The sequence below is a fragment of the Pseudomonas sp. BE134 genome (assembly GCF_031456105.1).
GTDB lineage: Bacteria > Pseudomonadota > Gammaproteobacteria > Pseudomonadales > Pseudomonadaceae > Aquipseudomonas.
Genome location: NZ_JAVDUA010000039.1, coordinates 1 through 53,626, shown reverse-complemented (window position 1 = coordinate 53,626; position 53,626 = coordinate 1). Strand labels below are relative to the sequence as shown.

Here is a 53,626-nt window from a genome sequence, read left to right as displayed (position 1 = left end):
AAAGAGCGGTTGGTTAAGATCTTTCGTCTCAACCGAGCGGCGCATTCTACAGCAGCCTCTGTTGCTGTCAAGCGGTTATTTTCAGAAGTTTTCAAGGTTTCGCTTGGAAATCTTTAACAACTTCAACCACTTGCGCTTTCGATCTCTCGTTAGCGGGAGGCGAATTCTACAGCGATCCAATATTTCGTCAAGCATCTTTTTGAACTTTCTTGGCATTTCCAAATATCTGTACCGCGAAGGCCTTTCCGCGCCTTAAGAGCGGGGGGCATTACCTGAAACCGAAGATCTCCACATCGTTAAGGATTGGGTAAACCAGCGCCGTTCCTACTCGGTCGTCCAGTCAAGATCGTCGTCCCACTCTTCATCTTCTTCAAAGTCGTCGTCCTCATCAACCTCCTCAGCCTCCGGTTGATTAAGGAGGAACTCCTTGCGACTCTCAGTAATTGCCCGCCTTAGCTCCTCCCCTTTCACGGGGCAGTTGAGCATTTGGGCGATGCGATCGATTTTTTTCGCCACGGCTTCCTCCAACGCATCGGCTATGGCCCGATAGTGCGCGCTTTCAGGCGCAGATGCCAAATGACTGAATGTCAGCGGTGATAACGGCGCACCACACTGCTGTTCTTCAATACATGGCCTTTGATGTTTTCCAGCAATTGCGCGCGCGTCAGGCCGGCAGGCAAGGCGTCCGGAGCGAGGTCCAGCGCGTAAAGCTGAATAATGTAGTGATGCGCACTGTCGCCGACTGGCGGGCAAGGCCCCACATAACCGGTGGTGCCTTTGCTGTTGGTGCCAACGATACCTTCAAGGGCTGATTTTGCCCCTACACCGGCCGGGATCTGGTGAGTGGTGGCTTTGATGCCGTAATGCACCCAATGATCGGCACCCTGTCCCTTCTGCCCGTCAGGGTCATGCATGACGACGGCATAACTCAACGTACCCGTCGGCCCAACGTTCCAGTTCAGCGCGGGTGACGCGTTGTGCCCGCCACAACCCGGAGCATCGCTGGCGGCAGCCAAGGTAAACAGCCGGTCATCCGTAACACCCGGGATGTTCAGGGTGAAACGTTCCTGTGCCTGTGCCGGAAATTGCACGCACAGGGCGACTGCAACAGCTGCAAGCCAAGGGCTAAAAGAGGTCAATCGGATCATTGCGGAGCACCTTGTGCGTGTAGGGCCGTCGTAGGCTTGCGAACTATAACGATACCGTTGGGAGGTGGCATCGGGAATTGGCTGAACCTCGCGTAACGGGCCAAACTCTTAAGTGAAACGTCTGCCTGGAGAACCACCATGGCACTGCACCGTGTAGCCCATTTCTCCGATGTGCCCGAAAACAAAGGCCTTGAAGCCCGGATAGCGGACACCCACATTGTTTTGCTGCGGGTGGGCGATCAACTACGCGCCTATCAGGGCGAATGCCCGCATGCCGGGGCACCGCTGGCGGAAGGTGCGTTGTGCAACGGACGCTTGATTTGCCCGTGGCACAAAGCCGAGTTTCGGATCGAAGACGGTGCACTATGCGAGCCGCCGGCCCTGGACAGTCTCAAGCGCTATCCGCTAGAGGTTCGCGACGGCGATATCTGGGTCGACGACCAGCCGATTGCCGATGCCCACACCCCGCCGGCTGACGATGGACGGACGTTTGTCATCGTCGGTGCCGGTGCGGCCGGTACAGCGTGTGCGGCAGCGTTACGCGAAAAGGGCTTCGGCGGCCAGATTCAGTTGATCGATCGCGAAGCCGACGCTGGCTACGACCGCACCGTTCTGAGCAAATTTGTCATTGCCGGAGAGATGCCGCCAGAAGAAATCCCGCCGCTGCGTGATAACGGGTTTTATCGTGAGCAGCGCATAGAGCGCATCACCTGTGAAGTCGCCAGCCTGGATTCGGCGAACAAAACCCTGGGGCTGACCAATGGCCGGTCGCTGAACTATGACGCCGCGTTACTTGCCACCGGCGGCAAGCCCAATCCACTCACGCTGTCTGGAGCCGATTTGCCGCAAGTGTTCTTGCTCCGCTCAAAAGAGCAGGCGCTGCGAATTCTGCAGGCAGCAAAGCCTGGCCAGCGAGCGGTAATCATCGGTGACAGCTTTATTGCCATGGAGTCCGCTTCAGCCCTGCGCCAGTTAGGGTTGAAGGTCACCGTCCTCGCTCGTCATGCCATTCCTTTCGCTGCGCAATTTGGTGAAACGGTCGGCAAGGCGATTCGCGCCTTACATGAGGCAAATGGGGTGGTGTTTCGCACCGAGGGCGAAGCCAACTATATAGAAGGAGCAAACAAGGTCGAGGCGGTGCACCTGGACAACGGTCAACGCTTGCCAGCGGATCTGGTGCTGGCGGGCATTGGCGTCAGCCCCGCAACCGATGCGTTTGCCGATTTGCCCAAGGAAAAAGACCGGTCGCTGAAGGTCGATGGGGGAATGCGCGTCACAGACGGGTTGTGGGCGGTCGGTGATATCGCGACCTTCCCACTCAACGGCCAGCCTCAGCGTATCGAGCATTGGCGCCTGGCCCAGCAACAGGCGCGGATCGCCGCTGCGAATATGCTTGGTGCTGACGAGCGTTACCTCGACGTGCCGTATTTCTGGACCTGGCACTTTGGCAAAAACTACGACTACCTCGGCCACGCGCAAGCCTGGGACGAGGTCGAGTTCAAGGGTGATCCTTACCATCCACCCTTTATAGGCCTGTTCGGCAAAAACGGTGTGGTGGCGGCAGCGGTAGCCTGCGATGAAGAACGGGCCATGGCGCTGCTCGCCGAACGCATGAAGCAGCCGTTGTCGGTGGAGGAAGCGTGGCAGCTGATTCGGGACATTGGTTAGCGCACAAACACCCGACAGCAAAACGCCCGGCTCCTGCGTTCAGCAGAAGCCGGGCGTTCCTTTGAATCCTGGGTTTTATTCCTGGATTTCTACACCGCCACCGAGTTTGCTCATCACGAAGCCTACAAACTCTTCAACGGTCATTTTCTGGCCGTTGAATTCCACCTGATTGTTGGCGTAGTGCAGTTTGCTGACGACGTTGTTGCCGTCCAGCTTGGCGAGTTGCGAGCCGACTGCCATGCTGCTGAACATGTCAGCAGTGGCATTAGCCTGATCAGCGATGACCTTGGCGTCAGTCTGGCCGTCAACTTGGCTTTGCACGGTGAGCAAGTCGACGAGCATCGGCTTGGACACTTGTACGTTGAGATCCAGCAGCGCAATCAACTGCAGGGTCAGTTGATCGGATGGCAGGTCCATGGTCTGCGGCTTGGTCAGGTCGAGCACCAGGTTAGCGCGGCTTTCACCGTTAGCGGTTTTGAATGACAGATTTTCCAGAGCCACCTGCGGGCCGGCCGCCAGCAGTTTTTCAAGGCCAGTTTTGACTTGCGCCTCTTCGGCCGGGGTCAAGACCAGTTCTGGAGTTGGCTCACCGGCCGCTACAGCCTCGGCGGCAGCTCTCTCGTACGGCTGCAGCTTGGTCTGGTAAATCTGCATCAGCGACATGGTCGCCGGGATGTCGAGGTTTTTCAGGCTCACGGCCATTTGCGCAGCACCGACAGCCTTGCCGTTCATCGACACTTCACCCACCTTATAATCGGCACGCCCCGAAGCGCTGGTGCCCGACTCCGCCGTCAGGTTCTTCATTTCGAACTTCTTGAGGCCCAGTACCGATTGCTTGGCACCAAAGGTGGTTTTGCTGTCGGTCAGCTCGAGAGTGTTCTCGCCGGTGTAGTAGCCGTAAGGACTTTTTACCAGATTGCTGGCCAGGGTCAGGCCATTGAGCTCGACCTTCAACGGGGTTTGATCTTCGGCCACGGTACTCAGCGTCAGGCTGTTCATGTAGCCGTTGGCCTTGACCTTCTGGGCCTGGGCGCTGGCGGCGACGTCGAGGTTCAAACCAGAGAATTTCAGGGTGGATTTGTCATCCAGCACGACGTCCAGCGGTTGCAATTCGAGGGTGCCGCTGGTGGAGTTGTCGTAACCGATGTTGACCACGCCCGTGAGCGGGGATTTGTCTTTGGCGGCGGCAAACCATTTCTCGGTGAGCGAGGTGCGTTCCAGTTCGTAGTGACTGGTGGCCATAACCGGCAACCACTTGAAGGAAACGAGGCGCGAGAACGGCAGCGGACCGTGTTCGATGTGGTCGGCAAACAGCAATTCAACCGGGGTTTCACCAAACATCTCGCCTTCGCCTTTGAGGCGGTAGTGCGCGGTGCTACTGAACACATGACGCTCAAGCGACACCAGCTCCAGCGATGCCGTGCCATTGGAGCCAATCAACGCGGCGTTCAGCTCTGTGTTGGCGTCGACGATGGCGGTGTTCAATACGCCTTCGATTTTGGTCCCGGTGTACCAGGCACCGCCCGCGCTGACTGCACCGATGGCTACGACGATTCCAAGAAGCACGCCTGCTGATTTGTTCATGAATGACCCAGTCAATGTCCGTTGTTTGAAGGTGTTGTCGTCTTCCCTGAACCCGCGACGGGTTTACGGCTCGACTCCGCTAAAAGTGCGATGGAGATTAGCATTGAGCACCCCGGGCGGCCCAATGATTAAAGGTTAAAGAGTGTCTATGGATTGCGCATCGGGGTTGAGAGTTTCGCCGGACATGAAATCGCCATCGCGAGCAGGCTCGCACATTGGTTATCTGTTGATCACAGTTCCCATGTGGGAGCGAGCCTGCTCGCGATGGCGTCAGTCCAACCCACACAAATTCAGGAGTACTGAACTTCCATCTCATCCAACTGATGATCAAAGCTCTTGAGCCGCGCTGTCCATGTATACACCAGCACTTCAAAGTCCCGATTGATCACCGCCCCGCCCGTCACTTCCGAACGCGGGTCACAGACATCCAGTTGGTAGCGTTCTCGCGCCATGGCAGTGGCGACATCCGAGAGTTCGCGGGCGTTGTTGAGCCAATGCCAGCCCTCCTCGGACACCTGTTTATCGAGGGCCACGCATTGCTTCTTCAAGGTATCGAGGCTTTTTTCCAGCGGTGTGCCCGTGAGCTCGCCCATGACTTCCTGAAACGTACGTCCCGGCTGCCAGTAACTGCCCCAGAAATATTGGTCAAACACCGTTTCGACACGACGCAACGCCACCTTGGTGTCCCAGATCAGCACCAGGGTCTTGCCTTGTTCGAGCTGTCTTTTTTTGATGCGCTGACCCTGGACTGAAGACCAGGCCACCACCACGATTGCCATCACGGCAATCAGCGCACTGGCGCTGTCGAGAAACACCAGAGCCTTGTCGATCTGGTGGGCCAGCATGATGCCGTAGAAATAGGTGGCCGACAGCAAAACCAATGCCGCAATAGCGCACCAAAAGCCAGGAGCATAAGGGTTTTTCATTATTTTAATCCCCATGACCAACGCGAGCCTTGATCGATGAAGTCGATGTGCGACTTCATCAAATCAAAGCATAGCAACGGCCTCAGGGTTTGCTGGTGTTCGTGGCTTGCGTTCGTCCGCTTTCCCAGCCGCCGCCCAGTGCGAGGAACAGATCGATCTGGCTCATGGCAACTTGAGTGTTGGCGGAGGCCAGTTGCGCTCGCACATCGGTGTAGGTGCGGGTCGCTTGCAGATCCGCCAGGAACGACTCGCGACCGGCCTGGAAGAAACGATGCGTCTGGTCTGCCGCCAGTTGTGCCGATTGTTCGGCGTCGGCCAATGCATCCCGGCGTTGCAACAACGCCGTGTACTGGGCCAGGCCTGTCTGGGTTTCGCGAATGGCGTTGAGTACCACACCGTCAAAATGCGCCAGCGTGCCTTGCGTTGTGGCTTCGGCCTCACGGATTCGCGCTCGGGAACCGTTGGACGGTACCGTCCAGGTCAACAGCGGGCCGAAGCCCCAGCGATTGGTCGACGCTTGCCCGAGGTTTTCCAGGATACCGACGGTTCCGACGCTCGCTCCAATACTGATGTCCGGGTACAACTCGCCGGTGGCAATGCCGATTCCGGCAGTCGCCGCCGCCAATCGGCGCTCAGCCTGTCGCACATCCGGCCGACGTTTGAGCAAGGCTGCACCGTCACCGACTGGCAACAATTGGGTGATTTTCGGCAGTTCGGCGCATTCGCGGGTGCCTGCCGGTAATTGGTCGACCGGTTTGGCGAGCAACATCGACAAGCGGAATAAACCCGCCTGACGCGCCGCCTCGTAACGCGGCAAGTCGGCGCGCAAGGATTTGAATTGGGTTTGCGAACGGGTGACCTGGGTTTCATCGCCACGCCCGGCATCACGCAAACGCTGGATCAGCGTTGTGCTCTGGGCCTGCAAATCGAGAGAGTGTTGAGCAATTTCCCGTTCTTCATTCGCTGCGCACACTTGGGTGTACGCCCGCACGACATCGGCTACCAGGGTGATCCGCGCCGTGTCCGAGGCGGCTTGCGTTGCGTCGGCATTGGCCTTGGCCGCTTCGATTCCGCGCTGCAAGGTGCCAAACAGGTCGAACTGGTAAGACGTGGTAATGCCGATATCCCCGACGTTAGCCACCGGTACTTTTTCGGGTAATAAAAAGGCTTCGCCGGATTCCTGCAAACGCTGGCCGCCAACCCTCACGCCGCCGCTCCAGCCGCCCGCCGCCTGGGCTTCATCGACCTGGGCCCGCGCACGGGCAAGACTCGCCGCCGCCACGCGCAAATCGGTGTTGGATGCCATGGCTTGCTGCACCAGTTGGTCGAGGCGTGGATCTTTGTACAGGCGCCACCAATCGCTGGGTACCGGCGCCGAAACGACATTTTTGTCGTTCGCCGCCAAGTCGCCCTGCAAGTCTTCACGGTGGATGGCCGCTTCGTCAGGCAGGTGATAATCCGGGCCAACCACCTGACAGGCCGACAGTAGCAAACCTAATCCGGCAACCGCCAAACCCGACGCCCTGTTCATTTCGCGGGCTCCTGCGGTTGATCATCGATGATCGACACAGTCGCAGTGCGCCCGGCGATCATGCGGAAGTCCGCCGGGACATCATCGAAGGCAATCCGCACCGGAATCCGCTGCGCCAGCCGCACCCAGCTGAATGCCGGATTGACGTTGGGCAGCAGGTTGCTGCCAATGGTGCGGTCGCGGTCTTCGATACCGGCGACGATGCTTTCCACATGTCCGCGCAGCCGCGCACGATCGCCGATCACCCGGATGTCGACGCTCTGGCCGACATGAATGCCGTCCAGTTTGGTTTCTTCGAAATAGCCGTCGATGTGGAATGAGTTGCTGTCGACCACCGACAACACCGGCCGCCCGGCCGTGACGAATTCCTGCACACATGGTGCGCGGTCGTTGATGTAGCCGTCGACCGGGCTGCGGATCGTCGAACGGTCGAGGTTCAATTGAGCACTGTCCACCGCCACTTGAGCTTCCATCAACGCGACTTCGGCGCGAGCCACCCGGGATTGGCTTTCTTCCAGTTGCTCGCCAGGCACCAGATTGCCGAGCCCACGGTTACGCTTGGCTTCGCGTTGTGCCTGAGCCAGGGTTTCCTGACGGTCGGCGATCGCCGCCTTGGCCTGGCGCAGGGCCAGTTTGAAACGGTCCTGATCGATGCTGAACAGCACCTGGCCGCGTTTAACCAATTGGTTGTCACGCACGTCCACTTGCTGAATCAAGCCAGAGACGTCAGGGGCGATTTGCACGATGTCGGCACGGATATGCCCGTCGCGGGTCCACGGTGCAAACATGTAGTACATCACCATGCGCCAGACCACGACGACGGCGAAGGTCACGATCAACAGGGTCAGTACCACGCGCCCCAGGGTCAAAAGAGGTTTTTTCATGTCATCAGGTATCGACTGAGTGAGTCCACGGCGCCGAGCAGCAAAGCGTAGAGAGCCACGTTGAACAATGCCCGGTGCCAGACCAGACGGTAAAAGTGCAGGCGCATCAGCAACCCGTGCACCAGCAGGTACAACACATACGTAATGCCCATCAGCACCAGCAGCGTGGGCAGAAACACACCGCTGAGATCTACATCACCGATCATAAAGGGGCTCCATCGATGCCATGGGGCAGCGGTTCTTCGAGTTCGCCCGAGCCGACGAATTCCACGCCAGGCAATAACGCCAGACGCAGGCCACTTAGGGCATGCAGCAAATTCAGACGTGCACCCTCTTCGCACTCCGTATCCAGTGCACGGCGGGTGCGATCGAGGGTCATCAGCAACGGGGTCGGAGCCGGCAGTCGCTCTCCCGCCTTGAGGCAGTCCTTGAAATACTCACCGACTTCCGCCACTACCTGGTGCAGCAACGCTTGCGGCACCCCGACCACGCGCGGTGTGTAAGCCAGCAGGTCGAGCAGATTCAGCGCCACGCGCACTTCGCGCAACGCGATGCCCGTGTCCTGGCCGGTCATGGCCAGACGCGGCAAGTGCTGCATCAGACGATCGAGCACCTGTATGCCCAATCGCCGGTGTTCGGCCAAGGTGGCCGGTTCGGTGAGGCTGACAATGTCGCGCCAACTGAATCGGGTGAGCCGCTTGGCTGCCAGTTCCGCACCAAACGGCCGGGCGATCAGGGTCCAGACGAAGGCAAACAACAACCCGATGGGACCGGCCAGGTTGGAGTTGGCAAAGCTGAGGAAGTCCGCGTCGTAGGCGCCTTGAATACTGATAAAGGACGAGGTGTTGACGAGGGTCAGTAGCATGCCCAGGTAAAACTGCGGCTTGACCGTCAGGGTGCCGATGCAAATGAACGGTACGGCAAATGCCAGCACCAGCATCGGGAAGTCGTGCAGGTTGGGCAGCACCAGAAACAGATACAGGCTGGCGAACACCACCGACATCGCGGTCCAGAAAAAGAACCGGTAAATCTGCGGCGCCGGGTCATCCATCGAGGCGAAAAAGCTGCACGCTACAGCAGCAAGAATCACCGCGGCCCCGCCATCAGTCCAGCCAAGCAGAATCCACAGCACCGAGGCGACGATAATGGCGCTGACCGTGGAGACCGCCGAGTAGAGCATCAGCCCACGGTCGAGAAATGGCGACAGGCGTCCGAGGCGCCAGTGGCGATAAACCGCGCGCCAGCTGTCCTGGCTTTCGCATTGGATGGCGTATTGCAGGCTGCGGCAGTCTTGCCACAAATCGATCCACTCGCCGAGGCGATACAACGCGTTGGAGAACAGCAGCTGTTTGCGATCACTCAATGCTTCGGCGGACGGCTGCAGCGCTTCGAGCTGGTCTTTCAGCGCTTGCCAGCGAACGAGGTCGGCGTCTTTGTGATTGAGCCATTCGGTGGTGGCCGTCAGCAACGGTGCAAACTTTTCCACCAGCTCGGGCGTGCGCCGTTCAAGGGCATACAGCGCATCGTCGAGGGCGTCGATTACCGGCAACAGGTGAATCATCCGCCCACGCAGTTCCTTGGTGTTGCGCACAGTTTGCCGGTGCGCGCCCTCGTGCGGTAACTGACCGATCATCAATTCCAGAGTGTTGAAGGTCGCCACCATGGCGGACCGCAGCGCGCTGACTTCATCCGGCTGCACCTGACGGCTGAGGAAACGCAGGCTGTAGGTCGAGGCATCGGTAAACCACTTGCTCACCGCGTCGTTGAACACCGGCGCCAGCCGTCGAGGCCAGAACATCGCGCCGACCACGGCCGCCACGGCGATGCCGAGGAAAATTTCTTCAGTCCGCGCCTCTGCGACATCCCACACTCCCAACGGGTTGTTCACCACAGGCAGGGCGATCAGCGGCAAGGTGTAACCGGCCAGCATCAAGGCGTAGTTGTTGGCGGTGCGCAGGTGTAAGGACAGGAACAGCAAAATCCCGGTCCACAGCGCGATGACCACCACCAATACGTAAGGACTTTGAACAAACAAGGGCACGAACAGAACCGCAGCCGCCGCCCCGATAAAGGTGCCGACTGCACGGTAAAGCGCCTTGGAACTGGTTGGGCCGACAAAGGGACTGGAAACGATGTAGACCGTGGCCATCGCCCAGTACGGACGGGGCATTTGCATGAGCAGGGCGATGTACAACGCGATCATCGAGGCGGCAAAGGTGCGCACACCGTAGAACCAGTCTCGCGCCGCGGGCATTCCGGTGAAAAATCCGTTCAAGGGTTGACCACCGACGGCGCATTCGCCGCTTCAAAGGCTCTCAATACCCGTAGCGTAGCTTCCAGATCGCTCTGATCGATGCCTTCAAGCACCTCATGACGCAATCGCACCAACTCGATCTCGACCGCCTGCACCAGATCGCGACCGGTTTCAGTCAGGCTCAGACACTTGGCGCGCCGGTCATGGGCATCTTCGGTGCGGCAGACATAACCCGAATGACACAACTGATCGAGTAAACGCACCAGGGACGGACTCTCCATCCCTGCCGCCTGCGCCACCGTCACCTGCCGCACGCCCTCACCCAGGCGTCCAATCATCAACAACGGGACGGCACAGGCTTCGGAGATTCCATAGTTGACCAGCGTGGTCTGGCAGATCTTCCGCCAATGCCTGGCGGCCACCACCATGGAGCTGCTGATGTTCATCTGGAGAGCATCGAGGTTTTTCGGCACGAGGGGAAACACACATTGTTAGTTTGCTAACTATCAATATCGCATTTAGAGGGAAAGGTGGTCAAGTTTTGAAACAAATTGGCAGAGTTGCCACCCCATCCATTGATGAGGAGATCGACGTGATATGTCGCTATGAGAGCGCAAGCGGCAGAAATCAAATATTGTCCGGTCGCTAGCGTTGTTTGGCTCGGTCGTATACTGCACTACGCTCTCGTTTTCCCACTGCTACAACAGATACGACTACGCGCTCCTCTATAACTTCATACACCAGCCTGTACCCAGCTGATTTCAACTTGATTTTGTAGCAGTCAGGCATTCCGTGCAGCGCATCGGAAGGGATCCGGGGTACCTCAAGTCTCTCCGCCAGTTTCTTTTTGAATTGCTCACGCAACGTATGCCCAAGTTTGTCCCACTCCTTGCGTGCGGACGGCAGGAATTCAAGTTTATAGGTCATCCAGGTTTACCGGGACCGGCGTCTCATGACGGCGAGACCGAACAATTTCCGCCAATTCAAGATCATCGAGGCGCTCCATCATGGCCTCAAAAACATCTGCAGGAACCATGTATCCCATCACCCGATTGTGATTGAGCACGGCAACAGGCCCACCATGGGCTCCGCTCAAAACTGCAGATGGGTTTTTCTTCAATTCGGACACACTAACGGCCATGTCGGCCAGAACATTCTGCATATATAAGACCTCAATTTAGGTCTTTATACTGGTCTATTAACACCTTATGGGCAACCTGAAAATTATCACCCCTGCTCAACCCTACCCCCCACGCCCCTTCCTCAACAACACATCCAACTGATCCACCACCTCCGCCCAATCCGCATCATCCAAAATATCGTCACGCAAAAACTGCGCCTGGCTCTCGCTCCAGAAAAATGCATCCGCAAGGTGCAATTCGGGCTTGAGCGGTGAGTGGGTGGCGATGAATTTATCGATGCTCTCGGCGTCATCCGCCAAGCCGAGTTGCTTGAACAGGTTGGGCAGGGTGTGATTGGGGGATTCCATGTCGGGCTCCTGTTGAAATGAAAAATTTATCGCGAGCAAGCTCACTCCCACATGGACACTCGGTCAATTGTGGGAGAGCCTGCTCGCGATGGCGGTAGCATTAAAAACACAACACTCACTGACTCAATTCCCGCACCTCCGCATGCGGCACCATTTTCAAAAACTGCGGCATGTCCATCCGCAGCAGATTGGTGTGATTGCCGGCTTCAAGGTAGATGTCTTTCTGCCGGGTCAGCAGCGGGTCGATGACCACGTCCAGCCCATAGGCTTCACCCAGTGCCGGCACAGCACCGCGTTCGCAATCATCGAACAGGTGCGGCAGGTTACTTTCCCGGGAGACCTGCCATTCGCCGCTGCTGCGCACTTTGCTCAGGTCCAGGTGACGGCTGGCAGGCAGTACGGCCATCAGGTAATGCCCATGGTGATCGTCGAGGATCACCGATTTGGCTACACGTTCGGCAGGGATGCCCGCGAGGCGTGCCGTTTCCAGGCTGCTGGCGGAATGGGGGTGGGTAACGATGTCATATTCGCAGTGAGCCGTATCCAGGCTTTTCTGCACGGTTCTTGCCATACGCATGATGCACCTCGGTGTCCGCAACAGTGACGGGCGGACGATGGTTAACGCTTTTCTTCGTACTAAAAGTCTAGGCCGGCCGGCACATTCCGGCGGGAAATCCGCCCATCGGACGCCGTCGAAAAGTGAGCAGAAATCAGATACGCCGGGGCTCAACTAAACTGTGTTCAGAGCCACCTGATGACTCTCGCGGAGGGTCAAGTGAATACTCGTTGCTGTGCCGTTGCGCTGTTGTTGGCGTTGAGCGGATCGGTGTTCGCAGCCGATACCGTTATGCTGCTGATGCCTAACCCGATCGGGATCTGGTTGATCACGTTCGGTATCGCCTTTCTGATCGCCGAGGCCGCACTGCCCAATTACGGGGTGATCGGTTTGGGCGGCATTGTGATGTTCGTGATCGGCGCGGTGATTCTGACCAACACCGAGATGCCTGTTCCCTTGATGATTGGCCTGGGGCTGGTGAGTGCCCTGCTGCTGATTTTCCTGCTGATCCGCGCCATGAAAACCCGACCGCGCCGCACGGTCAGCGGCGATGCCGGGCTGCTGGGCAGCGTGACACCGGTCTTGTCGTTACTGCCCGGCAATGCCTGTAACGGCTGGGTGCATCTGCAAGGGGAACGCTGGCAGGTTTCAAGCTCGACACCGCTGCAGCCGGGGCAACACGTCCGGGTGGTGGCGCGAAAAGGGTTACTGTTGCAAGTGGCCGCGGCTGACGCGGCGCCGCTGGGAGAATAGTCATGGGCCTGCAATTAGGTTTCGCCGCGCTGCTGCTGTTACTGATTGCACTGGCGGGGTCGACCTTTCGCATCCTGCGTGAATACGAGCGCGGCGTGGTGTTCCAGCTCGGACGTTTCTGGCAGGTCAAGGGCCCCGGTTTGATACTGCTGATCCCGGTGGTCCAGCAAATGGTTCGCGTTGACCTGCGGACCATCGTCCTCGATGTGCCACCCCAAGACGTCATCACCCGCGACAACGTCTCGGTCAAGGTCAATGCGGTGCTGTATTTCCGTGTGCTCGACCCGCAAAAGGCGATCATCCAGGTTGAAGACTTTCTCTCGGCCACCAGCCAATTGGCCCAGACCACATTGCGAGCAGTGCTCGGCAAACATGAACTCGACGAACTGCTGGCAGAGCGCGAACGGCTGAACATCGACATCCAGCAAGTGCTCGACGCCCAGACCGATGCCTGGGGCATCAAGGTCGCCAACGTCGAGATCAAACATGTGGACCTCAATGAATCAATGGTCCGCGCCATCGCCAAACAGGCCGAAGCCGAACGTGAACGCCGGGCCAAGGTGATCCATGCCGAAGGTGAATTGCAGGCCTCGGAAAAACTCATGCAAGCCGCCGAAATGCTCGGCCGCCAGCCCGGGGCCATGCAACTGAGGTACATGCAGACGCTGAGTTCGATCGCCGGGGACAAGAGTTCGACCATCGTCTTCCCGCTGCCGATTGAATTGCTCAAGGGAATGGCGGATTTGTCGTCGAAACCGTGAACCTTCGCAACAGCATCACGCCAACGCTTTCAATGCAGCACAACCAAGCGTGCACTAACCGCTCCTGCACGCGTTTCGCCAGCGTTCTGCCAGCTCGATGGCAACAGCGCAAACTCGTCCGGCGCCCCAACGGTGCCGATAAGCCACACACGGCGAGTGCCTTTGGGCAAGCTGTCGAGGCGGTCCAGATAAATTTCCTGGGTGACCAGCGTGCCGAAACCATAGGCGTTTGGCCGGCTTGACCCGCCATTGGCCAGCGGCGGGGTGTACAGCAGCGGTTGGGTCGCGGCGCGGTTGTAATAGACATAGGGAAGGTACCAAAGCATGTCGCTGGTAACGATCCGGTCGCCATCAACAAAATGCCGGTTAACATAGTCGATCACCACGTCGATCTGATTGTCAGGATCGACCGAGGCGTTGTTCTTCAAACCGACCAGTTCGATGCTGGCAAACAGCACCAGCACGGCCAGCGCCAGCACCCGCCAGCCTGAATACAGGCGATCAACGGCCAATGCGACAATCATCGGCACCCCCAGCGCATAGGCCGTCAGGTAGCGCTCGATGAACACCGGCGAGATAAATGACACGCCGAACACCAACAGCATCGGTAATGCCGTGTAGATCACCAGTAGCACGCTGCCGCGAATGACACTGCGGTCCAGCGCCAGCGCCACGCCAGTAATGACCAGCAACGCCAGCGGCAGCGCGATAAAAATCAGCGGCGGCAGGTTTTCGCCATCGTCCTGTGTCAGTAACGACCAGATCATCGACGGCAACGAGCTGAAGGTGACCGACGACGCCCACCCCACATCGCCATTGGCTTTGAGTTGATCCATGTGCTGGATCAAATCGATCAGATTCGGCACCCACGGCAGGAAGAGCAGCACGATTGCCACGTTCGCCAGCCACCAGTCGGGGCGCTGAATACTGCGCAAACGATAGCCTGGCAGTACTCGAATCAGCCCCAGATATAGCCAGTGGCACATCACGCACAGGGCGGTGAAGTAATGGGTGTAGAACGCCGCGCTCATCAGCAGCACGTACGCTGCCAAGTAGCGTGTGCGCCGGGGCTGCCTGATCCAGTAAACCAGCGCAATCGTGGCGCCGATAAGCCACAGGCCCAGTAGTGAGTACATCCGCACTTCCTGGCTGTAGCGCACCGCCGTCGGCAGCAACGCCAGCAGAAAACCGGCCAGCAACGCGGCACGCCGGGTGGCGATCATGTCCATCAACCAGACGCCGAGCCACACCGTGGCGATTCCGGGCAGAGCGCTGAGACAGCGGATCGAGAAAATACCGTCGCCGAACAGCTCGATCCAGCCATGCAGCAGCACGAAATACAGCGGAGGGTGCACATCACGGGCGGCATGCACCCATATTTCAGCCACTGAGTAGTGGCTCATCAGTAAGCTTGACCCTTCGTCGCCCCAGATGGCCGACGCCGTCAGATCGTAGAAACGTACCAGGGCCGCCAACGCCAGAATGGGCAACAGCCAGTGTTCCTGCGCCCACCGCAGCCAACGCTGTACCACCGCCCAGCCACCGGGCACGGCGTGCGGGTCCTGGGTGCCGCCAAGCGATGTTTCTCTGCGCGCTTCCATTGCCTCCCCTCGCAACTGGCCCGAGATCACGAAGCTTATGGATCACTGTAAGACGGTGCAGGTTCGTCGTCGATGCTGGCTTTACGACCAGCGACATCGGCGACCGTATCCCCTGCCGGTCGAGTGGGGGCTAAAACGTGTGGGAGTGCATCAAGCGGTGAGCGATTACTGGATGGAAATGGGTTGTTTCAAAAATGCCAAAGGTCTCCGAACGGGTGCATGGTTTTTCTGCACTGCCTCTCGGTAATAAATCCCACACAAAACGGGGAATCTACATTCAATCCTTACCGAGATGAGCTGTGGACAATCGTCACTTTTACAGAGATACAGCACTTAAACATTCATCCTGTAGCAAACACTAATAGATTGAGTCGATAACACCTGACCATCCACCGGACGAATGCTCAAAACTGGCTCGCCGCTGAAAGTCGAGTAGAGCGTTAATCAATCTACGGGTTGACGCCCGTGCCGCACCCGACTTACGATCCCCCCACTGAACCCCGTACGCAGAGATTAAATTCACTGGCAGTTGGGGTGAAGAAACCGGCCTAGGCCGGTTTTTTCGTTTCTGAGGTATGAGTTTTTGCGAACTGCTTTCTTTGTTGATGGCTACAACATGTTCTATGGATTACTCGCGGGCACACCGTATAAATGGCTTAATCTCCAAGGCTTGCTGGCCCATGTTGCGTACATCGAGAATCCGCAGAGTTCGATCATCTCCGTTGATTACTTCACCTCATCCGTCAAACCAGAACTTGCTACTCGCGGCAGAGCCTCCAAAGAAGCTCAAGACACCTATGTGCGCGCGTTAAAGACGACCAATGTTGCCGTTCACTATGGTCGCCATAAACTTGAGCCCGCTAAAGCCCCTCGTTTCATTGACAGAAAAATCGGCGCATCTCGCCAGGACAAAGTGGACATCTGGAAGCTTGAAGAGAAAGAAACAGATGTCCACATTGCAATTAGCATGTATCGCACAGCAGCAAGGCAGACCAAGCTCCATATCCATGACCAAATCGAACAACTGGTGCTGGTATCCAGTGATACAGACATGACTCCAGCCCTGAGAGCAATCCGAGAAGATTTCCCTGATATGAAAGTCGGGGTCATTCTTCCCCATCGGGCTGAGTTAAACCGTCCTTCGCCAGGCTCTTTAAAAGAACTCTCACACTGGATGCGACGAGTCGTCACCGAAGAAGAGCTGCAAAAGCATCAATTTCCAAACCGGGTGCCGACGCACAAGGCGCCCGCCATCAAGCCGGATTATTGGTAACGACGCTTGCCACCGGATACACCGACTCCCATCCCCCGCCCAATGCCTTGTACAACCCGACCATTGCCAGCGATACCCCGGTCGAACTCTCCACAAACTGCTCCTGAGTCACCAGCAATGCGCCCTGCACCGTGAGCACGTTGACGAAATCCACCACGCCTTCGATGTATTGCTGTTGCGCAGTACGCAAGGCGATCTGGTTTTGGCGGACGGCTTCGGCGAGGCTGTCGCGACGCAGTTGACGGGCGTTGTAGGCAGTCAGTTGATCGTCGATCTCATGCCAGGCGCGCAACACGGTTTGCTGGTAGGCGATGGCGGCTTCCTGCTGCTGGGCTTCGCGCAGTTCAAGCACACCGCGCAAACGACCACCGTCAAACAGTGGCAGGCTGAATTGCGGGCCGATGCCGAACGAACGTGAGCCCCACGAACCAAAATCGCTGAGCTGCATGGCTTGTGAGCCCACGACGCCCGACAGCGTTATCCTCGGATAGAAGCCCCCCTTGGCCACCCCGATACTCGCCGTGGCGGCATGCAGATGCGCTTCAGCCTGGCGAATATCCGGGCGGCGTTCGGCCAGTTGCGATGGCAGGCCGATAGCGACCTGTCGCGGGGTTTGCGGCACGGGCGCGTCTGTGGATAACTCGGCGTGCAGCGCTTGCGGTGGCTCGCCCATCAGCAGGCTCAACGCGTTGATCAGTTGCGCCTGCCGCTGCTCCAGCTCGGGCAGGCGCGATTGGATGGCGGCGACTTGAGCGGCGGCTTCAGCGACATCCAGATCGGTGGCAACGCCGTCGTCCAGGCGCAGTTGCGAGAGTTTCAAGCTGTGGCGGGCGACTTCGAGGTTCTGCTCGGTGACGGCCCGAGTACTTTGCACGCCGCGCAGCTGAATGTAGTCTTGAGCGGTTTCTGCGAGCACCGACAGCAACACACCCCGACGATCGTTTTCGGCCACTTCAAGCGTGGCGTCGGCAGCTTCGGTTTCGCGACGCACGCGCCCCCAGAAATCCAGCTCCCATGACGCGGAGAAGCCGGCGTCCCAAAGGTTGAATGCCGAGTTACCATAATGTCCCGATGGGTCGTTCAATCCTTCGCCGCTATTACGTTTGCGTGCATAGCTGCCAGCGGCCACCGTGCCGGGGTAACGGTTGGCGGTGATCACCTGGCGCGCGGCTCGGCTTTGCTGCAAGCGGCTGCTGGCGAGTTTCAGGTCGAGGTTTTCGGTCAGGGCTCTCTGGGTTAGCGAAGACAGTTTTGGATCGTTGAAGACTTCCCACCAGCGTTCGTTCATGTCAGCTGTGAACGTTTCACTGGCGGCGGATCGGGATGGTTTCGACCACTCGGTTATTTGTTGTGCTTGAGGTTTCTGGAAATCAGGGCCCACGGTGCAGGCCGACAAGCTCATGATCAGCAAGGCGCAAAAGGTGAGTAGAGGCCACCGGCCTCTTCGCGAGCAGGCTCGCTCCCACAGGGGATTTCCTTTTGGACAGCGATTGTGTGCATTGAACCGATTCCATGTGGGAGTGAGCCTGCTCGCGATGACGTCTACCCGGGCAGCGAAAACCCTCATCGCTGAGTCACCTCATTCGTCACCGCACTCGCAGTATCAATACTCGCCTCCACCGACATCCCCACTCGCAACCGTGAGGCCAGTGCCTGACCCGGCTCCAGGACAATCTTTACCGGGATGCGCTGCACAACCTTGGTGAAGTTGCCGGTGGCGTTGTCCGGTTTGATCGAGGCGAACGTCACGCCCGTCGCCGGGGCGATGCTCTCGACGCGACCGTTGAGGGCTTCACCGCCGAGGCTGTCGACCCGCACTCGCACGTCCTGCCCAGGATGCACGTTAGTCAGTTGCGTCTCTTGAAAATTGGCCACCACGTAAGCCTGTGCCAGCGGTACCACCGCCAGAATCTTGCTGCCCGGCGTCACATAGGCGCCGACTCGTACCGCGCGCTCGCCGACCATACCGTCCTGTGGCGCAATAATGCGCGTGTAAGACAGCTCATAACTGGCGATTTCCAGGGCGGCTTGCGCACGTTTCAGTCCACCTTCAGCCGCATCGCGCTGGGCCATCAGGATGTCCACTTGCTTGCGTTCCGCCGCCAGCACTGCCATCGCGTTGGCTAACCGCGCGTTAGCCTGGTCGATACGCGTGCGCGCTTGCTGAGCACTCTGCACTGTACCGGCGCCGACGCCAGCCAAGTGGTTGTAGCGGTTCAACTCATGTTCGGCGAAGGCCATCTCAGCCTTGGCCGAGACCACCGAGGCTTGAGCCTGAGCGATCAGTGACGTCTGGCGCTCAAGGGTCGCCCGGGCATTTTGCAACTGCGCCCTGGCCACCAGGGTTTCGGCATCAGCCGCCTGGGCTGCGGCTCGCAGATCTCGATCATCGATCAACGCCAGCAACTGCCCGGCCTTGACCTGCTGGTTGTCTTCCACCAGCACTTCCTTGATAAACCCGGCCACGCGCGGGGCCACCAGGGTGAAGTCCGCCGAGACAAAGGCGTCATTGGTTTTTTGCTGCGTGCGCTGCCCGAAAAGGCCGGGGGCCAGCAGATAAATCAGCACGCCGACTGCCACCACAGCGGCGACACCGACAGCCACTCTTTGCTTTGTTTGAATCGACATAAAAACCTTCTGTTTCAGTGAAGCATTCAAGTCGGCGCGCGCGGTGGATAAACCCGTGTCGGCAGCCAGAAAATCAGCAGGATCAGCACCAGGGCGACGCCCGCCATGCACAGATAAAGATCGGAAGACGTCAGCACCAAGGCTTGCTCGTGCAGCCGATGGGCGAGGCCTTCGCTGTCGCTGTCAGCCAGGGGCGAATTACCGAGACGGTCCACCAGCATCGTCGAGTGAAAATGCAGCCTGGAAGTGGTCAACGTCTCGATCACCCCGGTGGCGATAACCGCAGACAGGCCTTTCACGGTGTTGAACCAGGCTGAGGCGAACGGTCCTTCCATGGGCGAAATGCTGCCAGTCGAGAGCATCAGCAGTGGCAGCACTGCCATTGGCTGACCAAAGATTTGCAGCAGTTGCAGCGCGTAGAAATTGTCACGAATCCACGCCGACGTCAGCTGTGAACCGCCTATGCAGGACAGCGCCAACAGGCTCAAACCAGCGCCCAACACCCAACGGCAATCAACCCATCGCAGGTTGCACAACGCCGCCACCAATGGCAGCGCAATCAATTGCGGCAACGCTGCCAACAGCATGATCGGCGCCGTCTGGATGGGGCGATAACCCTGCACTTGCGCCAGATAAGTGGATGGAATAATGATCACCGCCAGCAACACCACCAGCACCCCGGCCAAAGTGAGCAAGGCGAAGGACAAGTTGCGGATACCGAGCATCTGCATCTTGAAAAACGGTATCGGTTGCGACCATTCGTTGATCAGAAACAACACCAGCAACACCAGGCCACCGCCGAGCAATCCCCCGATCAGGTTCGACTCGAACCAGTCCAGTCGATTGCCCTGCAGAACGCCGATGACCAACATGCAAATAGCCGGAAACCCCAGCAGCAGACCGCGCCAGTTGAATTGCTTGAAACGCTCCAGGCGCAGCGGGTCCTGTGGCAAACCGTATGACACCGCCACCAGGGCGAGCAGGCACGGCACAACGATTTGCCAGAACGTCCATTGCCAGCCGACATATTCTGTCCACAACCCGGCCAATGGCGTGCCGAGACCGGGGCCGAAAGTGGCGGTCAGGGCGTAACCGGCCAAGCCGTAGAGCTTCACATTGGTTGGCAAGAATCGCAGCGCCACAGTCATCAATATCGGCGGCAACGCGCCTCCCGCCAGACCTTGCAGCGTGCGCAGGACCAGCAGGCTTTCGTAATTCGGGGCGAACGGACACAACACGCCTAATAGCGTGAAGACACTGATGGCGCAGAGGGTGAAACGCCGCAACGAGAACGTCACCGAGCACCATGGTGCAAACGCCATGGCCGCCACCGAGGTCGCGGTGTAACTGGCGACCAGCCAGGTGCCTTCGTCGTAACCGATGGCCAATGCGCCGCGAATGTCCGCCAGGGCAACCTTGGTCACCATCTCGTTCAGGCCCGAGACCAGCACCGCCAACAACACGCCCACCAGACCGATAATGATCCGTGGGCCGAAGACCGGTGGCGTGACGACGGCTGGAGGGGGCGCGACGAGGGGTGCCGTGACCGTGAAGGAGGTCATTACTGCTAGCTCCGGGGGTTTGAGTACCGAAGCATTCTATGAAGTGCGAGGGCTGACGAAAATTGACTTATTGGCAGGTTATAAATGCGTTTGATGCAGCAATACAAAAACCCTTGTGGGAGCGAGCTTGCTCGCAATAGCGGTGGGTCAGTCAACACTTGCATTGACTGGTCTACCGCTATTGCGAGCAAGCTCGCTCCCACAGGGATTGGGGATTGCTTCAGGTGGGTTGCGCGGCCAGCCATGTTTCATCGCAGCAGGTCTTCAGGGTTTCACGCAGCCAGCGGTGAGCCGGGTCATTGTCAAACCTCGGGTGCCAGGCCTGGGTCAGCATCAGGGTGGGCAGCGGAATCGGCAGCGTGAACGAGCGCAGTTTCAAGCCCAGGCGTCGCACACTTAGCAACGCTTCCTTGGGCACTGGCAGAATCAGATTGGAATCCGGCAGCGCGAACATCGCCGCATGGAAGCTCGGCGCAATCACCGCCACCCGCCGCTCCAGCCCCAGCGCGTTGAGTGCCGTGTCGATCGGCCCACGCGCAATGCCACGGCGCGACATGCTGATATGAGAAAAACCGGCGTAACGCTCGGCGGTTATCTCTTCGTCGAACAGTGGATGATCCTCGCGCACCAGACCGACGAAGTGCGTTGAGAACAGGTTCTGCACCTTCACTTCCGGCATGACGGGGCGATTGTTGCTCACACTTAAATCGATCCGCCCTTCGCGCAGCGCTTCATCATCGCCATCGCCTTCCGGCACAAAGCGCAATTCACAATGGGGCGCCTGGCGCTCCAGGGTGTCAAACAGCTTGCCACCATAGACGCCGACGAAAAAATCATTGGCACGGATGCTGAACCGACGGCGCAACGAACCGAGGTCTACCACATCGGCCGAGCGAAACAGCAACGCAGCCTGTTCGACCACATCGCGTACCTGCTCACGCAATTCCAGCGCCTTGGGCGTCGGCACCAGGCCTCGACCGGCACGCACCAGAATCGGATCGCCGATGGCCTCGCGTATGCGCGTCAGCGTTCGGCTCATGGCCGCCGGGCTGAGGTTCATCCGGCGTGCAGCGCCCACCACACTGCCTTCGTCGAGCAAAGCGTCGAGGGCGACCAACAGGTTCATGTCCGGGAGTTGCATGCTGAGCACTCGTGGCTGATCTGGATTGACTCAGGCGCAATGCTAGCAAACATCCCCCAACTGGTGTGTTGGCTGGGCTGGCCCCATCGCGAGCAGGCTCGCTCCCACAGTGGATCTTCATTACCCGCCAATTTTGTGAACAACACAAAACCCTGTGGGAGCGGGCTTGCCCGCGAAGGCGTAAGACCAGACACCGCAAATCCTACCGCTGCATCCCCCATCGCTTCACCGTCACCCGCTCCAATGTGTCGAACACCAGGTTCTCCACCAGCAACCCGATCAGGATCACTACCGCCAACCCGGCAAACACCTTGTCGGTATACAGCTCATTGCGGTTCTGGAAAATGTACCAACCCAAACCACCCTTGCCGCTCGTGGCACCGAACACCAGTTCTGCGGCGATCAACGTGCGCCAGGCGAAGGCCCAGCCGATTTTCAACCCGGCAAGAATCGACGGCAAAGCGGCCGGGATCAGGATGAACAGCACGAACCGCATGCCCTTGAGGCCGTAGTTGCGCCCAGCCATGCGCAGGGTTTCCGAGACCCCGAGAAACCCGGCATAGGTGTTCAAGGCCAAGGCCCAAAGCACCGAATGCACCAGCACGAAAATCAGGCTGTTCTGCCCCAGGCCGAACCACAGAAGGGCCAGCGGCAACAACGCGATCGCCGGCAGCGGGTTGAACATCGAGGTCAATGTGCTCAACAAGTCGCGACCAAACTGGGTCGATACCGCCAACGTGGTCAGGGCAAAAGCCAGGACGATGCCGATCAGGTAACCCTTGAGCAACACCACCAACGAAATCCAGACCTTGCCCAGCAGTTCACCACTGAGCAGGCCGTCATACAGCGCGCTGGTGGTTTGCACAAAACTGGGCAGCAGCAGGTCGTTGTTTTGAACACGGGCGACCACTTCCCACAGCACCACGAGCAAAATCAGGATCAGGCTTTTACGAATCCAGCCCTGTTGCCAGAGGCGCTGGCCGAGCGGCAATTCACGCTCCAGCGGTACGCTGGTCAACGGCTGTAAAACGGTTTCGAACTCTTCACGCGCAGATGATAAATGGCTCATCGGGCAATCCTCTCAATGGCTCAATAAGCGATGCGAATATCGGAGAAATCCAGCTCACGCTCGGTTTCCGGCGATTGACCTTCATCGAACAACAACCGATGAATCCGTCGCGCCGATTCCTGGAACGCAACGCCGCCGAGGCTGTGCAAATCGTATTGATGGCTGTGCACTTCCGCCCGCACACGGCCCGGATGCGGCGACAACAGCAAAATGCGATTGCCCACCACTAGCGCTTCCTCGATGGAGTGCGTGACGAACAACAGCGTGAAACGCACCTCTTCCCAGAGCAGCAGTAATTCTTCCTGCATCTTGCGGCGGGTCAGCGCATCGAGGGCGGCGAAGGGTTCGTCCATCAGGAGGATTTTTGGTTGCATCGCCAAGGCACGAGCGATGGCGACTCGCGCTTTCATACCGCCGGACAAGGTATGCGGATAGGCATCGGCAAACGCCGCCAGCCCCACCTTCTCCAGATAGTGCAGCGCTCGTTCTTCTGCCTCTTTACGTTTCAGCGTTTTGGACGCCAGCAGCGGAAACATCACGTTCTGTTTGACGGTTTTCCACGGTGGCAGTTGATCGAACTCCTGGAACACCACAATCCGGTCCGGCCCCGGTGCATGCACGGTTTGCCCCTGAAGACGAATCTCGCCCTCACAAGGCTGAATGAACCCGGCCACCGCCTTGAGCAAGGTCGATTTGCCGCAACCGGACGGACCGAGCAGCACAAAGCGGTCCGCCGGATCAATTTCAAAACTGACTTGATGGGTCGCTCGAACTACACGTTGCGGCGTGCGGTATTCGAGGCTGACATTGTCGACCGACAACAGCGCCTGGGCTGTGGCGTTCGGTTTGCTGACCGTGTGGTCTTGCAAAGGGGCATTCATGACGATTAGCTCCCCTGCAGCGGTTTGGTGTCCTGGAAGAAGTAGTCCTTCCACGAATCCGGTTTGTTTTTTATCGCGCCGACGCGGTAGAGGAACTCGGCCAGCGGATAAGTATTTTTCGGCGTGATGCTGAATTCGAATTGCGGGTTGTCGATGATTTTCAGCAACGCGGCGCGGTCGATTTTCGCCTTGGTGACGCGGATATAAGTGTCAGCGGCGGCGCCCTTGTCGTTCTGCGCAAATTCAGCCGCTTCGGTCAGTGCCGCAATAAACGCCTTATAGGTTTTCGGGTTCTCCTCACGGAATTTCTCGGTGGCGAACAGCACTGTCGGCGAGTTCGGGCCGAGCACGTCATAGGAGTTCAGCACCACATGGACGTTGGGGTTGGCCAGTTCCTGATCCTGGAACGGCGGGTTGGAAAAGTGCCCGGACAGCTCGGTGCCACCGGCCACCAACGCGGCCGTAGCATCAGGGTGCGGCACCGCGATGGTGTACTTGTCGAGGCGATTGAATTCCTTGTCACCCCACTGCTTGGCGGCCGCGTATTGCAGGAAACGCGACTGCACTGAAACCCCAACCGCCGGCACCGCGATGCGGTCCTTTTCGGTGAAATCGGCAATGGTTTTGACCTTGGGGTTATTGCTCACCAGGTAGTAAGGGAAGTTGCCGAGGGAAGCCACGGCTTTGACGTTCTGCTTGCCGTGGGTGCGATCCCAGATCGTCAGCAACGGACCAACGCCAGCGCCAGCAATATCAATCGAACCCGAGAGCAGCGCATCGTTGACCGCCGCGCCGCCGGACAGTTGAGTCCAGTCGACCTTGATGTCGATGCCTTCCTGCTTGCCGTACTTCTCGATCAGGTTCTGATCGCGCACCACATTGAGCAACAGGTAAACAATGCCGAACTGCTCGGCAATGCGGATTTCACCTTCCGCGTGAGCCACAGTCGGCGCTACCAGACTGCCGGCGATCAGGCTGAAACCCAGGCCGATGGCGGCCGCCAGCGGTGCAAAGGGAAGACGTTTGGACATGGGAATTCTCCGACAAATCAGAAAGGCGCGTCGCCCTGGATGGTGGTGCGAAACAGCTTGCGGCGCAGATGGCTGGGGCATCCGGCGGCGAGGTGAATCAGCGAGCGGTTGTCCCAGAACACCAGGTCATGGGGCTGCCATTGATGGCGGTAAATGTTCTGCGGCAGCACGCTATGGGCGTAGAGCTCATCAAGCAGTTGCTTGCTCTCGTCTTCCGGCAAACCGACGATGCGGGTGGTAAAACCTTCGCTGACGAACAACGCCTTGCGCCCGTTTTCCGGGTGCGTGCGCACAATTGGATGAACCACTTCGGCGACTTGAGCAAGCTGCTCAGGCGTCAGTGTCGGGCGCCAGTTGCCTTCGAATTTGGTCTCGCTGTAACGCGCGGTGTAGGAATGCGCGGCGGATCGGCCCTCCACCGCTTTGCGCAGCGCGTCGGGCAGGTTGTCCCAGGCTTTGTGCATGTCGGCGAACAAGGTGTCGCCGCCTTCGGACGGCAGTTCCTGGGCATGCAGCATCGAGCCCAGGCTGGGCAGTTCTTTATAGGAAAGGTCGGAGTGCCAGAATTTGCCGGCGTCACCGAGGCCGATGGATTGGCCATTTTCGATGATGTTGGAAACGATGAGGATTTCCGGGTGGCCGGCCAGCAGGAATTGCTTGAGCACATGGATCTGCAACACGCCGAATCGACGGCTGAAGGCGATCTGTTGCTCAGGGGTGATGCGCTGGTCGCGAAACACCACGACATGATGATCCAGGTGCGCGCGATGAATGCGGGCAAAGTCCTGATCGTTGATGGGTCGGGACAGGTCGAGGCCAATGATTTCGGCGCCGACGGCGCCGCTGAACGGGCGGATGTCGAAGGTTTGAGGCGCAATGCCTTGAGAGGCATTCGCTGAAGACAAAGAGACAGCTGACATAAAAATCACTCCCACGCACGGCACGCTCAAAGGCGCGCGCGTCGATCAAGAAACTCACGGAGGTCCCGTGTTGGTTCGTGTCGTGCGGCGCGCCGATTGGTCGGCAGGTACGCAGTGGAGTGACTTTATAGGTATAAGAATTGAAATTTAAATACCGTTAGTGAATAACGATATGGCTTTTCTCTAACACCCATTGTTCCCACGCTCCTGCGTGGGAAACACATCCCGTGACGCTCTGCGTCACAGTGGACGCGGAGCGTCCATGGCGGCATTCCTACGCAGAGCGTAGGAACGACCAGTCGTGCTTAGCGCTCGTGCAGCGCTTCTGCCCGTGCCCGGATAATCGGCTTGAGTAAATAACTGAGTACCGACTTCTTGCCGGTGATGATATCCACCGACGCCACCATCCCCGGAATGATCAGCAGCGGTTTTTCATCCGTCCCCAGGTGGCTGCGATCCGTGCGTAGCTTGATGATGTAGTAGGTGGTCTTCTTGTCTTCATCGGTGATGGTGTCAGCGCCGATCTGTTCAAGTTTGGCCTTCAACCCACCATAAATGGTGTAGTCGTACGCCGTGAACTTCACTGTCGCCTCTTGCCCGGGATGCAGGAAGGCGATGTCTTGCGGGCGAACTTTCGCCTCGACCAGCAAGGTATCGTCCAGCGGTACGATTTCCACCAGGTCGCTGCCCGGCTGAATCACGCCGCCAATGGTGTTCACCAGCAACTTGTTGACGATGCCGCGTACCGGCGATGTCACCAGCGTCCGGCTGACCCGGTCTTCCAGCGCTTTGCCGGTGGCCTGGGCCTTGTTCAGGTCGGTGCGCGCTTCGTTCAGTTGGGTCAGCGCTTCGCTGCGGAATTTGCCACGCGTTTCGTCGATCTTGCGCTGCACTTCCTTGATCGCCGATTCGGCACGCGGGATCGCCAGCGTCGTGGCGTCCAGTTGCCCGCGGGTTTCGACTTCGGCGCGCCGAAGGCGCAGCACCTCAACCGGCGATACCGCGCCCTGGGCCACCAATGGCTCGGACATGTTGATTTCCTGGCGTTGCATACTCAGTTGCTGGCGATACTGCGACTGCTTGGAGGTGAATTCACGAAGCTCTTGCTGACGCTGGATCAACTGCTCCTTCAAACCACCGATCTCATCGAGCAGTTGCTGACGACGGCTGGTGTACAGCGACTCTTCGCTGGCCGCCTGAACGGGCACGGCTTTGAGCACATCCGCCGGAAAATTCAGCGGACGGTCATCAACCTCCGCACTCAAGCGCTCAACCCGCAGCAGCATCGCCAACCGATCCGCTTCGGTTTCACCGACGTTGGAGGCGAAGCGCGTATCATCCAGGCGAATCAGCGGGGCACCGGCCTCAACAATCTGCCCTTCTTTTACGAACAGTTCAGTAACGATACCGCCTTCAAGGTTCTGGATTTTCTGGATCTTGGATGACGGAATCGCCTTGCCGTCGCCCTTGGTGACCTCGTCGATCACGGCGTAGTTGGCCCAGACCATCAGAAATACGAAGAACCCGATGATGGCCCAGATCGTCAACCGCACCACACGCGGGGCGTCTTCGATGAGGGCTTTGTTGACCTCGGGCAGAGGCTGGCCATGCAGCGAATCGGAGCCCTTGAAGTAACGACCGATCGCACCCTTGAAACCCGACTTAAGCAACACTGATCTGCCCCTTCTTCAACGCTTCCATCACGACGGCTTTCGGGCCATCGGCGAGAATTTGTCCACGGTCGATGACGATCAAGCGATCCACCAGCGACAACAGTGAAGCCCGATGCGTGACGAGCACCACGGTCTTGCTTTCAATCACAGCCGCGAGGCGTTGTTTGAGGCGTTCTTCACCGGTGTTGTCCATGGCGCTGGTCGGTTCGTCGAGCAGCAGAATCGGCGGATCGAGCAGCAATGCCCGGGCCAGCGCAACGTTCTGGCGCTGTCCGCCGGACAGGTTCTGCCCACGCTCACCGACTTGCAGTTCATACCCTTGCGGGTGCAGACGGGCGAATTCATGCACGCCGGCCAGTTCGGCGGCTTGCAGGACCAGTTCGTCTTCAACATAACGTGCGCCCGACACCAGGTTATCGCGAAGCGTGCCCGCCAGCAGCTGGATGTCCTGCGCCACGTAGCCGATGTTGTGGCGCAACTCGCTCACGTCGATCTGACGGATGTCGACGCCATCCACCAACAGTGCGCCGTCGTCCGGCTGGTAGAGCCCCACCACCAGTTTGGCCAGGGAGCTTTTCCCCGAACCGCTGCGCCCGATGATGCCGATCTTCTCGCCCGGTTTGATGTTCAGATTGATGTTCTTCAGCGCCGGGTTCTGCTGACCCGGGTAGGTGAAGTTCAACTGCCGGCACTCGATGCCGCCTTGCAACACCTTGCGGCTCAGCGGGCGCTCCTCGAAGTTGCGCTCTTGCGGCAACTCCATCATCTGATCGACCGAGGTCATGGTCACCCGCGCTTGCTGATAACGCGTCAGCAGGCCGGACAGCGAAGCCAGCGGGCTGAGGGCACGACCGCTGAGCATGTAGCAGGCGATGAGACCACCCATGCTCAGGTTGCCGGCGATGATCTGGTACACGCCGAAGACGATCATGATGACCCCGGCCAGTTGCTGGATCAGCAACGTGATGTTCATCGCCAGGCCCGAGAGCATTTTCACCCGCAGTTCGAGTCGACTGAGGGTGCCGATGGTTTGCTCCCACTGATACTGACGTTCGCTTTCGGCGTTGTTGACCTTCACCGCATCGAGGCCGGCGAGGGTCTCGATCAGGCTCGACTGACGCTCGGCGCCCAGGGCCATGGTTCGTTCCATGGTCGCCACCAGCGGCTTCTGTAGTGCGTAGCCGATGAGCAAGGCTATCGGGAACGCCAGCACCGGAATCCACACCAGGTGCCCGCCGAGAATGGCAATGACCATGAAGATCAGTAGCGTAAACGGCAGGTCGATCAGGCTGGTCAGCGTCAGCGAGGCGAGGAAGTCGCGCAGGCTCTGAAACTCATGGATGTTCTGGGCGAAACTGCCGACCCGGGCCGGTCGGTACTTCATGGCCATGCCAACGATGCGTTCGAACAACGTCGCGGAGATGATCAGGTCGGTTTTCTTGCCGGCCAGGTCCAGGCACAGACTGCGCAGGCTCTTGAGGATCAGGTCGAACAGGTAGGCACCGCTAATACCGATCGCCAATACCCATAGGGTCGATTCGGCCTGGTTCGGCACGACACGGTCGTAGACGTTCATCACGAACAGCGGCGCGGCCATGGCGATGATGTTGATCAGGAAACTGGCGGCGATGGCATCAGCGTAGAGCCAGCGCGAACGCTTGAGGGTGTCGCGGAACCACGAGCGTGCGCGCGGGATCAGCGTGCCGTGGTTGACGTCGAATTTATGCTGGGGTTGAGCAAAAAACACTTTGCCGGTGTAGTCATCGGCGAGCAACTCGCGACTGACGACACTTTCACCGCCATCGCTTTCGCTCAGCAGCACGCGGGCCTGGTCGTCACCGAGCCAGCCGAGGAGGACCGCACTGCGACCATCCTTTAGCAACAGCAGGGCCGGCATCGCAATCGCAGGGATCTGCTCAAGCTTGCGTTGCAGCACCCGACCCTGCAGGCCGGCACGAGCCGCTGCGCGAGGCAGCAACTCAACACTCAGGCGTTGCTTGGGCAACGGCAGGCCTGTGGTCAGCATCGCGGCGCTGGCCGGCTTCTGGTGCAATGTGCAAAGCGCTAACAGGCCATCCAGTAACGGATCGTCATGCAGCGTGCGTGGATCATGGATGAGTTGAACCCGACTGACTTCTGATTCCACGCTCGACACTCTTGGCTAACGGTAAATAGGGAGGACTCAATTCATCCCGGGGAGCTGAACTTGCGACTTCACGTCGATTGGCACAACACAAGCCTGTGGTGCGACCACTCCCTGGCTCTTGAGCAACTCGCTCATGGTCGCCTTGATTCGGTATTGAGTAAATAACTGAATGTTTTTGATCTGAGCCAAACAACGGGAAGCGTTAAACAGTTCGTTTTCGCTATCGAGCAAGATGCGCTCGGTCGAGACTGAACAGTTTTTGATTCGCGGTAAGCACGATGGTGTTGTGATCGGCAGATTGCCAAGCGGGCCTGCACAACCATAACCGCCCAGCAGATCAACCCGTGGCAGGTATCCCCCTTTAGCCGCTTTTAACTGATAATCCGCGGCCAATCGACTATTAACACTTGCCTGGATCTCCGGATGGATATCCAGCGCCTGTTGTATTGCCTGCAGAAGGGCCTGTATCTGCACAAAACCGTTGGCTGAGCACAGGGCAAAGATTTGAACAATGGCTGACGAACGGTTCGAATTGCCCCCGCACTTCTTGTCATGAATCACTACAGATCGTGTTACCCAATTGGATAATGGCCACTTGAAATACCGTACGTCGGAAAGTGAAAAGTCTGAGCTGGATCACGCTCTGCAGGACAGCTCACCACCTAAATATCAATGTGACATTACTGGAACGACTGTTTAGGATGGCACCGCCAGGTCAATTGTTTGGCATATAGTTAATTGCGAAAAAGCATAGACAATTTATTGACGATTAGATGCGTCAAACTTGTGTCTACTCTTGTTTGAAAGTACGCCCTGTCTGGGCAGGCCAGGTGCCACTTGGTCCATGGACGTCAACTGAACGCATTACCCGGAGAGTCTTCAATGAGCAGTGTTGTTGCCATCGTCAAAAGCATTGTCGGTCAAGTTTTCGCGGTGTCCCCAGAGGGTGTCCGTCGTGTACTCGTTGAAGGCGATCGACTGTTTGTCGGCGATCAGGTAGACACTGGTGCGGCGGGTGCCGTAACGCTCGAATTGGCTGACGGCCAGTCCCTGGATCTGGGGCGCGACACTCAGTGGAGCGGCAGCGCTCCGGACTCCAGCAGCAGCCTGGCAGAAGCCACCGCACAAGCGGCTCCATCGGTTGAAGAACTGCAGCAAGCCATCGTTGCCGGCGCCGACCCGACCAAAGACCTCGAAGCCACTGCAGCCGGCCCTACGGCTGCCGGCACGGGCGGCGCGGCAGGTGGCGGTCACAGCTTCGTCATGCTGGATGCAACTGCTGGCCGGGTGGACCCGACCATTGGTTTCCCGACGGCGGGCTTTGGCCCCGCTGCTTTGGCCGCACAGAACACTGTCGATGGGCAAACAGCCGACACCAACCCGATCGTGCAACGTGATTCGACCCTGAGCCTGAGCGCCACGCCGACCATCACCGAGGCCGGCGGCGTACTGGTTTACACCGCGAACCTGACCCAGGCGCCGCTGACCGACCTGACCATCACCTTGTCCAACGGCTCGGTGATCGTGATCCCGGCTGGCCAACTGACCGGCAACGTCAGCGTGCCGGTAGCGCCGAACGATTCCGTTTATAACGACCCGACCCAGATTGATGTGACCGTCACCGGTACCACGGGCGGCAACGGCATCATCGTTACCCCGCCGACAACCCCGGCCGTCACTCAGGTCACCGACACCGTCGATGCCACCACGGTCACGCTGACCGCAGGCGCCAACGTGACCGAGGGCAGCGTGATCACCTACACCGCGACCCTGACCAACCCGGCTCAGACTCCGGTGACTGTGACCTTGAGTAATGGCTCGGTCATTACCATCGATGCGGGCAACACCACCGGCACCGTTAACGTTCCGACCGCCGCTAACGATGTCTATAACAACGGCAGCACTGTCACCACGACCATTACCGGAGCCACGGGCGGCAACTTTGAAAATCTGGTGCCGAATCCGACACCGGTTGTGACGACTATCACTGATTCGATCGATAACACCGGCCTGAGCCTCACCGCCACCGGCAGCATCGTCGAAGGCGGGCCGATTACCTACACCGCGACCCTGAGCAACCCGGCCGGCACGCCGATGACCGTGACCTTGAGCAATGGCTCGGTCATTGCCATTGAAGCGGGCAAGACTACCGGCAGTGTCATCGTCGACACTGCAAACAATGACGTCTACAACAACGGCAGTAATGTCAGCACCACCATCACCGGCACCACCGGCGGCAATTTCGAACAACTAACCCCGAGTGCTGAGCCGGCGCTGACCACCATTACCGACTCGGTCGACAACACCGGCCTGAGCCTTACGGCCACTGGCAGCATCGTCGAAGGCGGCCAGATTACTTACACCGCGACCCTGACCAACCCGGCCGGCACGCCGATGACGGTGACCTTGAGCAATGGCTCGGTCATTAACATTGAAGCGGGCAAGACCACTGGCAGTGTCATCGTCGATACAGCAAACAATGACGTCTACAACAATGGCAGTACCGTCAGCACCACCATTACCGGCACCACTGGTGGCAATTTCGAACAATTTACCCCGAGTGCTGAACCGGCGCTGACCACCATCACCGACTCACGCGATGACACGGGTCTGAGCCTGTCCGCGTCCTCTGAAGTAGCCGAAGGCGGTCAAATTCTGTACACCGCCACCCTGACCAATCCGGCTGGCACGCCTGTCACCGTTACGTTGAGCAATGGTGCGGTGATTACCATCGCTGCCGGCGCCACCACCGGCAGCGTGAGCGTCCCGGCACCGGCCGATGACGTCTACAAAGACGCCGGCAAGATTGAAGTCACCATCCAGGACGCCGCGGGCGGCAATTTCGAGAACCTGATCACCGATTCGGCCGCCGCTGTCACCAGCGTCACCGACACCCTCGATACCAGCACCGTATCGCTAACCGCCACCTCTGATGTTGCGGAGGGTGGCACGGTTGTTTACACCGCTTCCGTCACCGCACCGGTGACGGGTTCGCCAGTAGTTGTCATTCTGTCCAACGGCCAGAGCATCATCATCCCGGTCGGCGAAAGCAGTGCCAGCGTGAACTTCACCGCGCCGAACGATGTTCTGGCCGGCGGCGCCGCCCTGAGCGTCAAGATCGACGACGCCACGGGCGGTAATTACGAGAAGCTGGATGTCGACGGCACGTCGGTGAACACCTCCGTCACCGACACACCGGACACCACCACTCTCAGCCTGAGTGCTACTGAGTCCGTCGCTGAAGGCGGCTCTATCGTTTACACCGCGAACCTGACCAACGCTGCCGGCACCGCGATGACCGTCACGCTGAGCAATGGCGCCGTGATCAACATCGCAGCGGGTGCCACCAGCGGCTCCGTGACTTTCGCGGCACCGACAGATGACGTCTATAAAGACGCCGGCAACGTCGAAGTCACCATCAAGGAAACCACTGGCGGCAACTTCGAAAACCTGGTGGCCGACAATACGCCAGCCGTTACCGAGGTAACCGACACCGTTGACGCCACCACCGTCTCCCTGACAGCCACCGGCAACGTCAACGAAGGCGGTTCGATCATTTACACCGCGACCCTGAGCAACGCTGCCGGCACGCCAGTGACCGTGACCTTGAGCAACGGCGCAACCATCAACATCGATGCTGGTAAAACCACGGGCACTGTCAAAGTCGATGCACCGAAAGACGACGTCTACAAAGACGCTGGCAAAGTTGAAGTCACCATCAAGGACGCGGCTGGCGGCAACTTCGAAAACCTGGTGAAAGACCCGACGCCTGCCGTTACCAACGTGGCCGATACCACCAACACCACACGCCTGACCCTCAGCGCTGACACGGTGGTCCTTGAAGGTTCGCATATCACCTACACCGCGACCCTGACCCACGCCGCGCAAACCCCGGTCACCGTCCGCCTGAGCAACGGTGAGACCATCACCATTGCCGCCGGCAAAACCAGCGGTTCGGTGACCATCGCGGCGCCGAGCGACGACGTCTACAGAGACACCGGCTTGCTCGCCGTGAAGATGACCGACGCCAGCGGCGGCAACTTCGAGAAACTCGACGTCAGCAATGTCCCCGCAATCACCATCGTCTTTGACACCATCAACACGACGTTACTGTCCCTGTCGGCCAGCACCACCGTCAGTGAAGGTGGCCAGATCACTTACACCGCCACCCTGACCAACCCGACAGACACGGCCATGACCGTGAAATTGAGCAACGGCGCGGTTATCAACATTGCCGCCGGCACGGCCAGCGGCTCGGTCAACTTCGCTGCACCGGCTGACACGCCGTACACCGATGGCGGCAAAGTCGCGGCGATCATCATCGGCCACAACGGTGGCAACTTCGAAAACGTCGCAGTCAATTACGCGCCGGCGGTGACTAGCGTCACCGATACGGCAGACACCACCGGCCTGAAACTGAGCGCTACCTCTTCGGTCGGCGAAGGCGGTTCGATCGTCTACACAGCAACACTGACCAATGCCGCTGGCTCCGCGATGAGTGTGACGCTGAGCAACGGCGCGGTGATCCAGATTGCCAAGGGCGCGCTCACTGGTTCGGTGAACTACGCCGCACCGTCGGATGACGTTTACAAAGACGCTGGCAAAGTCGAAGCCAGCATCACCAAGACCACCGGTGGTAACTTCGAAAACCTGGTGGCCGACACTACGCCAGCCGTTACCGAGGTAACCGACACCGTTGACGCCACCACCGTCTCCCTGACCGCCACCGGCAACGTCAACGAAGGTGGTTCGATCATTTACACCGCGACCCTGACCAACGCTGCCGGCACCGCAATGACCGTCACGCTGAGCAATGGTGCAGTGATCAACATCGCAAAGGACGCGACCAGCGGCTCCGTGACCTTCGCAGCACCGAAGGATGACGTCTATACAGACGCCGGCCAAGTCGAAGCCAGCATTATCAAGACTAATGGCGGCAACTTCGAAAACCTGGTCGTGAACCCGGTCCCCGCCGTGACCTACGTGGGCGACACCATCAACACCACACGCCTGACCCTCAGTGCTGACTTTTTGGTCCTCGAAGGCTCGCAAATTACTTACACCGCGACCCTGAACCACGCCGCGCAAACCCCGCTGACCGTCCAGTTGAGCAACGGCGAGAGCATCACCATTGCCGCGGGTAAAACCAGCGGCTCCGTGACCTTCGCAGCACCAAAAGATGACGTCTATAAGGACGCCGGCAAGGTCGAAGTCACCATCAAGGAAACCACTGGCGGCAACTTCGAGAAACTCGACGTCAGCGACGCCCCTGCCACCACCTTCGTCCTTGACACTATCAACACGACCTTACTGTCCCTGTCGGCCAGCAACACCGTCAACGAGGGTGGCCAGATCACATACACCGCCACCCTGACCAACCCGACAGACACGGCCATGACCGTGAAGTTGAGCAACGGCGCGGTCATCAACATTGCCGCCGGCAAGGCCAGCGGTTCGGTCAACTTCGCTGCACCGGCTGACACGCCGTACGTCGATGGCGGCAAAGTCGCGGCGATAATCATCGGCCACAACGGTGGCAACTTCGAAAATGTCGCGGTCAATTACACGCCAGCGGTCACCACCGTCAAAGACACCCAGAGTGACACGGGGTTGAGCCTGTCAGCGTCCCCTGAAGTGGCCGAAGGCGGTTCAATCGTCTACACCGCGACACTGACCAATGCCGCTGGCACCGCAATGAGTGTGACGCTGAGCAACGGCGCGGTGATCCACATTGCCAAGGGCGCCCTCACCGGCTCGGTGAACTACGCCGCCCCCAAAGATGACGTCTACAAAGACGCAGGCCAAGTCCAGGCAAGCATCACCAAGACCACTGGCGGCGACTTCGAGAACCTGGTGGCCGACAAGACGCCAGCCGTTACCGACGTGACCGACACCATCAACAACAGCACCGTGTCCCTGACCGCCACCAGCAGCGTGGCAGAAGGCGGTACCGTGGTTTACACCGCCTCCGTCACCGCGCCAGTGACCGGCTCGCCGGTCGTGGTGGCCTTGTCCAACGGCCAAAGCATCATCATCCCGGTCGGCGAAAGCAGCGCCAGCGTCAACTACACCGCACCGAACGACGCCTTGGCGGGTGGCGCGACGCTGAGCGTCAAGATCGACGGCACCACCGGCGGTAATTACGAAAACCTGGTGGCCAATCAAACGCCGGCGGTCACTTCGGTGACCGATGTCAAAGACACCACCACCGTCAGCCTGAGCGCTACAGACTCGGTCGCTGAAGGCGGCTCTATCGTTTACACCGCGACACTGACCAATGCTGCCGGCACCCCGGTCACTGTGAACCTGTCGAATGGCGCCGCGATTACCATCGCGGCGGGCGCGACTGTTGGCACCGTGACCGTCAAGGCACCTGCCGATGACGTCTACAAAGACGCCGGCAAAGTTGAAGTCACCATCAAGGACACCACCGGTGGCAACTTCGAGAACCTGGTGCCGAGTACTGCTGCAGCAGTGACCAACGTCACCGACACCCTCGACACCTCGACCGTCACCCTGACAGCCACCAGCAGCGTGGCCGAGGGCGGCACCGTGGTTTACACCGCGTCCGTCACCGCGCCAGTCACCGGTTCGCCAGTCGTCGTGACCCTGGCCAACGGCCAGACCATCACCATTCCAGTAGGTGAAAGCAGCGCCACCGCGAATGCCCTGGCCTCGAACGATGTACTCAGTGGCCACGCACCGGTAGTCAACTCGATCACCGGCGTCAGCGGTGGCAACTACGAAGAACTGGTCGCCGATCCAACGCCTGTCAGTACCACCGTGACCGACACCGTCGACACCACCACCGTCTCGCTGACCGCCACCGGCAACGTCAACGAAGGGGGTTCGATCGTTTACACCGCGATCCTGACCAACCCGGCCGGCACGCCAGTAACCGTGACCTTGAGCAACGGCGCGACCATCACCATCGATGCCGGTAAAACCACCGGCACCGTCAAAGTCGATGCGCCGAAAGACGACGTCTACAAAGACGCCGGCAAAGTAGAAGTCACCATTAAAGAAGCCTCTGGCGGCAACTTCGAAAGCCTGGTGCCAAGCACTGTTCCGGCCGTGACCAACGTGGCCGATACCACCAACATCACACGCCTGACCCTCAGCGCTGACTTGTTGGTAGCTGAAGGCTCGCACATCACCTACACCGCGACCCTGACCCACGCCGCGCAAACCGAGGTGACTGTCACCCTGAGCAACGGCGAGTCCATTACCATTGCCGCTGGCAAAACCAGCGGTTCGGTGACCATCGCGGCACCAAGCGACGACGTCTACAGGGACGCCGACTTGCTCAACGTGAAGATGACCGATGCCCAGGGCGGCAACTTCGAGCAACTCAACGTCAGCAAGATCCCCGTCACCACCATCGTCGTTGACACCATCAACACGACAGTACTGTCCCTGTCGGCCAGCAACACCGTGAGCGAAGGTGGCCAGATCACCTACACCGCCACCCTGACCAATCCGACAGACACGGCCATGACCGTAAAGTTGAGCAACGGCGCGGTCATCCAGATCGCCGCCGGCGAGGCCAGCGGTTCGATCAACATCGCTGCACCGGCTGACACGCCGTACCTCGATGGCGGCAAAGTCGCGGCGATCATCGTCAGCCAAAGCGGTGGCAACTTCGAAAACGTCGCGGTCAATTACACGCCAGCGGTGACTACCGTCACCGATACGCCAGACACCACCGACTTGAAACTGAGCGCCACCTCTTCGGTTGCCGAAGGCGGTTCGATCGTCTACACCGCGACGCTGACCCATGCCGCTGGCAGCGCCATGAGTGTGACGCTGAGCAACGGCGCAGTGATCCACATTGCCAAGGGCGCCCTCACCGGTTCGGTGAACTACGCCGCACCGTCGGATGACGTTTACAAAGACGCCGGCAAAGTCGAAACCAGCATCACCAAAACCACTGGCGGCAATTTCGAGAACCTGGTGCCGAGCACTGCTGCGGCAGTGACCAACGTCACCGACACCATCGACACCTCAACCGTCACCCTGACTGCCACCAGCAGCGTGGCCGAAGGCGGCACTGTGGTTTACACCGCTTCGGTCAATGCGCCTGTCACCGGCTCGCCGGTGGTCGTGACCTTGTCCAACCAGCAGACCATCACCATTCCGGTCGGCGAAAGCAGCGCCAGCGTGAACTACACCGCACCGAACGACCCTCTGGCAGGCGGCGCGACGCTGAGCGTCAAGATTGACGGTACCACCGGTGGTAATTACGAAAACCTGGTGGCGAATGACAGTCCGGCGGTCACTTCGGTGACTGACGTCCAGGAAACCACCAACCTGTCGTTAAGCGCCACCAATTCGGTCGCCGAAGGCGGTTCGATTGTCTACACCGCCACCCTGACCCACGCTGCCGGTTCCCCGGTCACCGTGACGCTGAGCAACAACGCGGTCATCACCATCGAAGCCGGTGCAACCACCGGCACCGTGACCGTCCCGGCACCGACCGATGACGTTTACGTAGACGCTGGTTCTGTTCAGGCAACCATCAGCACCGCCACCGGTGGCAGCTTCGAAAATCTGGTGCCGAGCACGGTTCCGGCAGTGACCAGCATCACCGATACCCTCGACACCTCGACCGTCACCCTCACCGCCACCGGTAGCGTGGCTGAAGGCGGCACCATCACTTACACGGCGACCGTAGGCGCGCCAGTGACCGGTACGCCCGTCGTCGTGACCCTGGCCAATAACCAGACCATCACCATCGCCATCGGTCAGACCACCGGCACCGTGAACGCCGTCGCACCGAACGATGCATTGACCGGTCATGCTCCGTTGACCAACGCGATCACCGGCGTCAGCGGTGGCAACTACGAAAAACTGGTCGCCGATCCAACGCCCGTCAGTACCACCGTGACCGACACCGTCGACATCACCAACCTGTCGTTGAGCGCGACCAATTCGGTCGCTGAAGGTGGTTCGATTGTCTATACCGCCACTCTGACCCACGCTGCCGGTTCCCCGGTCACCGTGACGCTGAGCAACAACGCGGTCATCACCATCGAAGCCGGTGCAACCACCGGCACCGTGACCGTCCCGGCACCGACCGATGACGTTTACGTAGACGCTGGTTCTGTTCAGGCAACCATCAGCACCGCCACCGGTGGCAGCTTCGAAAACCTGGTGCCGAGCACTGCTGCGGCAGTGACCAGCATCACCGACACCCTCGACAAAACCGAAGTCAGCATCAGCGGCAGCACCTCGGTCACCGAAGGCCAGACCGCCAATTACATCGTCAGCCTGACCAACCCTGCCCACGGCGAAGTGACGCTGAACATCGTCTACAGCGGCACCGCTGCCGACGGTTCGGACTTCACCGGCGTGTATGTGGTGAAGATCCCGGCAGGCGCCAGCAGCGCCAACTTCAGCGTCGCAACCCTGGATAACAGGATCACCGAAGGCACTGAAAACTTCGTGGTCCGGATCGACTCAGCCACCGGAGGCAACTTCGAGAACCTGGCGGTCAGTACGACGAACGGCAGCGTCAGCACTTCGATCATCGACAACGATGCACCACCAGTGCTGGACCTCGACGCCAACAACTCCAGCGGCGCCACCGGTGCCAACTACAACTTGACGTTCACCGAAGGCACCAGCGGCCCGGGCCTATCAATAACCGACGGCGATTTCACGATTACCGACTCGGACAGCACCACGCTGACCGGCGCGACCATCGTGCTGACTAACCGCCAACCAGGTGACAACCTGAACCTGGGCAACAGCGTTGATGGCATCAGCATCAACAGCAATCACTTGGATGGCTCGATCACGCTGATCCTGACGGGTACGGCGACGCTGGCTCAGTACATTGAGCGCATCAAAAACATTACGTTCACCAATAACAGTGAGGACCCTAGCGCCGTGCCGCGGACTATCACCGTGACGGTGACGGATGGCAGCACCTACTCCAACACCGCGACCACCACGGTCAACGTGGTGGCGGTCAACGACGCACCGGTCGCCGCACCGGTTAACGTCACCGGTACCGAAGACACCCCGCTGATCCTCGGCTGGTCGACCTTCGGCGTCCGCGATGTCGACAGCCCCGACGCCAGCCTCGGTGTAAAAATCACCGGTCTGCCGGCGGACGGCAAATTGCAGTACCTGAACGGCTCGACCTGGACCGACTTGACGCCGAACCAGACCATCACCAAGGCTGACATCGACGCGGGCAAGTTGCGCTTCATGCCGGACGCCAACGAGTCTGGCGCCAACGGCTATAACAGCGGCACGGGCAACAATCTGGCGGATTACGCGCAGATCCAGTTCCAGCCAACCGATGGCACACTGCTGGGCAGCACCGGCACGATCAAAATCGACATCACCCCGGTGGCCGATGCGCCAACGCTGAACGTCGCCAGCAACAACGTGACGTCGACAGGCTTGATCAAGGAAGTCTGGACTGGCTTGGCCGGCCTGGGCACCAACGGAAACGGCGCGCCATCCGACACGCTGAAATCGGTGATCGATGCCGCCGGTAAACCGAACTCCAGCAGCACCGTCGGCAACGTGCAATCCAGCGGCGATGTGGCTGCGGGCACCGCGTCGAAAACCTCCGGCCTGATTTACCTCGAAGCCGGCAAGACTTACACCTTCAGCGGCAGCGGCGATGACAGCCTGCTGGTGACCATTGGCGGCAAAACCGTGGCCAGTGCGTTGTGGGGGAATGGCGGGGCCATCACGGGGACGGGCTTCGTGCCGACTACCACTGGCTACTACACTCTCGACATCTACCACCACAACCAAAGCGGCCCAGGCAGCTATGACGTTAACCTGTCGGTCAATGGCGGTGCAGCGGTCGACCTGAGTAGCGCCGGCGTGCCGCTGTACACCGGCGTGGCGGATCTGGCCGCTTCCGGCGTGACGGTTTCCGACCTGCACGGCACCAACGGCGAAGGCTACTACGACGGCTACAAACTCAACACAGGCGCCGAAGGCACCAGCGTTCATCTGTCCGCAATCACCACCGCACGGACTGACGTCGACGGTTCCGAAAGCCTGAGCGTGAAGATCAGTGGCATTCCGGCGGGCTCGGTGCTCACCGATGGCGCGGGTCACACCTTCACTGCCACCGCGACATCCGGCGAAGCCATTGTCACCGACTGGAACCTCAGCTCCCTGACCGTAACCCCGCCTGCGTATTACAACGGCCAGTTCAACCTGACCGTGACTTCGACTTCCACCGAGACACTTGGCGGGTCGGCACTCAGTACCGCGACGATCCCGGTCACCGTTTACCCGGCGGTCTACAACACGCTCACCTTGACTGCGGGTGACGACGTTCGGGATGGCACCAGTGGCAATGACATCGTGGTGGCAGATATCGGCGGCCTGACGGTCGTACCGGGCCAGAATTACAACCTCGCGTTTATGGTCGACAGCTCGGGCAGCATGAGCTCGTCCTCCGTAACGTCAGCGAAGAATTCCCTGGTAGCCGTGTTCACCTCGCTGATCGCCAGCGCCACCTCGCTAAGCGCGAATGCGGGCACCGTGAAAGTGTTCCTCGTGGACTTCGATTCGCAGGTCAACAAATCGATTTCGATCGATCTGTCGAAAGCGGGCGCTCTGGACGCATTGAAGGGGGTCCTCAACAGCATGCAGTCTGGTGATTACACCAACTACGAAGACGTGTTCAAAACCACCGCAAACTGGTTCAAAGGCCCTGACGCACTGAGCAACCCCAACGCGATCAACCTCACCTACTTCATCACCGATGGCAAGCCGACTGCTTATACGCAAAGCGAACAAACCAATCCGCTGGTCGTCGACTTCAAATCCAATGGCGGTACCGACATTTACCTCGACACCGTATTGAAGCAAGGCTCCTACACACCAGGAACCGAGTTCAGAATGGACATCGGCGGTGTGAGTCGCCTGGTTGTTGATGCCTCGGGTAATTTGTACAAATGGTCCGAGAGCTCGAAAAATGAATGGAGCTCGAAACAGTACGGCTCCGGCCTGCAAGTTCACGCTCAGGGTGACGGCACCTATGAACTGTCGGATAACGCAGGCAGCGGCTATGCCGACAGTACCAGCGCGAACAATGCGGTAGAGGCGTTCGCGTTGTTTGCTGCCGCAAACTCCAAAGTGCAAGCCATTGGCGTGAACAGCGGTGTCTCGGAAAGCGACCTCGCACCGTATAACACCACCGATGGAAAACCGCTGGCCAACATCAACCCGGCAGATCTGGCCAACGCAATTCTCGGCCACAGCGAAGCGACCCTTCCGGGCAAGGACACCATCAACGGCGGGGATGGCAATGACATCATCTTCGGCGATCTGGTGAGCTTCAATGGCGTGACGGGTGAGGGCTACACCGCGCTGCAGGCTTTTGTCGGCAAGGAAACCGGTGTCGAAACCAACAAAGTCACCTCAAGTAACGTGCACCAGTACGTCACTGAGCACTACTCCACGCTCGACGTGTCTGGCGCTCACGATGGTATCGATAATCTGTTGGGTGGTGCCGGCAACGACATCATCTTCGGACAGGGCGGTAACGACAATCTCTACGGCGGTAGCGGCAACGACATCCTGCTCGGTGGCACTGGCAATGATTTGCTGGAGGGTGGTGTCGGCAATGACACCCTCATCGGTGGCGCGGGCACAGACACCCTCAACGGTGGAACTGGCAACGACACGCTGATCGGCGGCTTGGGTGGCGACACCTTCGTCTGGAAAGCGGGCGACACCGGCACCGACGTGATCAAGGACTTCAATGCCAGTCAAGGCGACCGCATCGACCTGCGTGATCTGCTGCAGAACGAGAGCGGCAGCACCATCGATAACTTCCTGAAGATTTCCACGGTGGATGGCGTGTCGTCGCTGCAAGTCAGCTCCGGCGGCCAGTTCAACTCCGGCAACGCGGCGGCTGCGACACCGGATGTGACGATCAAGCTGGAAGGTAACAACTGGTCCTCTGCCAACCTGAATAACCTGATCGCCGGCAGCGATCCGACCATCAAGGTTGACCACAACAACAGCTGATCCAACGTAAAACGGCCGCCCTTATGGGGCGGCCGTCACGTTTGTGCCTTTCTCCACGGTGACGATTTCGTCGCCGCACCGCATACTCGCGTCCAGTTGGCCTATGCTGCTGACAGCATGACGCTGGTTCATTTCTGAGGGATGCTCAATGTTTTACGTGCAACGCGATGCGCAAGGCCAGTTGGTGCGCGTGGAAGCCGCAGCCTACGCCGAGGCCACGGAAACACTGCCGGCCGACCACCATGAAATCCAGGCCTGGTATGCCAACGAAGTGATGGAAACCAGCCTCAAACAGCTCAAGCAGAGCGACCTGGAAATGATCCGGGTACTCGACGACTTGATCCAGGTGCTGACCAGCAAAGGCGTGATCCGCGTCACCGACCTGCCGCCAGCAGCACAAGCCAAACTGATGGACCGGACCCAGGCCCGTGAAGCCTTGGGTGGGTTGAGCCATTTGATCGATGATGAAGAAACCGGGTTGATTTAACCCCGCACATTGATCGTTCCCACGCTCCGCGTGGGAATGCCTAAAGGGACGCTCCGCGTTCCAGCCTCGCCGCCGGCATTGCGCCTGGCACTGTTGTGACGCGGAGCGTCACGGGCTGCATTCCCACGCAGAGCGTGGGAACGATCATCTGCGCTAAACGTTGACCGAACCCGCCGCCAACTCTGGCAACTCAAGCTGATCCAGCGCTCGCTCCACCAATAAATGAACCCCATCGGCTATCCGGCTAAGCGCCAGCGCGACGCAGCGGCGTGTGCCGTCTACATCGTCGGCAAGGTCGGCGGCGATGGCGCTGATGGAGAGCAGGTCTTCTGAGGCGTTGGCCAGGAGGGCTTCGGTGGGGATGTCGGGGGAGACGGTGAAGAGATGGCCTCTGCGGTGAGAAGGCGGATTGGGGGTAACTTTGAACATGTTGTATCTCCATCTGTATTGGGAGCTACGACCGTTCGCTTGCACGCGAATGGGGTGGCAGCTGTGCGCGAGTGTGCAAGACCGGGCAGACGGACCCCGGCAGATAGTTCTCGAAAGAACGATCTCCCACGCACAGCCGCCATAAAACAAGCACCGCGAGCATGACTGCCCGTCACGTAACCAATGGCGTTGCGCGTCGTCTTGTACCCGGACTTGCACGTCCGTGTCACCGATTATTCAGTGACAAAGCCAGACTAGACTTGCGCATTGCCCGGAACAAGTTCACCAAAACCGACGCAACTCGAAGGGAATCTCCTAGGAATTTGCCTTCAGATTTTCCGACCAGATCGTTCCCACGCTCTGCGTGGGAATGCCTCAAGGGACGCTCCGCGTTCCAGCCTCGCCGCCGGCATTGCGCCTGGCACCGTTGTGACGCGGAGCGTCACGGGCTGCATTCCCACGCAGAGCGTGGGAACGATCAGTGGGTTAGTGCCAAGGCTTGGGCTCACCAAACAACTGCCCCTGAGCCCCATAAAGCCCCATCTCGCGAATCACCGACAACTCCCCTTCCGTCTCGACCCGCTCGGCAATCAGCGGCAAATCGATGCTGTGCGCCGCACGCTGGATCGCTTCGATGAACAGGCGTTTGTCACTCTCCTGATCAATCGCGCGAATGTAACCGCCATCGATCTTCAGGTACGCCAGCCCCAGTCGTGCCAGGTTGCCGATCATGCTGAAGCGCCCGCCAAAACGTTGCAGGCTCAGGGAGAAGCCGAGTTCTCGCAGACGCCGCGTCAGCTCTTCCAGCATCGCTTGTTCCGGCAGCTGTTCCTCACCGATTTCCAGCGTCAGGCGCGGACCCAGATTAGAGTTCGCGCGCAAAATCTCGAAGATTTTATTCAGCGCCTGCGGATCGCCCAACGTCGCCGACGACAGGTTCAGCGCCAGCGACTCTTCGTGCTCGGCCATCTGCTCAAGCACCAATTCCAGCATCAGCCGGTCCAGTCGCGCGGTCCAGCCAAAACGCTCCAGCCAAGGCAAGAAGCGCCCGGCGGGAATGGTCTGCCCTTGTTCATCGACCAAACGCGAAAGCACTTTGTAATGCAGCACCAGTTGCGTGTCCTGGCTGGCCACGACCGGTTGGAAATACAACTGGAACCGGCGCTGCTCCAATGCCTGGTCCAGCAAGTTATTCCACGCATGATGGTCATCACCGACACTGGCTAACGCGCTGTGATCCAGGCACGCCCAACTCGGCTCGCCCTGGGCTTCCGCCTGGGCCAACGCCTGATCGCCGAGTCCGAGCACCGCTTGCGGCGAGTCGCCATGAACGAAAGGTGCCAACCCGATCGACGCCACCGTGGCCACGTCGGTGGCGCCGGTCGCATGCAGGCTCGCCAAGGCACTGTCAAGGTTCTGCGCCAGTTGCAACGCTTCTTCCCGCACCAGCCCCGGCGCCAGCACGGCGAATTCACCGCCGCGAATACGCGTGACGAGGTTCTGGGTTTCCGGGAACTTGGCACACTCGCGGGACAACTGCTCGCCCACGGCTTTCAATAACTGGTCAGTACGCTGACCACCCAAACGCTGGTTCAAACCGGCCAGGTCCTTGACCCGCAATAACAGTAGATACCCCGAACTGGCCTGCTCCGGATTGCTCACCCGGGCGTTCAATTGCATCTCGAAATAACGACGGTTGGCCAGCCCGGTGAGGTTGTCCTGATAAGACTCGACCCGCAGTTTTTCACTGCGTTCGGCCTGTTCCTGGAACAACGCCTTGAGCTTCTCGACCATCTGGTTCATGGCCTGCACCACCCGTCGCAGTTCGGGGGTGCGCGGCAGTTCCGGCAGGCTGAGGAATTCGCGTCGGGCAATGGCGTGGGATTGCTTGACCATGTAATCCAGTGGTTTCAATTGCCGGCGCAACAACAACGCCCCCAGCACTGCGCTCACAGCGCCGCAAATCAACAACCAGCCGAGACTGCCCAGCGCGCTCTGCCACAGCTTTGCCAGCGCGAACATCGGGTGGCTGACGACCTCGACCCGCGCCGCTTGCTCCCAACCGCGGCTGACAATCGCGTCGCCACCGGCGGGTTCAAGGCCAATCATTTTGACGAACCAGTCCGGCACGTTGTTGACCGCAGGAATCCCGTTGCGCTCGACAATGGTGTTGTCGTTGCTCAGGTCGACGACGCGGATGCTTGAGTAGTAACCACTGTCGAAAATCGAACTGACCAGCAACTCGACCATCGCCGGGTCGTCGATGTTCGGCGTCAGGGACAGCGCCAGCGCCGTCGCGGCGTCCTGGGCGTGGGAGCGCAACTGATTGACGTACTGGGTGCGCGAGCTTTCCAGGCTGACCATGAAGCTGCCGGTGAAGGCGACCACCAGGAACAGACAAATTGCGATCAACAGCTGTTTGAACAAAGACATCTGAGCGCGTGCTCCTAGTTTGTCGTTTCGACCGGGAAACCTTCGGCCTGCATTTTCTTCAACACGTCCTGCCAGCGGGACAGACGTTTGGTGTCACCGACTTTTTTCGTGCCCTTGGCGCCGGGCAAATACAATCCTTGCGCATTGAAAGAGTAGACCGGTAACAGATCGGTCCGCTGGCTAGCGGGTTTTATCTCGTTGATCAGGCTGTCGAGTACCAGTGGCATGGCCTCGGGGCTTGAATAATAGGTCAACACCATGTGCGCCCGATTCTGGCGCAACGCCTTGACGTAGGTGATGCGCAACTTGTCACTGGAGACGCCGAGGTGGCGCAGGCTGAAATACTTGGCAATCGCGTAGTCTTCACAATCACCGGCACCCTTCCACAGCGCTTCGATGGGGGTTTCCCAATAGTCGACCTCGTGCCACAGATCGATGTCTTCTACGTAGCGCACTTGATGGTTGATGAACCGGTTGACCACGTTGAGCTGTTCCAGCTCGCTCATCTGCTTCTGAGTGGCCAGCAACTGCTGCCAGGCATCGATCCGCTGCTTCCCTTCACCCAACGGCCCGTACAAATCCTGAGCACGGCGACTGATCAGCGAAAAGTCCCAATCGGCCTGCAAACCGCCCAGCATGACGCCGGCCAGCAACAGCGCACAACATAGCCAGCGCAAAGTCCTTGGGATTGCGAAACGTACCGCCAATGCGAGGCATCCAGGTCAGGCAAATGGAATTCGGCCGATGGTGCAGGTTAGCCCGGCAAAAGACAATGGCACGGTGCAATCACGGGCGACGCGCTAGACTTTGTATTGTGGATGACATGAAAAGCTTACGAATGAGAACCTTACCGGTTTGACAAGCTTCATCACAGTCACTAGTGTCCATTTGGATCCAAATATTTCAGTCGAATAGGGTGCGAGTAGTGCCACAAAAGACCAACCCTCTCAGCAGCATCAAGGTCAGCGGGCCGATTCCCGCTCACCTCGCACGCTCGGTGATCGAAGAAACGCTGCGTTCGGCGATTCTCGATGGGCGCATCCCTTGCGGCACCGCGTTGCGGCAACAAGACTTGGCCGACTTGTTCGGCGTCAGCCGCATGCCCGTGCGCGAAGCCTTGCGCCAGCTCGAAGCCCAGGCGTTGCTTAACGTTGTCGCCCATAAAGGCGCCGTCGTCGCACCGCTGATTTCGGGTGATGCCGTTGAAACCTATGCGCTGCGTATTCTGTTGGAATCTGAAGCCCTGCGACTCTCCATTCCATTGCTTGAGAAAGCAGACTTCGAGCAGGCTGCGCGTCATATCGATGACATGGAAACAGAACATGATTACACCGAGATTGGCCGGCTCAATCGCCTGTTCCATATGTCGCTGTACAGCAAGACGCCCAACCGTCGATTGTTGAGTCTGGTGGAAGAAGGGTTGAACGAAGAAGAGCGTTTCTTGCGTTTCAACCTGGAAGCGATGGGCCTGGGCAAACTGTCCCAAGACGATCACCGAGCACTATTACTGGCTGTGGAAGACCGAGACATCCAGCGCGCAGTAAAGATGCTCGAGAATCACCTCAACCGGGGTGTCGAAGTCATTACACGCTACCTCGCCAGCCCTGAAGCACTTAACAAGAAAATCTCCCGGTAAACCGAGCCGTCAGCCGGAACGAGCAAATCGCGCTGCTCGTTTTCGCTGGCCGCTACGGCGCTAAACCCCACTCTAGAGCCGCGCCCTCGATTCCCCCCTCCCAAGCCCACTCATTGAACCGAGCAGATGACGTTTCGGTGATAGCGGCCGCCTTGAATTACGCTCACTCTTGAACTGCAAAACGAATCAACGGGCGACGCTACGCACCTGCGCAGCAGTCCTCGCAACAAGAACCTAAGGAAGGAGTCTTGTCACGGGAAAGGAAGCACCGGTGTTGATCCCAGCCAACTTCCACCCCCTAAATTCACGTCAACGACTCAACTATGAAGTTGCTTCGAGTGAGGCATTCACTCTTCATTTGAATTCTGACGATTATTAGTCGGAAGGAGCAACTACGCCAAAATAAAACTTCAACCTAAAGTTTTATTGAAACTTGTCGCGCCGTAAAAACCTGAACTTTTATTTAATTGAAAAATGGCTTGCCGGAAACTTAATCCGTGTATTAGTTTTTGTTCGCCGCACTTAGCACAGGCCTGCAACCCTTGGCCTGCGGACCAACGTTCACTCATACCGATCAATTCGCTTGAGGTACTTATTCGCCCATAAAAATCTTTAAACGACACACAGTTATTGATCGCTACTTCCTGAATGACACTTCAGATCACTTATAGGCTCGCTCATGAAAAACAACAAAGAACGCCTCATCCAGAAGAAAGCAGAACTTAGTTCACACCCGATCTTCTCTGAAATACATTCACTGTCGGTACTTCAACGCTTCATGGAAGCCCATGTATTTGCCGTGTGGGACTTCATGTCGCTGACCAAGCGTCTGCAACAGGAACTGACTTGCGTTCAACTTCCCTGGCTGCCGCCACGAGACCCGCAGGCTGCGCGCCTGATCAACGAAATCGTACTGGGCGAAGAGTCCGATGATCGTCCTGCCCACGGTCATTTCAGCCATTTTGAGTTGTATCTGGATGCGATGCGCGAAGTGGGTGCCAGCACTGTCGCGGTGGAACGCTTTGTAGCGTTGCAGCAGGAAGGCATGAGCTATGACGTTGCGCTGCAAAGCGTGGACGTCGATCCCGCGGCGGCGCAGTTTGTGCGGCACACATTGCTCACCGCGTTGCATGCCCCGGGACACAGCGTTGCAGCGGCGTTTTTGCATGGTCGTGAGAGTGTCATTCCGCAGATGTTCCAGCGAATTCTCGACGACTGGGGCATCGGTATCGAGCAAGCGCCGACTTTCCGTTATTACCTGGAGCGGCACATCGAAGTTGATTCCGAAGACCACGGCCCGGCGGCGCAAATGCTTCTCGCGCGGTTGGTCGATGGCAATCCGCAACGCGAAGCGGACGTCTACGCCAGCGCCATTGCCGCCGTAGAAAGCCGCATTGCCCTCTGGGACGGCCTGCGTCTGAGCATGGGTGAACCTTTGCCTGAGGTGAGCGCATGAACGCCGCCGACTACCAATCCTTCGCCGACGCCTGGGAGAGCCGCGCGACCATCCGCACTCGACCACGGCGGGTGTTGGAGAACGACGACAAGCTGATCTATCCCTTGAGCCGGCAGCCGCTGGTGTTGAGTGAAACCTTCCTGCGCCAATGCCCGGAGCAGCGGGACTTTGCTTTGGTGCAGACGCTCTACAAATTCATCAACGACGTAGTGATTTTCGAAACCGAGATCGTCGACAAGACCGCACGCAGCATCGCCAAGAATCGCTTCACCGTGGCGTTCCCGTTTGCCTGCCGTTATGACGCCATGACCGTGGTGGTGGACGAGGACTACCACGCGTTGGTGGCCATGGACTTCATGCAGCAAACCATCGCCATGACCGGCATCGCGCCAATCGGGTTACCCGACGAAATCGAACTCAGTCGAGCCATCCCGGCGGCCATCGCACGCGCACCGGAACACCTGCGCAGCGCTGTCGAATTGATCTGCGTGGCGATTGCCGAGAACACCGTGACCGGCGATGTCGCGGCGTTCGCCAAGGACGACACGGTCAAGCAGTCGATCAAGGGCCTGATGGCCGATCACTTGCTGGACGAAGGCCGCCATTCCGGCTTCTGGGCGCGACTGGTGCGCATCTACTGGCACACCGCGAGCGAAGACGATCGCCATTGCATCGCGCAGATCCTGCCGGTGTTCATCGGCCATTACCTGACCAATGACATTCAGAAGTCCTTCGACTTCCGGCTGATCGAGTCTTTACCGATCAGCGAGGGGGCACGTCAGGCACTCAAGCGCGAAGTCTCGGGGCTGGCCTTCCCGATCAATCGCCATCACCCGCTGGTCGCCAACATCGTGCGGTTTTTTCGCAGCAGTTCACTGCTCGACTCGCCGTGTGTGCAAGACGCACTTAGCGATTACCTGGATTAACAAGGAGTACATCCATGAGACGTCTCGACATTTTGCTCATTGGGCAAAGCCAGGCCTTGACCGACCTGGCGCTGGAGCTTGAACAACACGGTCATTCGTTAATGCGGTTCGACACCCTCAACGAGCAACCGGCGTTTGATTTGTTGATCGACGACGCGAGTCAGCCGTTTGCGCGCTTCGGCGAAACACCACGACTGACGCTGCAACTAGGTGTCGGTGGCACAGAGGCTGGCGGCTTGCCGTCGCTGGACCTGTTGTGCACGTACAACTCGGCTTTGTTCACTCGCGTGCCCATCGCCGACGTGTCCTCCGGCAACGGCCAGGCGCTGCGCCTGCGGGCGGTGGCGGAGCTGGTGGATCATGTCGCGCTGCTGGTCAGCCGCTTCTCCCGGGATGCCGAGTATTTTCTGCATGCGCAACCGACAGCGCCTGCTCACTTTGAGCGGGTGGAAAATCTGTTGTGGCTTGAACACCTGGCCTTCGTCCATCAGCTCAACTGCACCGATCAACCCGGGCTGCTGAAACTGGGCCAGGTCCCGATGATCGAGCGCCTCGAACGACGCCTTCTTCAATCCGCCGAACGACCTGCGCTGACCATCGGCGGTACGACGCTGAACTATGGGCAACTGCACGCCCACAGCCGAGCTATCCAACAGCAGTTGCAGCCGCTGCTCGATCAACATCAAGGGCCGTTAGTGGTCGGGATCTGCCTGCCGAAATGCAGCGCGCTGTATGCAGGGATTCTGGCGATTCTCGGCAGCGGGGCGGTGTATGTGCCGCTGGAGCCGAGCCACCCGCTGCAACGTCAGCAGTACATTCTTTCCGATGCCGGGGCTGTGTTGTTGCTGCATGACGGCCAGCATCCGCTCGCTGACGTCATGCCGGGGCTGGACATTAGCCGCATCGATGTCGACGACGTGAACCTCGAGCACCCTTTGATGCGCCACCAGCCCGACCTCGATGCGCCGTGCATGGCGCTCTATACCTCGGGCACGACGGGGCATCCCAAAGGCGTGTTGCTCAGTCAGGCCAACCTCGCGCACTTTACCGCGTGGTACGCCGACTACGTGCAAGTCACTGAGCAGAGTCGAGTGTTGCAGTTTTCATCGGTGAGTTTTGACTCGTCGCTGATCGACATATTCCCGACCCTGCTTCAGGGCGCCGAGCTGATCGTGCCCAGTGACGATCAACGTCGCGACCCCTTGCAACTGGTCGAACTGATCCGCCGCCGGCAACTCAGCCACGCATTTTTGCCACCGGCACTGTTGAGCATACTGCCGCTGGATCAGCTGCAGAGTCTGGATCATGTGATGACCGGCGGCGACGTGTGTGAACCCTGGGTGATCGAGCAACTGACTCGCCAAGGCAGGCTATACAACCTGTACGGCCCGACCGAAGCCACGGTGCTGATTACTGCGCGGCAGTTGCGTCCCGGCGACAGCAATCGAACCCTCGGCGCACCGATTGCCAACAGCCAGGTGCTGATTCTTGATGAAGACTTTCAACCGGTAGCCGACCAAGGCGTCGGTGAGTTGTACATCGTCGGGCCAGGCGTGTGCCTGGGGTATTTGAACAATCCGCAGCAGACAGCCGAGCGCTATCTGAATCTGACTGTTCCAGGCGGCAAAAGCCTGCGCGCCTACCGGACCGGCGACATGGCGAAGTGGACCCGCGACGGCGTCGAGCTGTGTGGGCGGCGGGATCACCAGGTGAAGATTCGCGGCTTCCGGGTTGAGCCGGAAGAGATTGAACGCTGCCTGCGCGACAGCCTGTTGTATCGCCAGGTGGCGGTGGTCATCGACAGTCAGCGGCGAATCCTGGCCTTTCTCACGCAACCTCAGGAAAAGCAGCCCGGCGCCGCTCGCGAAGCCTTGAAGGCTCACGCGTTGCAGCTTTTGCCGGACTACATGCAGCCGGTTGCCTGGACCGAACTGCAATGCATGCCCTTCGCCAGCAATGGCAAAGTCGACCGCAGAGCGTTGCTTGCAATCCCTGTCAACGTTCAGGAAAACACTACTCGGCGATTACCTGCGAGTGCCGATGAGGCCCTGCTATTGGAGATCTGGGCGGAACTGTTGGAGCTGCCGGCCTGCGACATTTCTACTGATGAAAGCTTCTTCAATCTGGGCGGTCACTCGATCCTGTTGTCGCGCATGTTGCTGCGATTGCGTGAAGAGTTTGGTCGCAGTATCTCGATCAACCGATTCATCGAACTGCCGACGATTGCCAAGCTGGCAACTTTGGTGCGTGGCTCCGGCACCGAAGAGGTGTTGAGTGAAAAGGCCTTGTCTGATGCCTTTCGTGAGCTGGATGTTAAGCCGCTGCCCATCAGCCAAATGGGCGATGTCCACAAGGTGATCGTAACCGGTGCCAACAGCTTTGTCGGCGTGCACATCGTCGAGGCGCTGCTGGGTTGGGGGGCCACTGAGGTCGCCTGCCTGGTGCGCGATGGTGGTGGGCAATCGGCGGTTGAGCGCTTTGCCCATGCGCTGCGCGAGAACCGGCTGGAGCATCTCGACTTGAGCCGGGTGCGGGTGCATGCCGCAGACATCACTAGTCCGTCGCTGGGACTGTCCGATGAAGTTTACGAGCGCCTCGATCGAGAGTTCGGCGCGCTGGTGCACAACGCTGCCAACGTCAATCACGTACTCGATTACGAGTCACTGGCGCGGGACAACGTCGAACCCATTTTCGAGTGCCTCAGGTTGTGTGAAGGGCGCAGCAAAAAGGTCTTCAATTTCGTCTCTACGCTCTCGGCGTCCAGCACGATGACCACCGAGGGCCGGGTGCTCGAATTGCCTGCCGCGCACACCCCCCCAATCTACATCAAGAACGGCTACAACCTGTCCAAGTGGGTCGGCGAACGGATTCTTGAGCGAGCTCGCGAGCGTGGGGTACGGGTCAATCTGTATCGCCCCGGCAACATCAGTTTCAACAGCCGCACGGGTGTCTGCCAGCCACACAAAAACCGTTTGATGCTGATGCTCAAAGGCTCGATCCAGCTTGGCCAGGTGCCGAAGTTCGCGCTGAATTTCGACCTGATGCCAGTGGACTTTCTCGCCCGGTTCATCGCCTTCCATGCCAGCCGCTATCAGCCCGAAAAAGCGGTGTTCAACCTGCACAACCCCGAGCCCCTGAGCTGGGATGACTACGTGGTCTCCTTTCGCGAGGCCGGGCGGGAATTCTCCATGGTCAGCGTCGCTGACTGGCAGCAGCAACTGGGCCGGGTCGACAGTGACAACGCGCTGTTCGGCGTGCTCGGTTTTTACCTCAACGGCTTCGAAGAAGACATCGGCGATATCTCGATGATCGGCCACGACAACGCCGAGGCCGGGGTGCGGCAGATGGGCGCGCACTATCCCAAAAAATCCCCGGCGCTGCTGCGTCGTGGCTGCGACTACCTGAAAGAAATCAACTTCATCTGATTCAATCCAAACGGAGTAAAACCATGAGCACTCTGCAACCCGATACCCTGATCAAAAATCCTCAAGGCTGCCCTGTGGTGTCGTCTGTGGAAGTACCCGCCGAAGCGGCGAAAGTCTGGGCAATCGTCGGCAACTTCGCAGGCTTCGAGCAGTTCATTCCAGCGCTGTCGCATATCGAAATGACGGGGGAAGGCGTGTCGTCCTTGCGCAAAAAATTCTTCAAGGACGGCAACCTGGTGGTCGAGCGTAAGCGCTCCATGAACCCCACCCATTCAAAATAGGCGGCGCGCTTAGCGAGGCGATGTAAGCGAGCAGCTCCAAGGGATCAAGGCTTCGCAATC

At 59.0% G+C, this 53,626-nt stretch carries 36 protein-coding genes and 4 pseudogenes; 11 read left to right on the top strand and 29 right to left on the bottom strand.

Translation table 11 applies throughout. The features are described 5' to 3' along the window. Positions 1 to 324 precede the first annotated feature (324 nt). Together J2Y56_RS25895 and J2Y56_RS25890 are read right to left on the bottom strand one after the other, a co-directional pair. A complete protein-coding gene (locus tag J2Y56_RS25895) occupies positions 325 to 576 on the bottom strand; it encodes a hypothetical protein (protein WP_310353528.1) in 252 nt (83 codons plus the stop codon). 11 nt (positions 577 to 587) lie between these two features. Next, positions 588 to 1,148: a YbhB/YbcL family Raf kinase inhibitor-like protein gene (locus J2Y56_RS25890; protein ID WP_310353526.1), complete on the bottom strand. Its 561-nt coding sequence runs from the start codon at positions 1,146 to 1,148 to the stop codon at positions 588 to 590. A gap of 138 nt (positions 1,149 to 1,286) precedes the next feature. On the opposite strand from J2Y56_RS25890, the gene J2Y56_RS25885 reads away from it, so the two are divergent. Beyond that, the gene (locus tag J2Y56_RS25885) at positions 1,287 to 2,816 is read left to right on the top strand and encodes an FAD-dependent oxidoreductase (protein ID WP_310353525.1); all 1,530 of its coding nucleotides are present in this window, start codon (positions 1,287 to 1,289) and stop codon (positions 2,814 to 2,816) included. A 75-nt stretch (positions 2,817 to 2,891) separates the two neighbouring features. Here J2Y56_RS25885 and J2Y56_RS25880 read toward each other — a convergent pair whose 3' ends face one another. The 11 genes from J2Y56_RS25880 to J2Y56_RS25830 all read right to left on the bottom strand — a co-directional run bounded on the left by J2Y56_RS25880 (position 2,892) and on the right by J2Y56_RS25830 (position 12,061). Beyond that, positions 2,892 to 4,400: a YdgA family protein gene (locus J2Y56_RS25880; RefSeq protein ID WP_310353523.1), complete on the bottom strand. Its 1,509-nt coding sequence runs from the start codon at positions 4,398 to 4,400 to the stop codon at positions 2,892 to 2,894. Positions 4,401 to 4,690: 290 nt separating this feature from the next. Beyond that, entirely contained in the window at positions 4,691 to 5,326 is a 636-nt protein-coding gene (locus J2Y56_RS25875; protein WP_007946219.1) for a hypothetical protein, read from the bottom strand. Positions 5,327 to 5,408: 82 nt separating this feature from the next. Continuing rightward, on the bottom strand, positions 5,409 to 6,857 hold the full coding sequence (locus J2Y56_RS25870) for a TolC family protein (RefSeq protein ID WP_310353520.1): 1,449 nt from the start codon (positions 6,855 to 6,857) through the stop codon (positions 5,409 to 5,411). Next, a complete protein-coding gene (locus J2Y56_RS25865; protein ID WP_310353518.1) occupies positions 6,854 to 7,741 on the bottom strand; it encodes an HlyD family secretion protein in 888 nt (295 codons plus the stop codon). The genes J2Y56_RS25870 and J2Y56_RS25865 overlap by 4 nt, the downstream gene beginning before the upstream one ends. Next, positions 7,738 to 7,947: a DUF1656 domain-containing protein gene (locus J2Y56_RS25860; RefSeq protein ID WP_007946223.1), complete on the bottom strand. Its 210-nt coding sequence runs from the start codon at positions 7,945 to 7,947 to the stop codon at positions 7,738 to 7,740. The genes J2Y56_RS25865 and J2Y56_RS25860 overlap by 4 nt, the downstream gene beginning before the upstream one ends. Continuing rightward, positions 7,944 to 10,016, bottom strand: a complete 2,073-nt coding sequence (locus J2Y56_RS25855; RefSeq protein ID WP_310353514.1) for an FUSC family protein — start codon at positions 10,014 to 10,016, stop codon at positions 7,944 to 7,946. Before J2Y56_RS25855 ends, J2Y56_RS25860 begins: the two co-directional genes overlap by 4 nt. Beyond that, a complete protein-coding gene (locus J2Y56_RS25850; RefSeq protein ID WP_150782724.1) occupies positions 10,013 to 10,441 on the bottom strand; it encodes a MarR family winged helix-turn-helix transcriptional regulator in 429 nt (142 codons plus the stop codon). Before J2Y56_RS25850 ends, J2Y56_RS25855 begins: the two co-directional genes overlap by 4 nt. Before the next feature lie 199 nt (positions 10,442 to 10,640). Then, entirely contained in the window at positions 10,641 to 10,922 is a 282-nt protein-coding gene (locus J2Y56_RS25845; RefSeq protein WP_150782725.1) for a type II toxin-antitoxin system RelE/ParE family toxin, read from the bottom strand. Next, the gene (locus J2Y56_RS25840; RefSeq protein WP_150782726.1) at positions 10,912 to 11,157 is read right to left on the bottom strand and encodes a type II toxin-antitoxin system Phd/YefM family antitoxin; all 246 of its coding nucleotides are present in this window, start codon (positions 11,155 to 11,157) and stop codon (positions 10,912 to 10,914) included. The genes J2Y56_RS25845 and J2Y56_RS25840 overlap by 11 nt, the downstream gene beginning before the upstream one ends. Before the next feature lie 81 nt (positions 11,158 to 11,238). Continuing rightward, a complete protein-coding gene (locus J2Y56_RS25835) occupies positions 11,239 to 11,484 on the bottom strand; it encodes a DUF2789 domain-containing protein (protein ID WP_310353506.1) in 246 nt (81 codons plus the stop codon). Positions 11,485 to 11,599: 115 nt separating this feature from the next. After that, on the bottom strand, positions 11,600 to 12,061 hold the full coding sequence (locus J2Y56_RS25830; RefSeq protein WP_150782729.1) for an aminoacyl-tRNA deacylase: 462 nt from the start codon (positions 12,059 to 12,061) through the stop codon (positions 11,600 to 11,602). A gap of 198 nt (positions 12,062 to 12,259) precedes the next feature. Between J2Y56_RS25830 and J2Y56_RS25825 the strand changes: the two genes are divergently transcribed. Both J2Y56_RS25825 and J2Y56_RS25820 read left to right on the top strand, forming a co-directional pair. Then, positions 12,260 to 12,793, top strand: a complete 534-nt coding sequence (locus J2Y56_RS25825; RefSeq protein ID WP_310353500.1) for an NfeD family protein — start codon at positions 12,260 to 12,262, stop codon at positions 12,791 to 12,793. 2 nt (positions 12,794 to 12,795) lie between these two features. Then, positions 12,796 to 13,554 carry a slipin family protein gene (locus J2Y56_RS25820; RefSeq protein WP_007946232.1) on the top strand — a complete coding sequence of 253 codons (759 nt, stop codon included), beginning with the start codon at positions 12,796 to 12,798 and terminating at the stop codon, positions 13,552 to 13,554. Positions 13,555 to 13,583: 29 nt separating this feature from the next. On the opposite strand, the gene J2Y56_RS25815 is transcribed toward J2Y56_RS25820, so the two are convergent. Then, positions 13,584 to 15,155: a glycosyltransferase family 39 protein gene (locus J2Y56_RS25815; RefSeq protein ID WP_310353498.1), complete on the bottom strand. Its 1,572-nt coding sequence runs from the start codon at positions 15,153 to 15,155 to the stop codon at positions 13,584 to 13,586. Positions 15,156 to 15,738: 583 nt separating this feature from the next. On the opposite strand from J2Y56_RS25815, the gene J2Y56_RS25810 reads away from it, so the two are divergent. Next, on the top strand, positions 15,739 to 16,428 hold the full coding sequence (locus tag J2Y56_RS25810) for an NYN domain-containing protein (RefSeq protein ID WP_007946234.1): 690 nt from the start codon (positions 15,739 to 15,741) through the stop codon (positions 16,426 to 16,428). Here the strand turns inward: J2Y56_RS25810 and J2Y56_RS25805 are convergent. The 12 genes and pseudogenes from J2Y56_RS25805 to J2Y56_RS28570 form a co-directional block, all read right to left on the bottom strand. Beyond that, positions 16,409 to 17,995, bottom strand: a complete 1,587-nt coding sequence (locus J2Y56_RS25805; RefSeq protein ID WP_310353496.1) for an efflux transporter outer membrane subunit — start codon at positions 17,993 to 17,995, stop codon at positions 16,409 to 16,411. The genes J2Y56_RS25810 and J2Y56_RS25805 overlap by 20 nt on opposite strands. After that, positions 17,992 to 19,056, bottom strand: a complete 1,065-nt coding sequence (locus J2Y56_RS25800; protein WP_310353493.1) for an HlyD family secretion protein — start codon at positions 19,054 to 19,056, stop codon at positions 17,992 to 17,994. The genes J2Y56_RS25805 and J2Y56_RS25800 overlap by 4 nt, the downstream gene beginning before the upstream one ends. A gap of 26 nt (positions 19,057 to 19,082) precedes the next feature. Then, the gene (locus tag J2Y56_RS25795) at positions 19,083 to 20,618 is read right to left on the bottom strand and encodes an MFS transporter (protein WP_310353491.1); all 1,536 of its coding nucleotides are present in this window, start codon (positions 20,616 to 20,618) and stop codon (positions 19,083 to 19,085) included. 220 nt (positions 20,619 to 20,838) lie between these two features. Beyond that, positions 20,839 to 21,759, bottom strand: coding sequence for a LysR family transcriptional regulator (locus J2Y56_RS25790; protein ID WP_007946238.1), 921 nt, complete (start codon positions 21,757 to 21,759; stop codon positions 20,839 to 20,841). A 202-nt stretch (positions 21,760 to 21,961) separates the two neighbouring features. Continuing rightward, the gene (locus J2Y56_RS25785; protein WP_310353489.1) at positions 21,962 to 22,828 is read right to left on the bottom strand and encodes an ABC transporter permease; all 867 of its coding nucleotides are present in this window, start codon (positions 22,826 to 22,828) and stop codon (positions 21,962 to 21,964) included. 20 nt (positions 22,829 to 22,848) lie between these two features. Further along, on the bottom strand, positions 22,849 to 23,709 hold the full coding sequence (locus J2Y56_RS25780; RefSeq protein WP_310339059.1) for an ABC transporter ATP-binding protein: 861 nt from the start codon (positions 23,707 to 23,709) through the stop codon (positions 22,849 to 22,851). Positions 23,710 to 23,714: 5 nt separating this feature from the next. Further along, entirely contained in the window at positions 23,715 to 24,740 is a 1,026-nt protein-coding gene (locus tag J2Y56_RS25775) for an ABC transporter substrate-binding protein (protein WP_310339062.1), read from the bottom strand. A 17-nt stretch (positions 24,741 to 24,757) separates the two neighbouring features. Then, entirely contained in the window at positions 24,758 to 25,660 is a 903-nt protein-coding gene (locus tag J2Y56_RS25770) for a TauD/TfdA family dioxygenase (RefSeq protein WP_007946242.1), read from the bottom strand. Positions 25,661 to 25,965: 305 nt separating this feature from the next. Continuing rightward, positions 25,966 to 27,333, bottom strand: a complete 1,368-nt coding sequence (locus J2Y56_RS25765) for an HlyD family type I secretion periplasmic adaptor subunit (protein ID WP_007946244.1) — start codon at positions 27,331 to 27,333, stop codon at positions 25,966 to 25,968. Beyond that, a complete protein-coding gene (locus J2Y56_RS25760) occupies positions 27,323 to 29,479 on the bottom strand; it encodes a type I secretion system permease/ATPase (protein WP_150782564.1) in 2,157 nt (718 codons plus the stop codon). Before J2Y56_RS25760 ends, J2Y56_RS25765 begins: the two co-directional genes overlap by 11 nt. A gap of 36 nt (positions 29,480 to 29,515) precedes the next feature. Then, positions 29,516 to 29,756 (bottom strand): annotated as a pseudogene (locus J2Y56_RS28575) (channel protein TolC); the annotation flags it as partial. A gap of 53 nt (positions 29,757 to 29,809) precedes the next feature. Beyond that, a pseudogene (locus tag J2Y56_RS28570) lies at positions 29,810 to 29,953 on the bottom strand (TolC family protein); the annotation flags it as partial. Positions 29,954 to 30,361: 408 nt separating this feature from the next. On the opposite strand from J2Y56_RS28570, the gene J2Y56_RS25750 reads away from it, so the two are divergent. Beyond that, positions 30,362 to 42,493 (top strand): retention module-containing protein, encoded by a 12,132-nt coding sequence (locus tag J2Y56_RS25750; RefSeq protein WP_310353484.1) that lies wholly within the window; start codon positions 30,362 to 30,364, stop codon positions 42,491 to 42,493. 148 nt (positions 42,494 to 42,641) lie between these two features. Further along, positions 42,642 to 42,980: a hypothetical protein gene (locus J2Y56_RS25745; RefSeq protein WP_007948790.1), complete on the top strand. Its 339-nt coding sequence runs from the start codon at positions 42,642 to 42,644 to the stop codon at positions 42,978 to 42,980. A 153-nt stretch (positions 42,981 to 43,133) separates the two neighbouring features. On the opposite strand, the pseudogene J2Y56_RS25740 reads toward J2Y56_RS25745, so the two are convergent. The 3 genes and pseudogenes from J2Y56_RS25740 to lapG form a co-directional block, all read right to left on the bottom strand. Next, a pseudogene (locus tag J2Y56_RS25740) lies at positions 43,134 to 43,385 on the bottom strand (DUF6124 family protein); the annotation flags it as partial. Between the two features lie 510 nt (positions 43,386 to 43,895). Next, positions 43,896 to 45,842, bottom strand: coding sequence for a cyclic di-GMP receptor LapD (gene lapD, locus J2Y56_RS25735; protein ID WP_310353480.1), 1,947 nt, complete (start codon positions 45,840 to 45,842; stop codon positions 43,896 to 43,898). 14 nt (positions 45,843 to 45,856) lie between these two features. Further along, positions 45,857 to 46,549, bottom strand: a complete 693-nt coding sequence (lapG, locus tag J2Y56_RS25730; RefSeq protein ID WP_310339078.1) for a cysteine protease LapG — start codon at positions 46,547 to 46,549, stop codon at positions 45,857 to 45,859. Between the two features lie 218 nt (positions 46,550 to 46,767). Between lapG and J2Y56_RS25725 the strand changes: the two genes are divergently transcribed. From J2Y56_RS25725 to J2Y56_RS25705, 5 genes and pseudogenes are all read left to right on the top strand, one after another. Beyond that, positions 46,768 to 47,478: a GntR family transcriptional regulator gene (locus J2Y56_RS25725; protein WP_007948786.1), complete on the top strand. Its 711-nt coding sequence runs from the start codon at positions 46,768 to 46,770 to the stop codon at positions 47,476 to 47,478. A gap of 679 nt (positions 47,479 to 48,157) precedes the next feature. Next, on the top strand, positions 48,158 to 48,934 hold the full coding sequence (locus J2Y56_RS25720; RefSeq protein ID WP_007948785.1) for a DUF3050 domain-containing protein: 777 nt from the start codon (positions 48,158 to 48,160) through the stop codon (positions 48,932 to 48,934). Beyond that, the gene (locus J2Y56_RS25715) at positions 48,931 to 49,860 is read left to right on the top strand and encodes a diiron oxygenase (RefSeq protein ID WP_007948784.1); all 930 of its coding nucleotides are present in this window, start codon (positions 48,931 to 48,933) and stop codon (positions 49,858 to 49,860) included. The genes J2Y56_RS25720 and J2Y56_RS25715 overlap by 4 nt, the downstream gene beginning before the upstream one ends. A 14-nt stretch (positions 49,861 to 49,874) precedes the next feature. Further along, positions 49,875 to 53,285 carry a non-ribosomal peptide synthetase gene (locus J2Y56_RS25710; RefSeq protein WP_310353473.1) on the top strand — a complete coding sequence of 1,137 codons (3,411 nt, stop codon included), beginning with the start codon at positions 49,875 to 49,877 and terminating at the stop codon, positions 53,283 to 53,285. A 23-nt stretch (positions 53,286 to 53,308) separates the two neighbouring features. After that, positions 53,309 to 53,542, top strand: a pseudogene (locus J2Y56_RS25705) (SRPBCC family protein); the annotation flags it as partial. Between the last annotated feature and the right edge of the window lie 84 nt (positions 53,543 to 53,626).

Excerpts from the sequence above, each read along its gene's own strand:
- J2Y56_RS25890 (WP_310353526.1), bottom strand. The coding sequence starts at position 1,148 with ATGATCCGATTGACCTCTTTTAGCCCTTGGCTTGCAGCTGTTGCAGTC.
- J2Y56_RS25885 (WP_310353525.1), top strand. The coding sequence starts at position 1,287 with ATGGCACTGCACCGTGTAGCCCATTTCTCCGATGTGCCCGAAAACAAA.
- J2Y56_RS25880 (WP_310353523.1), bottom strand. The coding sequence starts at position 4,400 with ATGAACAAATCAGCAGGCGTGCTTCTTGGAATCGTCGTAGCCATCGGT.
- J2Y56_RS25875 (WP_007946219.1), bottom strand. The coding sequence starts at position 5,326 with ATGAAAAACCCTTATGCTCCTGGCTTTTGGTGCGCTATTGCGGCATTG.
- J2Y56_RS25870 (WP_310353520.1), bottom strand. The coding sequence starts at position 6,857 with ATGAACAGGGCGTCGGGTTTGGCGGTTGCCGGATTAGGTTTGCTACTG.
- J2Y56_RS25865 (WP_310353518.1), bottom strand. The coding sequence starts at position 7,741 with ATGAAAAAACCTCTTTTGACCCTGGGGCGCGTGGTACTGACCCTGTTG.
- J2Y56_RS25860 (WP_007946223.1), bottom strand. The coding sequence starts at position 7,947 with ATGATCGGTGATGTAGATCTCAGCGGTGTGTTTCTGCCCACGCTGCTG.
- J2Y56_RS25850 (WP_150782724.1), bottom strand. The coding sequence starts at position 10,441 with ATGAACATCAGCAGCTCCATGGTGGTGGCCGCCAGGCATTGGCGGAAG.
- J2Y56_RS25845 (WP_150782725.1), bottom strand. The coding sequence starts at position 10,922 with ATGACCTATAAACTTGAATTCCTGCCGTCCGCACGCAAGGAGTGGGAC.
- J2Y56_RS25840 (WP_150782726.1), bottom strand. The coding sequence starts at position 11,157 with ATGCAGAATGTTCTGGCCGACATGGCCGTTAGTGTGTCCGAATTGAAG.
- J2Y56_RS25835 (WP_310353506.1), bottom strand. The coding sequence starts at position 11,484 with ATGGAATCCCCCAATCACACCCTGCCCAACCTGTTCAAGCAACTCGGC.
- J2Y56_RS25830 (WP_150782729.1), bottom strand. The coding sequence starts at position 12,061 with ATGCGTATGGCAAGAACCGTGCAGAAAAGCCTGGATACGGCTCACTGC.
- J2Y56_RS25820 (WP_007946232.1), top strand. The coding sequence starts at position 12,796 with ATGGGCCTGCAATTAGGTTTCGCCGCGCTGCTGCTGTTACTGATTGCA.
- J2Y56_RS25815 (WP_310353498.1), bottom strand. The coding sequence starts at position 15,155 with ATGGAAGCGCGCAGAGAAACATCGCTTGGCGGCACCCAGGACCCGCAC.
- J2Y56_RS25805 (WP_310353496.1), bottom strand. The coding sequence starts at position 17,995 with ATGAGGGTTTTCGCTGCCCGGGTAGACGTCATCGCGAGCAGGCTCACT.
- J2Y56_RS25800 (WP_310353493.1), bottom strand. The coding sequence starts at position 19,056 with ATGTCGATTCAAACAAAGCAAAGAGTGGCTGTCGGTGTCGCCGCTGTG.
- J2Y56_RS25795 (WP_310353491.1), bottom strand. The coding sequence starts at position 20,618 with ATGACCTCCTTCACGGTCACGGCACCCCTCGTCGCGCCCCCTCCAGCC.
- J2Y56_RS25790 (WP_007946238.1), bottom strand. The coding sequence starts at position 21,759 with ATGCAACTCCCGGACATGAACCTGTTGGTCGCCCTCGACGCTTTGCTC.
- J2Y56_RS25785 (WP_310353489.1), bottom strand. The coding sequence starts at position 22,828 with ATGAGCCATTTATCATCTGCGCGTGAAGAGTTCGAAACCGTTTTACAG.
- J2Y56_RS25780 (WP_310339059.1), bottom strand. The coding sequence starts at position 23,709 with ATGAATGCCCCTTTGCAAGACCACACGGTCAGCAAACCGAACGCCACA.
- J2Y56_RS25775 (WP_310339062.1), bottom strand. The coding sequence starts at position 24,740 with ATGTCCAAACGTCTTCCCTTTGCACCGCTGGCGGCCGCCATCGGCCTG.
- J2Y56_RS25770 (WP_007946242.1), bottom strand. The coding sequence starts at position 25,660 with ATGTCAGCTGTCTCTTTGTCTTCAGCGAATGCCTCTCAAGGCATTGCG.
- J2Y56_RS25750 (WP_310353484.1), top strand. The coding sequence starts at position 30,362 with ATGAGCAGTGTTGTTGCCATCGTCAAAAGCATTGTCGGTCAAGTTTTC.
- J2Y56_RS25745 (WP_007948790.1), top strand. The coding sequence starts at position 42,642 with ATGTTTTACGTGCAACGCGATGCGCAAGGCCAGTTGGTGCGCGTGGAA.
- lapD (WP_310353480.1), bottom strand. The coding sequence starts at position 45,842 with ATGTCTTTGTTCAAACAGCTGTTGATCGCAATTTGTCTGTTCCTGGTG.
- J2Y56_RS25720 (WP_007948785.1), top strand. The coding sequence starts at position 48,158 with ATGAAAAACAACAAAGAACGCCTCATCCAGAAGAAAGCAGAACTTAGT.
- J2Y56_RS25715 (WP_007948784.1), top strand. The coding sequence starts at position 48,931 with ATGAACGCCGCCGACTACCAATCCTTCGCCGACGCCTGGGAGAGCCGC.
- J2Y56_RS25710 (WP_310353473.1), top strand. The coding sequence starts at position 49,875 with ATGAGACGTCTCGACATTTTGCTCATTGGGCAAAGCCAGGCCTTGACC.